53 protein-coding genes and 2 tRNA genes (2 of these 55 only partly in view) are annotated in these 57,671 nt (G+C 51.7%); 26 read left to right on the forward strand and 29 right to left on the reverse strand.

Annotation, left to right across the window (positions count from 1 at the left end; translation table 11 throughout):
- The 6 genes from KCG43_RS05590 to KCG43_RS05615 all read right to left on the reverse strand — a co-directional run.
- On the reverse strand, positions 1–1,251 hold the 5' portion of the coding sequence (locus tag KCG43_RS05590; RefSeq protein ID WP_192014656.1) for a glutamate-5-semialdehyde dehydrogenase. The gene continues 6 nt to the left of window position 1, outside the view; 1,251 of the gene's 1,257 nt are visible here — the first part of the coding sequence; the start codon lies at positions 1,249–1,251; its stop codon lies beyond the left edge, outside the window.
- An 86-nt stretch (positions 1,252–1,337) separates the two neighbouring features.
- On the reverse strand, positions 1,338–2,498 hold the full coding sequence (gene proB, locus KCG43_RS05595; protein ID WP_192014655.1) for a glutamate 5-kinase: 1,161 nt from the start codon (positions 2,496–2,498) through the stop codon (positions 1,338–1,340).
- 118 nt (positions 2,499–2,616) lie between these two features.
- Positions 2,617–3,021 (reverse strand): sigma factor-binding protein Crl, encoded by a 405-nt coding sequence (crl, locus tag KCG43_RS05600; protein ID WP_218383798.1) that lies wholly within the window; start codon positions 3,019–3,021, stop codon positions 2,617–2,619.
- Between the two features lie 137 nt (positions 3,022–3,158).
- Complete coding sequence (frsA, locus tag KCG43_RS05605) at positions 3,159–4,415, reverse strand: esterase FrsA (protein ID WP_192014653.1); 1,257 nt, start codon at positions 4,413–4,415, stop codon at positions 3,159–3,161.
- A 166-nt stretch (positions 4,416–4,581) separates the two neighbouring features.
- On the reverse strand, positions 4,582–5,040 hold the full coding sequence (gpt, locus tag KCG43_RS05610; protein WP_192014652.1) for a xanthine phosphoribosyltransferase: 459 nt from the start codon (positions 5,038–5,040) through the stop codon (positions 4,582–4,584).
- 51 nt (positions 5,041–5,091) lie between these two features.
- Positions 5,092–6,381, reverse strand: a complete 1,290-nt coding sequence (locus KCG43_RS05615; RefSeq protein WP_192014651.1) for an NCS2 family permease — start codon at positions 6,379–6,381, stop codon at positions 5,092–5,094.
- A 1,034-nt stretch (positions 6,382–7,415) separates the two neighbouring features.
- Here KCG43_RS05615 and KCG43_RS05620 point away from each other — a divergent pair.
- Together KCG43_RS05620 and KCG43_RS05625 are read left to right on the forward strand one after the other, a co-directional pair.
- The gene (locus KCG43_RS05620; protein WP_218383799.1) at positions 7,416–9,059 is read left to right on the forward strand and encodes a methyl-accepting chemotaxis protein; all 1,644 of its coding nucleotides are present in this window, start codon (positions 7,416–7,418) and stop codon (positions 9,057–9,059) included.
- 130 nt (positions 9,060–9,189) lie between these two features.
- Positions 9,190–10,650, forward strand: a complete 1,461-nt coding sequence (locus KCG43_RS05625) for an aminoacyl-histidine dipeptidase (protein WP_192014649.1) — start codon at positions 9,190–9,192, stop codon at positions 10,648–10,650.
- Positions 10,651–10,719: 69 nt separating this feature from the next.
- On the opposite strand, the gene dinB is transcribed toward KCG43_RS05625, so the two are convergent.
- The 10 genes from dinB to bolA all read right to left on the reverse strand — a co-directional run bounded on the left by dinB (position 10,720) and on the right by bolA (position 20,230).
- Complete coding sequence (gene dinB, locus KCG43_RS05630) at positions 10,720–11,802, reverse strand: DNA polymerase IV (RefSeq protein ID WP_218383801.1); 1,083 nt, start codon at positions 11,800–11,802, stop codon at positions 10,720–10,722.
- A 144-nt stretch (positions 11,803–11,946) separates the two neighbouring features.
- A complete protein-coding gene (nqrM, locus tag KCG43_RS05635) occupies positions 11,947–12,168 on the reverse strand; it encodes a (Na+)-NQR maturation NqrM (RefSeq protein WP_027253869.1) in 222 nt (73 codons plus the stop codon).
- Positions 12,169–12,182: 14 nt separating this feature from the next.
- Complete coding sequence (locus KCG43_RS05640; RefSeq protein WP_218383895.1) at positions 12,183–13,202, reverse strand: FAD:protein FMN transferase; 1,020 nt, start codon at positions 13,200–13,202, stop codon at positions 12,183–12,185.
- Positions 13,203–13,347: 145 nt separating this feature from the next.
- A complete protein-coding gene (nqrF, locus tag KCG43_RS05645) occupies positions 13,348–14,571 on the reverse strand; it encodes an NADH:ubiquinone reductase (Na(+)-transporting) subunit F (RefSeq protein ID WP_192014647.1) in 1,224 nt (407 codons plus the stop codon).
- A 22-nt stretch (positions 14,572–14,593) separates the two neighbouring features.
- Entirely contained in the window at positions 14,594–15,190 is a 597-nt protein-coding gene (gene nqrE, locus KCG43_RS05650) for an NADH:ubiquinone reductase (Na(+)-transporting) subunit E (RefSeq protein ID WP_192014646.1), read from the reverse strand.
- 7 nt (positions 15,191–15,197) lie between these two features.
- Positions 15,198–15,830 carry an NADH:ubiquinone reductase (Na(+)-transporting) subunit D gene (locus KCG43_RS05655; protein WP_192014645.1) on the reverse strand — a complete coding sequence of 211 codons (633 nt, stop codon included), beginning with the start codon at positions 15,828–15,830 and terminating at the stop codon, positions 15,198–15,200.
- Positions 15,823–16,614: a Na(+)-translocating NADH-quinone reductase subunit C gene (locus KCG43_RS05660; RefSeq protein ID WP_192014644.1), complete on the reverse strand. Its 792-nt coding sequence runs from the start codon at positions 16,612–16,614 to the stop codon at positions 15,823–15,825. The genes KCG43_RS05655 and KCG43_RS05660 overlap by 8 nt, the downstream gene beginning before the upstream one ends.
- Entirely contained in the window at positions 16,604–17,848 is a 1,245-nt protein-coding gene (locus KCG43_RS05665) for an NADH:ubiquinone reductase (Na(+)-transporting) subunit B (protein ID WP_192014643.1), read from the reverse strand. The genes KCG43_RS05660 and KCG43_RS05665 overlap by 11 nt, the downstream gene beginning before the upstream one ends.
- Before the next feature lie 3 nt (positions 17,849–17,851).
- Entirely contained in the window at positions 17,852–19,192 is a 1,341-nt protein-coding gene (locus KCG43_RS05670) for a Na(+)-translocating NADH-quinone reductase subunit A (RefSeq protein WP_218383804.1), read from the reverse strand.
- Between the two features lie 726 nt (positions 19,193–19,918).
- Positions 19,919–20,230 (reverse strand): transcriptional regulator BolA, encoded by a 312-nt coding sequence (gene bolA / locus KCG43_RS05675; RefSeq protein ID WP_161445517.1) that lies wholly within the window; start codon positions 20,228–20,230, stop codon positions 19,919–19,921.
- A 183-nt stretch (positions 20,231–20,413) separates the two neighbouring features.
- Between bolA and KCG43_RS05680 the strand changes: the two genes are divergently transcribed.
- From KCG43_RS05680 to KCG43_RS05720, 9 genes are all read left to right on the forward strand, one after another.
- Positions 20,414–21,556 (forward strand): methyltransferase, encoded by a 1,143-nt coding sequence (locus KCG43_RS05680; protein WP_218383806.1) that lies wholly within the window; start codon positions 20,414–20,416, stop codon positions 21,554–21,556.
- Positions 21,557–21,613: 57 nt separating this feature from the next.
- On the forward strand, positions 21,614–22,183 hold the full coding sequence (locus tag KCG43_RS05685) for a YajG family lipoprotein (RefSeq protein WP_218383808.1): 570 nt from the start codon (positions 21,614–21,616) through the stop codon (positions 22,181–22,183).
- Positions 22,183–22,737 (forward strand): peptidylprolyl isomerase, encoded by a 555-nt coding sequence (locus KCG43_RS05690; RefSeq protein ID WP_192014639.1) that lies wholly within the window; start codon positions 22,183–22,185, stop codon positions 22,735–22,737. The genes KCG43_RS05685 and KCG43_RS05690 overlap by 1 nt, the downstream gene beginning before the upstream one ends.
- A 42-nt stretch (positions 22,738–22,779) precedes the next feature.
- Positions 22,780–23,142, forward strand: coding sequence for a hypothetical protein (locus tag KCG43_RS05695; protein WP_192014638.1), 363 nt, complete (start codon positions 22,780–22,782; stop codon positions 23,140–23,142).
- Between the two features lie 126 nt (positions 23,143–23,268).
- Positions 23,269–24,633 carry an MFS transporter gene (locus tag KCG43_RS05700; protein WP_192014637.1) on the forward strand — a complete coding sequence of 455 codons (1,365 nt, stop codon included), beginning with the start codon at positions 23,269–23,271 and terminating at the stop codon, positions 24,631–24,633.
- 395 nt (positions 24,634–25,028) lie between these two features.
- Complete coding sequence (locus tag KCG43_RS05705; RefSeq protein WP_192014636.1) at positions 25,029–25,817, forward strand: outer membrane protein OmpK; 789 nt, start codon at positions 25,029–25,031, stop codon at positions 25,815–25,817.
- A 307-nt stretch (positions 25,818–26,124) separates the two neighbouring features.
- Positions 26,125–26,937, forward strand: a complete 813-nt coding sequence (locus KCG43_RS05710) for an outer membrane protein OmpK (RefSeq protein WP_218383809.1) — start codon at positions 26,125–26,127, stop codon at positions 26,935–26,937.
- A gap of 105 nt (positions 26,938–27,042) precedes the next feature.
- The gene (panE, locus tag KCG43_RS05715; RefSeq protein WP_218383810.1) at positions 27,043–27,942 is read left to right on the forward strand and encodes a 2-dehydropantoate 2-reductase; all 900 of its coding nucleotides are present in this window, start codon (positions 27,043–27,045) and stop codon (positions 27,940–27,942) included.
- Positions 27,935–28,564 (forward strand): DJ-1 family glyoxalase III, encoded by a 630-nt coding sequence (locus KCG43_RS05720; RefSeq protein ID WP_218383811.1) that lies wholly within the window; start codon positions 27,935–27,937, stop codon positions 28,562–28,564. The genes panE and KCG43_RS05720 overlap by 8 nt, the downstream gene beginning before the upstream one ends.
- Before the next feature lie 193 nt (positions 28,565–28,757).
- On the opposite strand, the gene thiI is transcribed toward KCG43_RS05720, so the two are convergent.
- The 3 genes from thiI to pomA all read right to left on the reverse strand — a co-directional run bounded on the left by thiI (position 28,758) and on the right by pomA (position 32,124).
- Positions 28,758–30,206 (reverse strand): tRNA uracil 4-sulfurtransferase ThiI, encoded by a 1,449-nt coding sequence (gene thiI / locus KCG43_RS05725; protein ID WP_192014632.1) that lies wholly within the window; start codon positions 30,204–30,206, stop codon positions 28,758–28,760.
- A gap of 203 nt (positions 30,207–30,409) precedes the next feature.
- Positions 30,410–31,351, reverse strand: a complete 942-nt coding sequence (locus KCG43_RS05730; protein WP_192014631.1) for a flagellar motor protein MotB — start codon at positions 31,349–31,351, stop codon at positions 30,410–30,412.
- 11 nt (positions 31,352–31,362) lie between these two features.
- Positions 31,363–32,124, reverse strand: coding sequence for a flagellar motor protein PomA (gene pomA, locus KCG43_RS05735; protein WP_192014630.1), 762 nt, complete (start codon positions 32,122–32,124; stop codon positions 31,363–31,365).
- Positions 32,125–32,498: 374 nt separating this feature from the next.
- Here pomA and xseB point away from each other — a divergent pair, with 374 nt between their 5' ends.
- Genes xseB through dxs form a run of 3 tightly spaced genes read left to right on the forward strand, consistent with a single transcriptional unit; the run spans position 32,499 to position 35,519 of the window.
- Positions 32,499–32,741: an exodeoxyribonuclease VII small subunit gene (gene xseB, locus KCG43_RS05740; RefSeq protein WP_192014629.1), complete on the forward strand. Its 243-nt coding sequence runs from the start codon at positions 32,499–32,501 to the stop codon at positions 32,739–32,741.
- Entirely contained in the window at positions 32,734–33,630 is an 897-nt protein-coding gene (gene ispA / locus KCG43_RS05745; protein ID WP_218383812.1) for a (2E,6E)-farnesyl diphosphate synthase, read from the forward strand. The genes xseB and ispA overlap by 8 nt, the downstream gene beginning before the upstream one ends.
- Positions 33,631–33,653: 23 nt before the next feature.
- Positions 33,654–35,519 carry a 1-deoxy-D-xylulose-5-phosphate synthase gene (dxs, locus tag KCG43_RS05750; protein ID WP_218383813.1) on the forward strand — a complete coding sequence of 622 codons (1,866 nt, stop codon included), beginning with the start codon at positions 33,654–33,656 and terminating at the stop codon, positions 35,517–35,519.
- Positions 35,520–35,675: 156 nt separating this feature from the next.
- On the opposite strand, the gene yfbV is transcribed toward dxs, so the two are convergent.
- Positions 35,676–36,125 carry a terminus macrodomain insulation protein YfbV gene (gene yfbV, locus KCG43_RS05755; protein ID WP_192014626.1) on the reverse strand — a complete coding sequence of 150 codons (450 nt, stop codon included), beginning with the start codon at positions 36,123–36,125 and terminating at the stop codon, positions 35,676–35,678.
- Between the two features lie 319 nt (positions 36,126–36,444).
- On the opposite strand from yfbV, the gene KCG43_RS05760 reads away from it, so the two are divergent.
- From KCG43_RS05760 to KCG43_RS05780, 5 genes are all read left to right on the forward strand, one after another.
- A complete protein-coding gene (locus KCG43_RS05760; protein WP_192014625.1) occupies positions 36,445–37,644 on the forward strand; it encodes an acetate kinase in 1,200 nt (399 codons plus the stop codon).
- 120 nt (positions 37,645–37,764) lie between these two features.
- Positions 37,765–39,918, forward strand: a complete 2,154-nt coding sequence (gene pta, locus KCG43_RS05765; protein ID WP_192014624.1) for a phosphate acetyltransferase — start codon at positions 37,765–37,767, stop codon at positions 39,916–39,918.
- A gap of 136 nt (positions 39,919–40,054) precedes the next feature.
- Complete coding sequence (locus KCG43_RS05770; protein ID WP_218383814.1) at positions 40,055–40,816, forward strand: sulfite exporter TauE/SafE family protein; 762 nt, start codon at positions 40,055–40,057, stop codon at positions 40,814–40,816.
- 8 nt (positions 40,817–40,824) lie between these two features.
- Positions 40,825–41,124: a SelT/SelW/SelH family protein gene (locus KCG43_RS05775; RefSeq protein WP_218383815.1), complete on the forward strand. Its 300-nt coding sequence runs from the start codon at positions 40,825–40,827 to the stop codon at positions 41,122–41,124.
- Between the two features lie 119 nt (positions 41,125–41,243).
- Positions 41,244–42,167 carry a TIGR01777 family oxidoreductase gene (locus KCG43_RS05780; RefSeq protein ID WP_218383817.1) on the forward strand — a complete coding sequence of 308 codons (924 nt, stop codon included), beginning with the start codon at positions 41,244–41,246 and terminating at the stop codon, positions 42,165–42,167.
- Positions 42,168–42,182: 15 nt separating this feature from the next.
- On the opposite strand, the gene KCG43_RS05785 is transcribed toward KCG43_RS05780, so the two are convergent.
- On the reverse strand, positions 42,183–44,660 hold the full coding sequence (locus KCG43_RS05785) for an ABC transporter permease (RefSeq protein WP_192014620.1): 2,478 nt from the start codon (positions 44,658–44,660) through the stop codon (positions 42,183–42,185).
- Entirely contained in the window at positions 44,657–45,331 is a 675-nt protein-coding gene (locus tag KCG43_RS05790; protein WP_192014619.1) for an ABC transporter ATP-binding protein, read from the reverse strand. The genes KCG43_RS05785 and KCG43_RS05790 overlap by 4 nt, the downstream gene beginning before the upstream one ends.
- Here KCG43_RS05790 and tesA point away from each other — a divergent pair.
- From tesA to KCG43_RS05805, 3 genes are all read left to right on the forward strand, one after another.
- Positions 45,330–45,929: a multifunctional acyl-CoA thioesterase I/protease I/lysophospholipase L1 gene (gene tesA / locus KCG43_RS05795; protein WP_218383819.1), complete on the forward strand. Its 600-nt coding sequence runs from the start codon at positions 45,330–45,332 to the stop codon at positions 45,927–45,929. The two genes, KCG43_RS05790 and tesA, sit on opposite strands and share 2 nt — an antisense overlap.
- 44 nt (positions 45,930–45,973) lie before the next feature.
- Positions 45,974–46,801 (forward strand): SDR family oxidoreductase, encoded by an 828-nt coding sequence (locus KCG43_RS05800; RefSeq protein WP_218383821.1) that lies wholly within the window; start codon positions 45,974–45,976, stop codon positions 46,799–46,801.
- Positions 46,802–47,205: 404 nt separating this feature from the next.
- A complete protein-coding gene (locus KCG43_RS05805) occupies positions 47,206–48,060 on the forward strand; it encodes a co-chaperone YbbN (RefSeq protein ID WP_192014616.1) in 855 nt (284 codons plus the stop codon).
- 38 nt (positions 48,061–48,098) lie between these two features.
- Here KCG43_RS05805 and cueR read toward each other — a convergent pair whose 3' ends face one another.
- Positions 48,099–48,503, reverse strand: coding sequence for a Cu(I)-responsive transcriptional regulator (gene cueR, locus KCG43_RS05810; RefSeq protein ID WP_237028844.1), 405 nt, complete (start codon positions 48,501–48,503; stop codon positions 48,099–48,101).
- A gap of 175 nt (positions 48,504–48,678) precedes the next feature.
- Between cueR and KCG43_RS05815 the strand changes: the two genes are divergently transcribed.
- Positions 48,679–51,396, forward strand: coding sequence for a copper-translocating P-type ATPase (locus tag KCG43_RS05815; RefSeq protein WP_218383896.1), 2,718 nt, complete (start codon positions 48,679–48,681; stop codon positions 51,394–51,396).
- Positions 51,397–51,431: 35 nt separating this feature from the next.
- Here KCG43_RS05815 and KCG43_RS21385 read toward each other — a convergent pair whose 3' ends face one another.
- Entirely contained in the window at positions 51,432–51,566 is a 135-nt protein-coding gene (locus KCG43_RS21385) for a hypothetical protein (protein ID WP_255557874.1), read from the reverse strand.
- Between KCG43_RS21385 and KCG43_RS05820 the strand changes: the two genes are divergently transcribed.
- The gene (locus KCG43_RS05820; protein WP_218383823.1) at positions 51,565–52,464 is read left to right on the forward strand and encodes a TraB/GumN family protein; all 900 of its coding nucleotides are present in this window, start codon (positions 51,565–51,567) and stop codon (positions 52,462–52,464) included. The genes KCG43_RS21385 and KCG43_RS05820 overlap by 2 nt on opposite strands.
- Before the next feature lie 695 nt (positions 52,465–53,159).
- Here KCG43_RS05820 and KCG43_RS05825 read toward each other — a convergent pair.
- Positions 53,160–53,236, reverse strand: a tRNA-Pro gene (locus KCG43_RS05825).
- A gap of 401 nt (positions 53,237–53,637) precedes the next feature.
- Positions 53,638–53,714: transfer RNA gene (locus KCG43_RS05830), tRNA-Pro, on the reverse strand.
- A gap of 447 nt (positions 53,715–54,161) precedes the next feature.
- Here KCG43_RS05830 and KCG43_RS05835 point away from each other — a divergent pair.
- Both KCG43_RS05835 and smrA read left to right on the forward strand, forming a co-directional pair.
- On the forward strand, positions 54,162–54,302 hold the full coding sequence (locus KCG43_RS05835; RefSeq protein WP_027253831.1) for a DUF3149 domain-containing protein: 141 nt from the start codon (positions 54,162–54,164) through the stop codon (positions 54,300–54,302).
- A gap of 118 nt (positions 54,303–54,420) precedes the next feature.
- Positions 54,421–55,002 carry a DNA endonuclease SmrA gene (smrA, locus tag KCG43_RS05840; RefSeq protein WP_218383831.1) on the forward strand — a complete coding sequence of 194 codons (582 nt, stop codon included), beginning with the start codon at positions 54,421–54,423 and terminating at the stop codon, positions 55,000–55,002.
- Between the two features lie 36 nt (positions 55,003–55,038).
- Here the strand turns inward: smrA and KCG43_RS05845 are convergent, their stop codons facing one another.
- The 3 genes from KCG43_RS05845 to ushA form a co-directional block, all read right to left on the reverse strand.
- Positions 55,039–55,653: a LysE family translocator gene (locus KCG43_RS05845; protein ID WP_192014612.1), complete on the reverse strand. Its 615-nt coding sequence runs from the start codon at positions 55,651–55,653 to the stop codon at positions 55,039–55,041.
- 68 nt (positions 55,654–55,721) lie between these two features.
- A complete protein-coding gene (gene ybaK, locus KCG43_RS05850; protein ID WP_218383833.1) occupies positions 55,722–56,195 on the reverse strand; it encodes a Cys-tRNA(Pro) deacylase in 474 nt (157 codons plus the stop codon).
- A gap of 143 nt (positions 56,196–56,338) precedes the next feature.
- Positions 56,339–57,671: the 3' portion of a bifunctional UDP-sugar hydrolase/5'-nucleotidase UshA gene (gene ushA / locus KCG43_RS05855; protein ID WP_218383835.1), read on the reverse strand. Its footprint extends 335 nt past the window's final position; only the last 1,333 of its 1,668 coding nucleotides appear in the window; the start codon falls outside the window, past its right edge — the gene reads right to left on this strand; its stop codon occupies positions 56,339–56,341.

A 57,671-nucleotide genomic window follows, 5' to 3' on the forward strand; every position in this document is an offset into this window, starting at 1 on the left:
GCGGCACAGATAATCCGCTTGCCCAACCCACTTGTAGCTTGTCAGCTCTTCCAGCCCCATAGGGCCTCGCGCATGCAGTTTCTGGGTAGACACCGCAACCTCTGCGCCCAGTCCGAACTGTGCGCCATCGGTAAACCGGGTTGAAGCGTTGACATACACAGCGGCAGAACCTGCGGCATTGATGAAACGCTCAGCCGACATCAGATCATTGGTCAGAATGGCATCGGAATGGCTGGCATTGTGATCCTGCATATGACGGATAGCCGCTTCCACATCAGGCACCAGTTTCACCCCCAGGGTATAACTCAGCCACTCGGTATCAAAATCTCCCTCTTGTGCCTCGCGCAGCTGAGCGGCCTGACCTTGCAGCATCTCCAACGCCTTACCCTCAGCGACCAACGTCACTTTGTTCTGGTTCATGCGCTCTGCCAGTGCAGGCAGAAAATCGGCTGCCACCGCGTCATGAACCAGCAGTGTATCCAGAGCATTACAGGCGGACGGACGCTGCACTTTGGCGTTTTCCACCACATCCAGCGCGCGCACCAAATCAGCAGACTGATCGACAAAGGCATGGCTGATACCAAAGCCGCCGATAATCACAGGAATCGTGCTTTTTTCTTTACACATTTTGTGCAGGCCGGCACCACCACGGGGAATAATCATATCGACATACTGATCCATGGTCAGCAGCTCAGAGACCAGCTCGCGATCCGGTTTGGCAATATACTGCACCGATGCGCCAGGCAGGCCCGCTTTTTCCATCGCCTGCTGAATAACACTGACCAGCGCCATATTGGAATGGAAGGTTTCCCGTCCCCCGCGCAAAATGCTGGCGTTACCGGTTTTCAGACACAGCGCTGCAATATCAATCGTCACGTTCGGGCGGGCTTCATAAATCACACCCACTACACCTAACGGAACACGGCGGCGACTCAGGCGCATACCATTTTCCAGCACACGAGAATCCAACTCGGCACCAACGGGATCCGGCAAACCAATCACATTGCGCACATCACCGGCGATGGCCGCAAGACGCGATGCATTCAGCATCAGCCGATCCAGCAACGCCTCAGACATGCCGCTTTCGCGCGCCGCAGCCAGATCTTTTTCATTGGCTGCCAGAATTTCTGCCTGACGGGCTTCCAGTTCATCGGCGATAAACGCCAGCGCCTGATTTTTCTGCGCTGTTGCTGTCGTTGCCAGTGTAAAAGCAGCCTGCCTGGCTGCCTGTCCCATTGCTTGCAATTCCACCCTGTTCCCCTTTGTCGGTCTGTCTCTACCAAGTCAATTCAACCCAAGCCATCTGAACAGGCTTGGGGTTGATTATCTGTTTCTGGTTATATCAGTACCAGATCATCCCTGTGTACGGCAACCGGCCCGTATTCATAACCCAGCACCTTGTGGATATCCTGGCTGTGTTTACCGGCAATTTTCGCGATATCCAGGCTTGAATAGCGGCTAATGCCGCGGGCCAGCAAAATGCCATCGGCGCTGTATATGCGGGCCACTTCGCCCCGCTCAAACTCGCCTTTCACCGCAGTAATACCTTTCGCCAGCAAGCTGCTGCCGCGCTGTGTCACGGCCATAGCCGCCCCGGCGTCAACAATAATGTCCCCGGCAGGAGGAGGACCGGCCAGAATCCAGCGCTTACGACTTTCCAGTGGTGATTCCAGCGGCAGGAAATGCGTGCCCAATTGCTCGCCCTTCACTATTCCGGCAATCACTTCCGGTCTGCTGCCCGCAGCAATAATTACTTCAATCCCTGCCCGGCGGGCTACATCAGCCGCCTGCAGTTTGGTCGCCATACCGCCTGTGCCTAATCCGCCGACACTGCCACCGGCCAGCTTACGCAGGGTTTCATCAATGGTATGGACTTCACGTATCAGTTCCGCATCCGGGTTGCTGCGCGGGTCGGCAGTAAACAGCCCTGGCTGATCGGTCAGCAGCAACAGCTTGTCTGCACCGGCCAGAATACCAACCAGCGCAGAGAGGTTGTCGTTATCACCCACTTTAATTTCAGTCGTTGCCACGGCATCATTTTCATTCACGACAGGAATAATCCCGTGCTCCAGCAAGGCCAGCAGCATATCCCGGGCATTGAGGTAACGCTCTCTGTCATTAAGATCAGCACGGGTTAACAGCATCTGACCCACATGCAGGCCATAAATACTGAAGAGCTGTTCCCATTCCTGAATCAAACGGCTCTGGCCCACGGCTGCCAGCAACTGCTTACTGGCCATGGTTTTCGGCAGCTCAGGGTAGCCCAGATGCTCGCGACCTGCGGCAATGGCGCCGGAAGTCACAATAATCACCTGATGCCCCTGCTGTCGCAAATGAGCACATTGACGAACCAGTTCAACCATATGGGCCCGGTCCAGCTTGAGGGTGCCGCCAGTCAGCACACTGGTCCCCAGTTTCACCACTATGGTCTGTATTACAGCTTTCTCTGTATGGTGAGCACTTTGCTCACTGGCGTGTTTTTCGTGATTGTCTGCCATGAAGATTCAAAAAGGATGCGGATGAATGGCATTTGTTTTATCAACCCCGACCGTAAAGCACAAGAAAAATGCGCCGGTAGCGGCGCATTTTCTGTTTTTTCAGGGTTTAATACTAAAATCAGGCCGAAACGGATAAAGTCGGTGCTGACAGATCCGAGGCCGGGCTCAGCGTCAGCGAGTATTCCTGTTCAAGCAAAGTGATAAGCTTCTGATAAAAATCATCCAGAGTCTGCTGAACTGGCTCCAGGTGTTTGGCCGGCACTTTATCTTCCAGCCAGTCGCCATTGATGTCATAACGCCCGAAATAATAGCGATACTGATAGCCGGCCGCTGTTTCAACCATTTCCAGCCACCAGCCCCAGAACTCACGTTCTTCCGGTGCTTTCTTGGCATTAATGCAACTGGCAAGACAATCGAAGAAAAAATGCCCTTCGGATGAGTGCTGCTGGCGAAGATACGGGCCAAGCGCGGTCAGCTTGGTCATCAGGCGGCCATGAGGAGGAAAAATGACTTGTGTTGGCATAGCATGTCCATCCTTAGTCGGAGTTCAAAAAAAGCGCAACTTTCTGAAAATATCCCTTGTTGGAATGACCATTTAACGCACAAGGCCAATGAAATGGCAACATATTATTTACATCCTCGGACCAGACAAAGCGACCTTTACAGTGTGTCCTTCAACCAGTCGACTACCGTGCTCATCGCTCTGTGGTAGCCATCGTGCAAAGGTGCCGCAGGTACAGTCACCGCTTTCCCGCCCCGGCTTGATAAAGCAATCAGCTGGTTATCCGTCTCAGGGCAAACAGGATCATCTTTTAAACTGACGCCCAGCATAGGGATGTCGACTTTACGACGGGCAAGCAACCCCTGCTGCTTGAGCGACCAGGCGCTCATATGCGAAACCAGGCTTGCTTTAGACACCCAGTTTTTCCCCATCCGTGAAGCAAACATGTCCAGATACATTCTGGGCATACTGTTCAGCAACTTAGGCTGGCTCAGTAATCCATGAATAATACCGCCAATACTGATGCTTGTTTTCAGCCGTGTCGGCTCCAGAAACCCCAGCCGGATAGCAGCATTGCCGCCAAAGCGTATCCCCAGCATCGCAACCCTGTTATGGTCAACCCAGGGCACATCACGCACCTGTTGCAGCAATGCCTGATGAAGCCGGCTGGTATCTTCGGTTAATGGCCAGGCCGCACTGTGGCCAACCGATGGCATATCCAGTGTGATCATCGCAAAACCGGCCGGTCCGAAGTAATCCTGATACAAGGGCCACAGCTCAGTCTGCAATGTATCCAGACCACCACTGACAATCACGGTCGGCAACAGCTTGTCGGTACAAGGCAAGTGAATAAAAGCCTGAAATTTTTTGCCCTGGTAAGAGACATCAATGGTTTTCACCTGATGCGGCATCAGTTCGGTGGCATCTTTGTAGGTCAGGGTCGCCTGAAGCTCCGCCTGGGCGGCCAGCTCATCCCCCTTCAGGTGCGGATAGGCCGCAATACCATAATGGGTGCTCGCTTTAAGCAGCAGCTTAGCGGCCTGTTCTTTGTCGCCTTTATCCAGGCTCTCGCGGCTTAAGCGCTGGTATTTACTGCCCAGCTGCGACCATTCATAGACCCAGTTACCAGGCTTGTAGCCGATCACTGTATCCAGCAGCTCATCATTGGTGCGTTGTGCTTCGGCACTGGCAATTTTGGCAAAGACACTTTCCATTTCAATAGGATCAACGCCTTGCCAGATCCATTGCGGACGTCGCAGAACCCGGTACCAGCCACTTTCACTGTCCCCATCAAGCGCGTTATGAACTTCCTGGGATGAAGTATGGGCCAGTTTAACCAGACTCGAGGTTTCTTTGGTCGTTTGACGAGGAGCAAACAATTTTTCAGACAAGTTTACCTTAGAAGGCTCAGACACAATTGACTCCTGCATTTGTCGGTTCAGAACCTGCTACCGCCACCACAGCGATAACATTAAATCTGGCTATATTGTATATGTTTTCTCAGCCATTACCCCAAACGGCAGGCACAAAAAAAGGAGCCTGTTCGCTCCTTTTCGAAAAAATGCCGGGCAGCTGTTTTACTTAGCGCTTGGCAATTGGATCAACATAAGTCACAGCCATATCCCAGGGTTGCTCAATCCAGGTATCCTGAGCAATATCGACAACATAATCATCAACCAGATGTTTACCGGCAGGTTTGGCGCACACGGTAACGAATTTTGCTTTCGGGTACATAGCACGGATCATTTCAGCCGTACCGCCTGTATCCACCAGATCGTCCACCACGATAAAGCCGTCACCATCACCCTCTGCTTTTTTCAGTACTTTCATATCACGCTGATGATCGTGGTCATAGCTTGAAATACAGACTGTATCAACATGACGAATACCCAGTTCACGCGCAAGAATGGCAGCCGGTACCAGACCGCCACGGCTCACAGCGATAATGCCTTTCCACTGCTCAGCCGGCAGCAGCTTCTCAGCCAGCTGGCGTGTGTAACTCTGCATGTTGTCCCAGGTGATGACGAACTTATTACTCATATCCGATGAACCTCTAAATCAGCGAATAAAAACCGCTGGTCGATAAACAAATTATAAAAAGATGATTTTAGCTGCAAACAGCACGGCAATAACCCAGACGCTGATATTCACCTCGCGTCCTTTACCACTAAGCAACTTGATCGCTGCATAGCTGATAAAGCCCAGCGCGATCCCTTCTGCAATGGAATATGTTAACGGCATCAGCAGGCAGACCACAACAACAGGTGCCGCTTCTGTTAAGTCACGCCAGTCAATGCTGTTCAGCCCCGACATCATCAGGATGGCGACGTAAAACAATGCGCCGGCCGTCGCGTAAGCAGGTACCATGCCCGCCAGCGGCGAGAAGAACAGCGCGAGCAGGAACAAGACACCCACAGTCACAGCCGTCAGACCGGTCCGACCGCCTGCCGCAACACCAGCAACACTTTCAACGTAAGACGTCGTGTTGGATGTTCCCAGCAGTGCACCCACGGAGGTTGCGGTACTGTCTGCCAGCAGCGCACGACCCAGGCGCGGCATCCTGCCGTCTTTGTCGACCATGCCAGCTTTGGTGGTTGCCCCCACCAGCGTCCCGGCGGTATCAAACAGATCCACAAACAGGAAAGCAAAGACGATCGACACCAGGCCTACATCCATGGCACCGCTGAAATCCAGCTGCATGAAGGTTGGCGCAAGACTTGGCGGCAAAGAAACAATGCCGTGGTACTGGACGTCACCAAACAAAATCCCCAGTGCCGTAATGATCAGAATGGCAATCAGAACCGCAGCTTTTAAACCGCGATGAACCAGTGCAATGGTCAGAATGAAACCCAGCGCTGCCATGGCTGCCGGGAAACTGGTGAAGTCACCAACCTGAACCAGCGTTGCCGGGTTATCGACGACAATCCCCGCACTTTGCAAGGCAATAAATGCCAGGAACAACCCGATGCCCGCCGTGATGCCCGTCCTCAACGAGAGTGGTATGGCATGAATTAACCACTCGCGGACTTTCAATAGACTGAGCACGATAAAACACAGGCCCGAGAAGAAGACCGCCGCCAGCGCCACCTGCCAGGTATGACCCATTCCCAAAACTACGGAATAAGTGAAGAAAGCATTCAGCCCCATGCCCGGCGCCTGAGCAACCGGATAATTTGCCACTAAGCCCATCATGAAACAGCCGATCATCGCCGCCAGACAGGTTGCAACAAAAACGGCCCCTTTATCCATTCCTGTCGCCGCCAGCATCGACGGGTTCACAAAGATGATATAGGCCATCGTCAGGAAGGTCGTCGCACCAGCCAGCATTTCGGTACGAACATTGGTCCCGTTTTCATTTAACTTAAACAGCTTCTCTAGCATTGCTCTCTGGTCCTTGGAGAAAAGTGTTTGCTACCTCTGAAACGCAAAAAGTATAACAGCAAATAGTAAACGATTGCGTCACAGTAATTTTGGGGGGCGATTATAGGCTTATCAGTAGTAAATTACCAGACGGGTCAGAAATATCAGTCAATGTCAGATATATGGCTGATTTTAATCCAACCCAACACCGAAACCCCATTAAATATAATAAAAATCAACAAGTTAAAATTAACCATTCATGATTAATATTTAAGCGATTAAATTTTTCACAGCAAAAGCAAACGCTTAATCATATATAAAGAGTGAAGTCTTTACTCTGTTAGGCAGGGTGTAATCGAATACATTCCTTTTCACAACATTATCATCAAAAATGCCGGGTGAAAGTAAAATGAGTTAAGCGGAAGATAAAAAAAACGCCACCCTTTCCCGGGTGGCGGCAAAACTAAGTCATCGGGTCTCTGTCGGCAGCAGTCACTGCAGCAGAGCAATTATCTGATTAGTCTTGAAAGTTAGGGGGTGAACATCTGTTCGCAACGCTAAAGTTGCAGGCACATCAGGGGGATGTGTGCCGTGAGCAATTCAATTATCAGTAACCAAAAGATCGCGGGTAGCTAAACGCACCACTGAAAACGCCTTTATTGTTCCAAAATTTTGCTGTGGATTCATATACATTCATGACAACGACTTCCTAATATATTTTTATTGCCTGGAGGCTAATTGAGAGCAACCTGGCCACCAATCTCGGTTCCCTGGAGTTAATGCACTGACCTTTCCCTGTGCTAACTATCGTTTTTCAACTTGGGATAATAATAACCATTTGGTAATTTAATCACAACCTTAACTTTAACTACGTCACACTTTTGTGAATAAACCTCTCAATAACACCCATTATCGGTAATTTATTACACCACGAACTATGTTAATCAGGCCATAAATCCACACAAATGAGACTAAAGTGGCATACCTAATTTCCGAAGAAGCAGACAACATCAGTGAAGGTCATTTGCCTGAGTGCAAGCAAGGAAGAAAGCGCTATGACAAAACTCCTTCACTTACGTTCACTATCTATCAGCAGCCGTCTGTATCTGCTGGGCTTGATCATTACCATTCTGACCCTGCTCCCTCTGATTACCTTTATATCTGGCTATCAGGAAACCCTTCTGGACCAAAAACGAGATAAAACCAGAAACCTGGTCGAGAGTGCCCACAGTTTGCTGGCTTACTACTACCAGCAGGAAACTCAGGGCCAGCTGACACGCATTGAAGCACAACAGCAGGCAAAACTGGCCATCGCCAGCCTTCGCTATGAAAATAATGATTACTTCTGGATTAACGATAACCATCCCAACATGGTGATGCACCCGTTCAAACCCGAACTGGACGGTAAAGATCTCTCCCAGTTCAAAGATCCGCTCGGCAACAAACTGTTTGTCAGCATGGCAGACGTCGTCAGGCAGCAAAGCCAGGGCTTTGTCGATTATCAGTGGGAAAAACCAGGTCACTCTGAGCCTGTTGATAAAATTTCCTATGTAAAAGGATTTGCCCCCTGGGGATGGATTCTGGGATCTGGGATATATGTCGATGATGTCAAAGCGCTGTTTTACACAGAGTTACAACGCCTCGGGCTCATTTTGGCCGCTTCATTGATCCTGATGCTGCTTCTGGCCAAAGTGATAGGCCGCAGCATTACCGCCCCGTGTGAATCCACCTTGCTGGCCATGCAGGATATTTCCCGCGGTGAAGGTGATTTAACCCGGCGCCTGCCGGTTCAGGGTAATGATGAACTGAGCCTCATCGCTACTGCCTACAACCAGTTTGCCGATAAAATCACCGACATGCTGCGTGCTGTCGAACCCGTCAGTGAACATATCAGTTCGGCCGCCAGTCAGCTCAATGCCGTCGCCAACACCACGGCCGAGAGTGCAAGTCAGGCGCATCAGGGGGTGGATTCCGTCGCCTCGGCCATGACAGAGCTGCATTCCAGTAACCAGGAAGTCGCACGCTCGGCAGCAACAGCTGCCGATGCCGCAACAACAGCGCAATCTCACAGTGAACAGGGGCTGAGTGTTGTATCTCGCTCGGGAGAGGAAATGCGTGCCCTGCTCGCCTTGTTGGATGAAACCAATAAAAGTGCGCAAGCATTGGCCGAAGACTCTGAAACCATAGGAGCTGTGCTGGACGTAATCCGCAACATTGCTGAACAGACCAACCTGCTGGCCCTGAATGCCGCCATTGAAGCAGCCCGTGCTGGCGAGCAGGGCCGTGGTTTTGCCGTAGTCGCCGATGAGGTACGTACTCTGGCTACCCGCACTCAGTCCAGTACCAATGAGATAGAAGCCATTATCACCCGGCTGCAGAATCGCTCCAGCAATGTCAGTAACGCCCTGATCCAGACCAGTGAGCAGTCAGCCAGTACGGTAAAACATGCCCAGGATGTCGCCAATGCACTGGAAGCGATCAGTCAGCAAATTCATACAATTCGAGATCTGAATCAACACATTGCCGATGCCAGCCAGCAGCAGTCCGATGCGACAGAAGCCATTAACATCAGCCTGTCGCAACTGAGTGAACACAGTCACAGCCATGTTTCACAGGGTCAGCAGATTGCGGCGGCCAGTGAGCAACTGCTCGCTAGTGGTCGTCACCTTAATGTACAGATCTCTCAATTTAAGATTTAGCGAAAAGCAAAGTGGATTAATAGCAAGCTCCCTGTGGCTGAGGTAAGATATTCATCTGCCTGTCCCGGAAATTCACCCTATGATAGTCCGGGTAAGGCAGCATGAATGACAGTTTATTAGGGAGAGTTCTGTGTCTGAAATCAGCCATCTTTCGCCACAAATCGTGTGGCAATTCTTTGATCAAATTTGCGCTATACCACACCCGTCCAAGCATGAAGAAGCATTGGCTCAACACATCATACGTTTTGCTGAAACCGAAGGCCTGGCCGTACGCCGAGATCCCACTGGCAACGTATTTATTACAAAGCCAGCCACTGCGGGAATGGAAAACCGCAAAGGCGTGGTGCTTCAGGCACACATTGATATGGTTCCGCAAAAGAATGAAGACACAGATCACGACTTTGCTGCTGACCCAATTCAGCCTTATATCGACGGTGAGTGGGTAACCGCCAGAGGAACGACCTTAGGGGCAGATAACGGTATTGGTATGGCAACTTGTCTGGCTGTACTGGCCTCGAAAGATATTGAGCACGGCCCTCTGGAAGTACTGCTAACTATTGATGAAGAAGCCGGTATGACAGGTGCATTTGGTCTGCAGGAAGGCTGGCTGGAAGGCGATATTCTGCTGAATACCGATTCAGAGCAGGAAGGCGAAATCTACATGGGTTGCGCCGGTGGCGTTGATGCCGAGCTATCTCTGGCGATTGAGCGTGAGACGGTTCCGGCAGAGCACACTGCTGTCAAACTGATGATCAAAGGCCTGAAAGGCGGCCACTCTGGCTGTGATATTCACACCGGCCGTGCCAACGCCAATAAGTTGCTGGGACGTTTCCTGTTTGCCCATGCCGCAGAGCTGGGGCTGCGAGTACACAGCCTCAAAGGCGGCACACTGCGCAACGCGATTCCCCGCGAAGCCTTTGCCATCGTTACGCTGCCAGCCAGACAGGCTGATGCGCTGCAGGATCGCTTCGGTCATTTCCAAAACATACTGAATACCGAGCTGGGTAACGTAGAAACCGGTATCAAACTGTCGGTTGAAAACAGCGAATTGCCTGTAGATGTGCTCTGTGCAGACAGCCAGCAACGTCTTCTGGCACTGATCAATGCCTGTCCGAACGGTGTTGTGCGCATGAGCGACGACATTCCCGGTGTCGTTGAAACCTCACTGAACCTGGGCGTGATCACCACAGAGACTGACCGCGTGACCCTGCTGTGTCTGATCCGCTCTCTGATTGACTCTGGCCGTAGCAGTGTTGAACACGCGCTGAGCGCCCTGGCCCAGCTGGCTGGCGCACAGTGTGAGTTCTCCGGCGCCTATCCGGGCTGGAAACCAGACCCGGATTCAGAAGTGATGCATCTGTTCCGCGACACTTACAAAGAGATTTACGGTAATATCCCGGATATCATGGTGATCCATGCTGGCCTGGAATGTGGCTTGTTTAAAGAGCCGTACCCAAACATGGATATGATTTCTTTCGGTCCGACCATTAAATTTCCGCATTCCCCCGACGAAAAGGTGAACATTAAAACCGTTGGCCTGTTCTGGGAGCAAATGGTCGCCATCCTGAAACAGATCCCGGTGAAAGCCTGATAAATGCAGCGGGGAGCGTATCCGCTCCCCTTTGTCTGTTCCGGAAAACCTGAGTTTCCTGAAACACACCTACCAGTCAAACGACAATTGCTGCGCTTTGACGCCCGATTCCAGCCCGACGCTGATACCAACTAAGCGAATTTCCCGCCCTTTTTGTCTGGTCAGGGCTTCGGTCAGTAAAGCGGCGAACTGCTGCTTCTGCAATATCGGTTGACTATGCTCGACCGTGGTTTGCTGGAAATCGGCGAATTTCACTTTGACTCCCTGACGGGCAATACGCAGATCCGGACGCACTTTTCTGAGCCGTGCTTCCAATTCAGGATACAGTTTCTCAACGACTTGCCAGCATTGAGCATAATCAACAATATTGCGGGAAAAGGTTCTCTCGACACCCACAGATTTTCGCTCACGCGAGACCACAACGTCACGCTCATCAATGCCGTGTGCACGCGCCCACAGTGATTGGCCAAACTTGCCAAACTGCTTTAACAACTCCCGCCTGTCATAAGCTTGTACATCCTTGCCGAGATACAGGCCGATATCGTGCAGTTTTTGGATGGTGACTTTGCCAACTCCCGGTATTTTCTCCAATGGCAACTCGGCCACAAAATCAGACACGCCGGCTGGCGTCACCACATACTGACCATCCGGTTTATTCATATCGGAGGCTATTTTGGCAATGAATTTTACCGGTGCCACCCCTGCGGAAGCTGTGAGATGCAACTCTTCACGGATAGCCTGACGGATGTCCTGAGCAATTAAAGTCGCTGAACCTCGGTGCAGGTGGCTGTCTGTGACATCCAGATAGGCTTCATCGAGAGAAAGGGGTTCGATCAGCGAGGTATAGCGCCGGAAAATCGCCCTGATTTGATGCGAGACCTCTTTATAAACGGCCATCCTGCCGGGCACCAGTACCAGGTCCGGACAGAGCTGCATCGCCTGAGCTGTCGGCATAGCAGAAAGCACGCCGAATTGCCGGGCCAGATAATTACAGGTACTGAGCACTCCCCGCTGTTCAGATCGCCCACCGATAGCAATAGGGACATGTTGCAGTTCAGGGTTATCGCGCATCTCAACCGCCGCAAAAAAGCAGTCCATATCAACATGGATAATTTTCCGTTGATGGCTGTTGGTCACGTTTTTATCTGACATAACATCGGCTTTCAACATGTGACTGGATAATAGATAGCTGTATTTATACACAGTATTATATGTGCTCACCTTGCAGATAGCGAGCAACAAAAAGCCCGCGGTTTTAACCACGGGCTTTTTACTCAGCGAGAACGCCAGTCATAATCAGATGATCTGATTTTTCTTCCATTCTTCCTGCTTGGCGGCGCGAGCTTCACGTTTCAAACGCTTATCACAGGGCTCAGGACAGTCACATTCTTTTTCAATGCCAACCGCGCCAAGGCCGCCGCAGCTACCAGCTACCGTTTTACGCTGGAAAATATAGCCGACAGCCATAGCGACTATGACCAACAGAAAAACACCAAAGGTTGTTACATATACCAACATACTATGCTCTCAACTTATTTCTTCTGCATGTAAGTCGTAAAGGCATCAGAGGCATATTCCTTAAAGCCTTCTTCCGTACTTACAATTAACAGAACTGGCAATTTTTCTTGGTTTGCCAGTGCAATTGCTTTCTCTTCTCCCATTACAGAAAATGCCGTTGCCAGAGCATCTGCTGTCATGCTTTTCGGATGCATCACAGTCACTGACACCACATGGTTGGTAATCGGCTTACCTGTTTTAGGATTTATCAGATGTGAATAGCGTACACCATTTTCTTCAAAATAGTTACGATAATCACCCGAAGTGGCCACCGCCATTTCCCCCGGCTCAACCACTTCCTGTATCGAACGGCTGCCATCTTCTGTTGGCTTTTCAATGGCTATCCGCCATGGCACACCTTCCAGATTCTTGCCTTTAAGGCGAATTTCACCACCGATTTCAACCAGATAGTCATTTACACCCAAAGAAGCAATATAGTCAGCCACAACATCGACGCCATAACCCTTCGCAATGGATGACAGATCAACATACAGTCCGGGCAAATCTTTTACCAAAGCGTTACCTTCGACTTTCAGATGCTCTATGCCGATTTCCTGACGGCGAGCACTCAGCTCTTCATCCGTCGGTACCACATCCGGACGGGCTTCCGGTCCGAAACTCCATAAGTTAACCAGGGGGCCAACCGTCACATCCAGCGCTCCATCCGTCAATTTTGCCAAGCGAATCGCTTCCCGGACAACTGTCGCCGTGTCAGCCGACACAACAAAAGGTTCACGGCTTTGATGCTGATTAAATTGGCTGAGCTCGGAGTCCTCACGATAGGTCGACATCTGATCGTTAACCAATTCAAGGCGGCGATCAATTTCTTTCTGAAGTGCCACTTCGCTCGGTAAGCCTTCCTGCTCAATCAACTTGATCGAATAATAGGTCCCCATTGTTGAGCCGGTCAGGTGAATTAACTGACGTTGCTCGCTACAGCCACTGACAACCAGTGCCATCACCAGCAGCACAGCTGCCCGGGTGAATAGTTTCATCATGCAGGGATCTCCCAAATACAGACAATGTCACTCAGTTACCGCTCACACGGCATTGATACGCGCTAAAGAATTTATGCAGGGCTTGACGAAAAATGGCTGATCCCAAGGGATCAGCCATTTTAAAGGAAGACCTCAGGCAGGATTAGCCACCAAAGTCATCCAGCAGGATGTTTTCGTCTTCAACACCCAAGTCTTTCAGCATACTGATAACAGCAGCGTTCATCATCGGTGGACCACACATATAGTATTCGCAGTCTTCCGGTGCATCATGATCTTTCAGGTAGTTTTCATAAAGCACATTATGGATGAAGCCGGTGTAACCGTCCCAGTTGTCCTCTGGCAGAGGATCAGACAGGGCGCAGTACCACTTAAAGTTATCGTTTTCGTTCTGCAGCATATCGAAATCTTCCACATAGAACATTTCACGCTTAGAACGAGCACCATACCAGAAAGTCATCTTACGCTTAGACTGCAAACGTTTCAGCTGGTCAAAGATGTGTGAACGCATAGGTGCCATACCTGCACCACCGCCGATAAACACCATCTCAGCATCAGTATCTTTCGCGAAGAATTCACCAAACGGACCAGAGATCGTTACCTTATCACCTTCTTTCAGTGACCAGATATACGAAGACATGATACCTGGTGGCACGTCCGGGTTACGAGGTGGCGGCGTAGCGATACGCACGTTCAGCATAATAATGCCTTCCTCTTCCGGATAGTTCGCCATCGAGTAAGCACGAATTGTTTCTTCGTTAACCTTTGATTCGTATCGGAACAGGTTGAACTTGTCCCAGTCTTCACGGAATTTCTCAGGTACGTCGTAATCAGCATACTTAACATGGTGTGGTGGCGCTTCAATCTGAATATAACCACCAGCACGGAATGGTACTGACTCACCGTCTGGAATGCCCAGCTTCAGCTCTTTGATGAAGGTCGCTTTATTATCATTAGAGATAACAGAGCAATCCCACTTTTTAACACCAAAGATTTCTTCCGGCAGTTCGATGTCCATGTCGGCTTTCACGTTAACCTGGCAAGACAGACGCTCACCTTCACGTGCTTCACCTTTAGTGATGTGATCCAGTTCCGTTGGCAGAATATCGCCGCCACCAGATTTGATTTTCACGCGGCACTGACCGCATGAACCACCACCACCACAAGCAGAAGAGACAAAGATGCCGCTGCCTGCCAGTGCGCCCAAAAGTTTACCACCCGCAGGGGTCGTGATTGCTTTTTCCGGGTCGTTATTGATTGAGATAGTAATGTCACCAGATGGTACCAGCTTGGATTTAGCGAACAGAATCACTAATACCAGAGCCAGGATAATCAAGGTGAACATAACTACGCCAAGAATAATATCCATGAATTATTCCTTATTATCCTGATTACAGCTGTACACCGGAGAAGGACATGAAGCCCAACGCCATGAGACCTACAGAGATGAAAGTGATACCCAGGCCACGCAGACCGGCAGGTACGTCAGAATACTTCATCTTCTCGCGAATACCCGCCAGGGCAACGATAGCCAGCATCCAGCCCACACCAGAGCCAAAGCCGTATACCACAGACTCCGCGAAGTTGTAGTCACGCTGTACCATGAAAGATACGCCACCGAAGATTGCACAGTTAACGGTGATCAGCGGCAGGAAAATACCCAGCGCGTTGTACAGCGGCGGGAAGAAACGGTCCAGAATCATTTCCAGAATCTGTACCAGTGCCGCGATAACACCGATAAAAGTGATAAAGTTCAGGAACGTCAGGTCAACGCCCTCAACAATGGCGCCGTCTTTCAGCAACAGGTTATAAACCAGATTGTTCATCGGCACTGCAATTGTCAGTACCACTGTTACTGCAATACCCAGACCAAAAGAGGTTTTGACTTTCTTCGATACCGCCAGGAATGTACACATCCCCAAGAAGAAAGACAGTGCCATGTTCTCGATGAAAATCGAGCGAACCAGCAAGCTAATATAATGTTCCATGTTTCCCTTACTCCTTCGCTTCTACTTGATCCGGACGTAAAGTACGGATTGTCCAGATCATAAAGCCAATCAGGAAGAAGGCAGACGGTGCCAATAGCATGATACCGTTTGGCTGATACCAGCCACCTTCAGAAATCAGCGGCAGTACCTGAACACCGAAGATGCTACCTGAGCCTAGTAGCTCACGGAAGAAGCCCACTGTCAGCAGTACGAAGCCATACCCCAGACCGTTACCAATACCATCCAACAGAGATGGCAATGGGGCCGATTTCATTGCATAGGCTTCTGCACGTCCCATAACGATACAGTTGGTGATGATCAGACCAACGAATACAGACAGCTGCTTAGAGATGTCGTAAACGAATGCTTTCAGCACCTGGTCAACCACGATTACCAACGAGGCAATAATCGCCATCTGAGCGATAATACGTACGCTGTTAGGGATTTGGTTACGCACCAGAGACACAAAGAAGTTGGAAAATGCAGTAACGAAGGTCACAGCCAGCGCCATTACGAACGCAGTTTCCAGTTTAGTGGTTACAGCCAGCGCTGAGCACACACCCAGTACCTGTAAGGCGATCGGGTTATTGCTAACGATCGGCCCCAACAGGACTTTTTTCATTTCTTTAGTATCAGCCATTGTTCAGGCCTCCATTGCGCACTTTAGCCAGGAACGGACCGAAGCCGTTGTCACCTAACCAGAACTGGAAGGTGTTCTGAACGCCATTACTCGTCAGCGTTGCACCAGACAGGCCGTCGATACCATGAATATCACCTTCCGGCGCGCCGCCTTTCACAACGCGGATGGCAGGTTCGAAGTTATCATCAAGCAGCTTCTTGCCTTCCCACTGTGCACGCCATTTCGGGTTAACGACTTCACCACCCAGACCAGCGGTTTCACCCTGTTCATAGTAAGCGATGCCAGACACGGTGTTGCCGTCGGTTTCAACTGCAACAAATGCGTACATCATGGACCAAAGTCCTTTACCATTAACTGGCAGAATCAGCTTCTGAACCTGACCGTTTTCATCTTTTACCAGATACACTTTGGCAACGTTCGCACGACGAATCAGTTTCGCCGGATCAGCAGCCGGATCCAGTTTCACAGAAAGAGCCGGCGTTTTTGATGCGTCACGCTGGTCATACTCTGCTGGTGATTCACCTTCGACAGACTCGACGAAGTTACCGGATTTCAGTTCAACCAGTTTTGGTTCAATGAACTTGTTATACGTGTCTGGAACATTCACACCCTCTTGCAGCAGGCCAGCTACAGACAGGATATTGCGCTGAACATCCAGCTTAGCATTCGCTTGCTGCATCGGGCGCAGCATGACTGCTGCTGTTGATACCACGATAGAGCACACCAGGCTCAGGACAACAACAACAATCAGCGTTTTCTTAAAGCTATCATTCTTATTTGACATGACGAGCCAGTCTCCGTTTGATGTTGCCTTGAATTACTGCATGGTCAAACAGCGGTGCAAACAGGTTTGCGAACAGAATCGCCAGCATCATGCCTTCCGGGAACGCAGGGTTAACCACACGTACCATCACAGCCATCACGCCAATCAGTGCACCGTACCACCACTTACCTTTATTGGTAAAAGCAGCAGAAACCGGATCGGTTGCCATGAACATCATACCGAAGGCAAAGCCACCCAGTACCAGATGCCAGTGCCAAGGCATAGCGAACATTGCGTTGGTATCGGAACCAATGATGTTAAACAGTGTTGCGGCAGCAACCATACCTATCATGGTACCGGCAATAATGCGCCAGGACGCAATGCCCAGATACACAATGAAAGCACCGCCGATCAGAATGAACAGAGTCGACACTTCACCGATTGAACCAGGAATGCGTCCAATGAAAGCATCCATCCAGCTCACAGCTTCACCTGTGATAGTGTTAACCACTGCTGTCTGGCCACCGGTTGCCCACTGGCTCAATGCCGTTGCACCAGAGAAACCATCAGCGGCAGTCCACACCAGATCGCCTGAGATCTGCGCCGGGTAAGCGAAGAACAGGAAGGCACGACCGGCAAGAGCCGGGTTCAGGAAGTTACGACCTGTACCGCCAAAGATCTCTTTCGCCACGACCACACCAAAGGTAATACCCAGTGCAGCCTGCCACAGAGGCAGTGTTGGCGGAACGATCAGCGCAAACAGAATCGAAGTCACGAAGAAACCTTCGTTCACTTCGTGCTTACGCACCATACAGAACAGTACTTCCCAGAAGCCACCAACGATAAATACCGTGGCATAGATAGGCAGGAAGTATGTCGCACCCAGCAGCATTTTACTGCCCCAGCCGGCGTCAGCACCTAAGGTGCCGCCCAGAGACTCGGTCAGCCAGTAATGCCAGTCACCACTGATAATGGCAGCCAGCTGATCACCTGCATACAGGTGGTTCAGGGCAAACACTGCCTGATGACCTACGTTGTACATACCCCAGAACATGGCAGGGAATACGGCCAACCAGACCATGATCATGATACGTTTCAGGTCGATACTGTCACGCACGTGAGAACCGGTACGGGTTACAATACCTGGGGTGTAAAGCACGGTGGCGACTGCTTCATACAGTGCAAACCATTTCTCATGCTTACCACCTGGCTCAAAGTGGTGTTCGATCTGCTCGAGGTAATTCTTGAGGCTCATGAATTATCCTTCCTTCTCAATCTTGTCCAGGCATGCACGCAGCATTGGACCGTACTCATACTTACCTGGGCACACGAAGGTACACAGTGCCAGATCTTCTTCATCCAGCTCCAACGCACCCAACTGCTGGGCACTGTCAGTATCGCCGGCGCACAGATCACGCAATAGCAGTGTAGGCTCGATGTCCAGCGGCATGACACGCTCATAGTTACCGATTGGCACCATGGAACGCTCACTACCATTGGTAGTGGTTGTCATGTTGTACAGCTGGCCTGGGAAAAATTGGCTAAAGAAAGCACGTGTTACAGAGAATTTGTTCTTACCAGGAACGATCCAGCCCATGAACTCTTTCTCACGACCTTCACGCAGCGCAGAAATCTGCAGGTGGTAACGGCCGAGATAAGCATGAGGGCCAGTCGCCGGGATGCCATTCAGGACAGAACCTGACAGCACACGCAGTTCACCGGTTAACAGCTCAGATTCAGTCAGCTGCTCGACAGACGCACCGATAACAGTACGAACCAGACGAGGGTTGTTAACGGCAGGACCTGCCAGAGAAACAACACGCTGAGTGTACAGCTCACCAGTCAGGAATAACTGACCGAAAGCAATCACATCCTGATAGTTCAGGTGCCATGCAACATTATGAGCGTCAGCACCGAACAAAGTATGGATGTGCGTACCTACCAGACCGGCAGGGTGCGGTCCGTTAAATACGTGCTCTTCAACATTGGCTTCGCTGCTGCGCGGCAGGCTTGCACCTGACTTACACACATACACCTTGCCACCGGTCAGACGAGACAGAAGCGACAGACCAGCAACAAAGGCTTCGCCTTGTTCGTTGATAATCACTTCTGGGTTGGCTGCCAATGGGTTGGAATCCATCGCATTGACAAAAATCGCCTGTGTTTCAGAATCGATCGCTGGGACCTTGCTGAATGGACGGGTACGTAACGCTGTCCACATACCAGACTCAACCAGCTGCTCTACAATCACAGAGCGATCCAGTTGAGCCAACCCAGCTTTGTCATAGCGGTTAAAGGTGATTTGATCATCGCCTTCAACATCAATGACAACAGACTGAAGCACACGCTTAGCTCCACGGTTGACTTCCACAACCTTGCCACTGGCTGGAGCAGTAAATTTAACGCCTGGGTTCTTCTTATCTTCGAAGAGCACCTGACCTTTTTTTACTGCATCCCCTACGCGGACATGCATGGTTGGACGCATACCCACGTATTCTTCGCCAAGCAAGGCGACTCGAGAGATGGACTTACCATCATTTATCGCCTGGGTAGGAGTCCCTGCAATTGGGATATCCAGCCCCTTCTTTATTGTAATCATACGCACTTGCACTACATTAACGGGAAAAAGAACTTGTTATTGCGCAACTTAGACACGACTTTCCTTGGTCCGAGGCCGGTTTTCCAGCAACCAGCGCCGCAACATCCTATTAACTCTTCCATCACACATTAAGATGACGAGTTTTTTCGAGGGCCGGATTTTAGCATTAATCAACAGGTTTTTACTATGGCAAACCTCGCTAATCGAACTGAAATTCAGCGATAGCTGATGTGCTAATAATCACGAGAACAGATAAATTTGACCCAACGCACACTTGCGCTGAATCTTCTGCTTGTCGCCTCGAAAATTGTATTTTTCTGCTATTTACAAATTGGTATCATAACGTCAACACCAAAGGACAGTCGGTAAAACTAACGCATTCGATGGTCATAAAACAGTAAAATTCGACGCAAAACCGCATCGAATTTGCAACATATGTTTTCATCCGGCAGCTAAGGCATCACCGAACATTTCACCACATTCGGGACTCATTATAGTCGCCTGAAATGAGAAAAGGCTTGCTAACTAAGCAGCCCTGCGCCACAAGACCAGCAGCGGGACAATCACAGGACACTCTGTGACTTAACGGTGCGTATACTACGCCATGACTCAATTATTGATGACTATCAACTTCAAACTTCGGACTGTAAAAAACCGCAACAAGATGCGGTTTTTGATCAACGAGCGATTCACCACTGTTCAATCACTTGATGTAGTCATCATATCTTAACCAAACTTACTACCACCCAAACAAGCGGGAGAAGCCGGTGCAGACTGCTGCGCCTGCCATTCATCCGGTGTGTAAGTGTGAATCGCCAGCGCATGAATGTGATTGGCCAGCTCATCTGCCAGTACTGTATTAATTGCTCTATGGCGACCAATCAGACGCTGACCTTCAAATTCATTACTGACCACTATCACTTTAAAATGACTTTCTGCGCCTTCTGGCACATTATGCATATAGCTTTCATTGTGCACTTCCAGATGGGTCGGTGACAATGCGGCTTGCAGTTTCTGTTCAATGCGTTCCTGGATCATATGGCCTCCTGACGCTGGCATGCTAGGTGTCTGTGCAAGAGTAGCGAATGAAAATTCGGCGATATCCTGAAAATCGCTGTGTTATGCTCACCATAACAACACACTTCTCACTGTTAGTCTTTGCAGCTACGTCAGCATCTGCGAAAATATTCAACCCGACAACATACCCTAAAGATAGCCTGAATGAAACCTGAGCTCACCCTGCACGGCCAGACCCTGCAACTGAACCGATACCCGATTCGTCAAAATGAAACTTTGCAAGCCTGGGATGCGGCGGATGAATACCTGATCAACCAGGTTGAAGACATGAAGCAGAAGCAGGCGCTCACTCTGGATGCTGAGCGCCCCGTTTTGATCATGAATGACAGCTTTGGTGCCTTAGCATGCTGGTTCGCCCGTCAGGGACAGACGGTATCTGTTGGTGACTCATACATTGCAAGAACGGCCAGCCAGCACAATCTGGCCGCAAACACGCTGCCGGACGTCAAATTCGCTGACTGCCTGGCTCCTGTGCCACCCCAGACCCAGCTGGTACTGCTGAAGCTGCCCAAAAATAACCGGCTGCTCATCTGGCAGCTTACCCAGCTTTGTGCCGCTTTACCTGAAGACTGTGTGGTGATTGCTGCCGCTAAAGCCAGGGACATACATTCCTCCACACTCAAACTGTTCGAGAAACATCTGGGCCCGACCAGTACATCACTGGCAATGAAAAAAGCACGACTGATTTTCTGTCAGCCGGATAAAAATCTGGCGACATCGCTGCCGGAAACCCAGCGCTGGGAGGTACCTGAGTACAAACTCACCTTAACCAACCATGCCAATGTGTTTTCCGGTGAAAGTCTCGACATCGGGGCCAGATTATTGCTGGAGCATATCCCTCAGGATCAGGCACTGAAGCACATTATCGACTTAGGGTGCGGAAACGGGGTCATTGGCTTGCAGGCAGCCAGACTCAATCCACAAGCAACAGTGACTTGTGTCGATGAAAGTTACATGGCCGTGGCGTCTTGCCGGGAAAATGCTGACCTGAATCTGACTAACCCGGCTCAACTCGAGGCTAAAGTAGATAACTGCCTGGAAAGTATGGCAAATAGCAACGCAGACCTGGTGTTATGCAACCCACCTTTCCACCAGCAAAATACCATTACCGATCATATTGCCTGGCAAATGTTCTGTGATGCAAAGCAAAGCCTAAGGCAACATGGACGTTTGATTGTGATCGGTAATCGTCATCTTGGCTATGATGGAAAGCTTAAGCGCCTGTTTGCTAAAGTACATAAAATTGCTCAGAACCATAAATTTGTGGTTTATCAAGCTGAAAAATAAGCCCATAATTTTGCTCATTGCGGCTGACGACAGCCAGTTTAATAAGGAACAAACCGGATGAAACCCTTCATTTTCGCCGTATCACTGCTGGCGCTGACTGCCTGTACGGCACCGACTGACTCCCAGCTTTCTATCCAACCCTCCCCTTCTCTGGCCAAACAATCAGACCTGGAGGGGCAAAGCCTGACCCTTGAAAGCCGCGACCTGCGCACCGCCCAGTTCGTTGCAGTGGTAGATAACGGCAATCAAAACGTTCACCCCTTGCACGCGAAAGAAAACCTGCGCCTGACATTACAAGACGCACTTTCTCGTCAGTTGACCTCTCAGGGTCTTCAAGTTGGTCACGAAAGCCAGAACACAATGCGACTGGATATTCTTGAAGCCATAGTCAATGTCAAACAGAGCGCCTTCAGCCATACCCTGAACAGCAAGTTGCAGCTGCAGCTGGTTCTGACAACCCCCAACGGAAAATTCATTAAACGTTATGCGGGTAAATCATCCCGGGAAGGCGCGATGACAGCGTCAACAGAGTCAATGGAAGTGGCGATGACGGGTCTGATGGATGCCGTACTTCGTGACATCCAGTCTGATACTGAACTGAACAGCTACATGGAGGAAAACCTGTAATGCGACATTTTATCACTGCCACCCTGCTGGCACTCTCGTTTTCAGCCTCTGCCGCCACTCAGGTTGCCATCGAAACCAGTCTGGGCGAATTTGTGGTTGAGCTGAATGAAGAGCAAGCGCCAGTCACCACCAAAAACTTCCTGCGCTATGTCGAAGACGGCAGCTATGTGGGCACCATTTTCCACCGGGTTATTCCGGGATTCATGGCGCAAGGCGGTGGATTTGATGCCGATTTACAGCAGCGCCCGAGTTACGAGCCTATCAAGAATGAATCAGATAACGGCCTGAGCAACCAAAGAGCCACCCTAGCAATGGCGCGGACACAAGTGGCCGATTCAGCCACTCGTCAGTTCTACATCAATTACCAGAACAATACCTTTCTTGACGGCCGCTCGGGCAAGCCGGGTTATGCGGTGTTCGGAAAAGTTGTGAAAGGGTTCTCAGTTATTGAAAAAATGGCCGCGATTCCTACAACAACAGTCCGCTCAATAGGTATGAAAGATGTGCCTCAGCAGCCTATAGTTATTAAAGCTATTAACCTAATCAACAAGTAGATTGACGCCCCTGGCCGTTAATCTTCGGCCAGGGTGGTGCCTATGCTCAAACTTGTTTCCTCAATGCCGGATGTGCCGACAGAGCAAATTGCCAGTCACATTACTGATTACGCACCCGCTCTGGCTGTTTCTATGCTGGGCACCATTAATGGTGATACCAGCTACGACTCCTTAAAAAAAACCTGCACAGAGCATCTGCATGACTGGTGGCTGCTGTCGATCCCCAGCGGTACGCCTGACAATACCTACGAGTCCGTGTACTGGTATCTGCTGCATCTGATGGAGTCGCTGGAAGAACACCAGTTGCTGGGCAACTGCTTTATCCAGTTTCGTGTCACTGCCGGCGCTAAATTCCTGCTGGGTATCGGTGAAGCACCCGACAAAATGCAGGGCATTCGCCCCTAAAGCAGTACTTTGCCCCCAAACTCACCACACTTTGACTTTCCGATGGTTTTTCTCACCCGCGCTTGCTGTTACCTTATAGCGCTAAATCTGGAACCAGATAGTAATCAGTAGCAGAGGCCACTCCACATGGAGCATACCGTCGACGATCGCCCGAACACCGGGTGGCGCGTATATCTCGAAAAAAAAGTTCTCATCATGCTGGCACTCGGATTTTCGTCCGGTCTGCCCATTTTGCTGGTTTTTGGTACCCTGTCATTCTGGCTGCGTGAAGCAGAAGTCAGCCGTACTGACATTGGCTATTTCAGCTGGGTCGCGCTCGCATACGGCTTTAAATGGATATGGTCACCACTGATTGACCGCTTCCCCGTACCTGTACTGTCCAGCTTATTGGGTCGTCGCCGTGGCTGGATGGTGTTCTCGCAACTGCTGATCATCGCCTCACTGTGCGGTATGGCGCTAAGTAATCCGCAGATTGATTTATACCAGTTAGCGGTATTTGCTGTGATAGTGGCGTTTTCTTCCGCGTCGCAGGACATAGTGATTGATGCTTACCGGATAGAACTGGCAACGGAACGCTTGCAGGCCGCGCTGGCTGCCGCTTATATGACAGGCTACCGACTGGCCATGATCATGGCTGGCGCTGGCGCACTGGCTTTTGCCGCTTTATTCGGTTCAGACACCGGCTATGACCCTATCGGCTGGAAAACTGCCTATTTCATCATGGCCGGCTTTATGGCCGTCGGCCTGATCACCGCGCTTTGCATTCATGAACCAGCACGTAACGGCAAAGAAATGGATGCGCTGGAAGCGGAGATCCGCCAAAGACTGGCAGCCGGGAACATGCCGCACTGGCTGGCCCGTATGTGTGCCTGGTTTTATACCTCTGCGATCATGCCTTTTATCGATTTCTTCTCGCGCTATGGGAGAGCCGGCCTGCTGCTGCTGGCGCTGATCGGCTGTTACCGTATCTCAGATGTCGTCATGGGCGTGATGGCCAATGCTTTCTATGTTGATATGGGGTTCAGCAAAACCGAAGTAGCTTCTGTCTCGAAAATATACGGCGTAATCATGACACTGGCTGGTGCGGGCCTGGGCGGTATATTAATTTACCGCTATAACACGCTGCGGATTCTGGCTCTGGGCGCTGTGCTGGCCGCATTCACTAACCTGCTGTTTATGGCCTTTACCTATATCGGCAACAGCCTGCCTATGCTGACTTTGGTGATCTCGATTGATAACCTGAGTGCGGGCATTGCCACCGCTGCCTTTATTGCCTTTATGTCCGGCCTGACCAACGTGGCGTTCTCTGCTACCCAATATGCCCTTTTCAGCTCCATCATGTTGCTGTTCCCGAAATTTCTTGCCGGTTTTTCAGGCCTGTTTGTTGATCACTGGGGCTATAACATGTTCTTTCTGAGTACCGCATTGATCGGCTTACCTGTACTGATCCTCATCAAAGCGGTGGCGAAATACGCCCCTCATCAGAACTAAATAACCTTGTCCGGGAACTTTATCTGGCCTGAGCGTTCCAACATGTCAGGCCAGATAGCTTGCCCCTCTCCCCTCTGTTTCTATATCTGTTGATAATTTTGACTCTCAAGTTGACTTTATTTGATCTCAGTTAACTTTCCCGCATACCAGACATGGGCAATAACTGACCTATTACTCATTTAGATCAGAAAAATTACATCCAATAGCGAACAAAAAGAGATCAAAATCACTTTTGATTTTTTTTGCAATCCATTACACAAGATCAAACTCACAATCAAAAAACAACTGGTCTTTTGTTACATTCACATTAGTGACATCAAACAATACACTTCCCGCCATTGATACGGACTAGTCAAAAAAGTCCGGTGTTTTAATTCAATTAGCGAGAGTTGACGATGCGTAAATCCCTTGTTGCACTGAGTGTACTGGCAGCTTCCCTGTCTGCTGCTACAAATGCTGCTGATTACACCGACGGTAATATCCACAAGAACGACTACAAATGGTCTCAGTTCAACCTGATGTACGCATTTGACGAGCTGCCAGGCGAATCCAGCCACGACTATCTGGAAATGGAATTCGGCGGCCGTTCCGGTATCTTCGATCTGTACGGTTATGTCGACATCTTCAACCTGACCAGCGATCCAGACAGCGATAAAGCTGGTAGACCAAAAATGTTCATGAAGTTTGCGCCACGTGTTTCTCTGGATGCTCTGACCCAGACCGACCTGTCTTTTGGTCCAGTTCAAGAACTTTATGTAGCAACTTTGTTCAACTGGGATGGCAGCGCTGACGGCGTAAACAACTCTTTCGTTGGTCTTGGCTCAGATGTGAACGTACCTTGGCTGGGCAAAATCGGCCTGAACCTGTACGGCCTATATGACATGAACCAAAAAGACTGGAACGGTTACCAGATTTCGACCAACTGGTTCAAACCTTTCTATACCCTGGACAACGGCAGCTTCGTGTCTTACCAGGGCTACATTGATTACCAGTTTGAGATGAAAGAAGAGTACTCTTCTGCCAGCAACGGCGGCGTCATGTTCAACGGTATCTACTGGCACTCTGAGCGCTATGCGGTGGGTTACGGCCTGAAAGCCTACAAAGACGTGTACGGTATTAAAGACTCTGATTCCCTCAAATCGACCGGTATCAGCCACTATGTCAGCGTGACTTACAAGTTCTGAGGCTTGCCCTGAGCAACACTCTGAATCCTGCAAAGGCGCCTTCCCGGCGCCTTTGTTTTCGTTCTAACTCCTGAGACGATTTTATTCTCCTGCCAAACCCTCTCATCTGACTGATTTTCTGACTGATTTCTAAAGTTACGATCTGTATCACTCTCCAGAGCACAGATTATTTTCTTACTTCTAAGGCATCCCATCCGCAATCCACTAATCTTTTAAGTTAGACACTGTCTTTCTGTTAAGAAACAAGCCTCTTGGCAGAAGTGTTACTAAGCAATGGCAACGATAAACGATAAGTGAGAACGCCAACATGAAACAGACTCGTTTAGCTTTGGCTCTTGGAGCAGCACTGGTATGTCCCGGAACCGCTTTTGCCGCTGACTACACTGACGGCGATATCCATAAAAATGACTATAAATGGTTTCAGTTCAATCTGATGTACGCACTGGAAGAGTATCCCCGTGCGCCCAGCGATCCATCCGGTCATGACTATCTGGAAATGGAATTTGGTGGTCGGTCGGGTATTTTTGACCTTTACGGCTATGTGGATTTCTTCGATCTGACAGAAAGCGATGCCAGTGACAAGAAAGACAGACCCAAAATGTTCATGAAGTTTGCACCACGGGTTTCGCTCGATGCATTAACCAAAACCGATCTCTCATTCGGCCCGGTGCAGGAACTCTATTTTGCCACCCTGTTCAACTGGGGAGGCGGTGCGCATGACGTCAATAATTCCTTCTGGGGGATTGGCTCCGATATCATGGTGCCCTGGTTTGGTAAAGTGGGCCTGAATCTGTATGGCTTGTATGATGTCAACGCGAAAGACTGGAACGGCTACCAGATATCCACCAACTGGTTTAAACCCTTCTATACCTTTGATAATGGCTCATTCATTTCCTATCAGGGCTATATTGATTACCAGTTCGGGGCAGATGATGAGTTTAACGGCAATTCCCAGGCCACACATGGCGGGAACTGGTTCAACGGGCTTTACTGGCACTCCGATCGCTTTTCCGTCGGATACGGCCTGAAACTCTTCTATGATGTTTACCTGATTGAAGATTCAGATAGCTTTGAGTCAACCGGCCCATCCCATTATTTCTCTGTCACCTATAAATTCTGAATAACATCCGGTCCGGGTACTCAGGTATCCGGACTTTTGCTTTACCCCTTGATTTCACAGCCGCTACAATAGGCTTCAGTGATCCCTTTCCCAAAAGGCAATACCGTGAACATTACCTTAGTCGGCGCTGGCGCCATAGGCAGCCTCTGGGCAGGAGCTCTGGCCAGACAAGGCCACACCGTACACCTTTGGCGCCGCCAGACTGACAGTACCTATACGTTGAACTGGCAAGGTATTGATACGACGAATCTGGACACTTTCACCTTTTGCTGCAATCAGCCCGACCAGCTCAGCCGCAGCGATATCGTTCTGATCACAGTAAAAGCCTTTCAGGTCTCCGAGGCAATAAAGAGCATCGCCCCCTGGCTGGACGCCTCAACGCCTGTGATTGTGATGCACAACGGCATGGGTACCGAAAACGAGGTGCTGCAACTGCTGCCAGATAACCCGGTACTGTATGCAACCACCTCTCAGGCGGCGTTACGTGTCGACAGCCACAGCGTACGCCATACAGGATCTGGCCCGACCTGGCTGGGCGCTGTAAATGCAGCCGGCAATCAGTGGCAGGCACTGGCTGGGATGCTGGACACGGCTCTGGCTCCCTGCCAGTGGCATGATGATATTCACTATCCGCAATGGCAGAAACTGGCGATCAATTGCGCCATCAATCCGCTGACGGCCATCCACCAATGCCGCAATGGCGATCTGGCTGCGCCGGATTTTAGTGCCGAACTGATGGCTGTCTGCCGCGAAGTTGCGGCTGTCATGACAGCCGTCGGCTACACCACCAGCGCAGACGCTCTCTGGCAACGTACCCTGACAGTGATCAAAGCCACGGCGGCCAACTACTCATCCATGCAGCAGGATGTTGCCAACCGGCGGCCGACAGAAATCGACGCCATTACCGGCTTTCTGATTGAGCAGGCACACCACTTTCAGCTTGCCACCCCGGCGAACGTCGCCTTGTGGCAACAGATAAAACATTTGGAGCAAAACTATGGCTAATCCACAACAATCCTCAGTCCGGCCCCCCAAAGTGGCGGTCTGTATTGCCCCCGGCAGTGAGGAAATGGAAGTCATCAACACGGTTGATATTCTGATCAGGGCCGGCATGCAAGTCACCATTGCCAGCGTGGCTGAGGATGGGGCACTGGCGATGAAAGGCTCGCGGGGCATTACACTGACAGCGGACTGCCCGCTGGTTGAGATTGCGGATGAACCGTTCGACTGCGTGGTACTGCCCGGCGGGCTGCCTGGCGCAGAATATCTCAGAGACAGCACACTGACGGTTGAATTCATTAAACAGCATAAATACGACGGTAAGCTTGTGGCGGCGATCTGTGCCGCACCTGCTGTGGTGCTGGAACATCACCAGCTGTATCCGGACGCGCTGATGACGGCTCACCCGGCCTTTGTTGATCGTATTCCTGAGCACCGTCGCCGTGAAGGTCGTCGCGTGATGTTTGATGTGAACAATAATCTGCTGACCAGCCAGGCACCGGGCACTTCGCAAGAGTTTGCACTGGAAATTATCACCCTGCTGCTGGGGAAAGCAACAACCGCCAAAGTGGCAGAACCTATGGTGATGTGGCCAAGTATGAGTTATGACGTGCTTGGGAAAAGCTGATATTCCCTCCCCTTCGTAATTCGTAAGAGGAGGGAATATTCGTGGTTTCAGTCATCGCTGTACGATCCCTCCCCCTTTTCAAGGGGGAGGTTAAGAGGGGGTTAAAAGGCACAAATGCAAAGTCTAGATCGCCTCACGAACCCCACCCTAGCCCTCCCCTTACCAAGGGGAGGGAACGAAAAGCAATGGAAGATTACGGGCGATAAACCTTCACATTATCGAAACCATTTTCTTTCAAGTACAGAGCCTGTAAGCGGCTCATCACACCGCGAGCGCAATACAGCAGGTAGGTTTTATCCTGAGGTAAATCGCCAAACTGGGTCGCCAGTTTGTAAAACGGCAAATGCTTGATTTCAACCCCTTCGATATGCAGCGGGCTTTCATCTTCTTCATCCGGGCTGCGGATATCCAGCACTGTGCTGTTGCCGTCAATCTGATCCACCAACTCAATCTCAGGCGCCTGCTCCTGACTTTCTTTTTCGATGTCGCGGATATCAAGGATACGGGCTTCACTCACCACACGATCCAGCACCGCAAAATCAAACTTGGCTTCTTCGGTTTCCAGTTTCTCTTTCACCGCCTTCACGGTCGGGCTTTTCGAAATCACACCACAAAATTCAGGCATGGTCTTGGCAAAGTCTTCCGTACCAATATCACGGGCAATATTGATAATATCTTCTTTGTCCCAGTTGATCAGCGGACGAAGGATCAGCGAATCTGTCACGTTGTCGATATGACGCAGATTGGTCAGCGTCTGGCTTGAAACCTGACCCAGTGCTTCGCCGGTCACCAGTGCCTGAATACCAAAACGTTCAGCAACCTGGCCTGCCGCGCGCATGAACATACGCTTGAGCACCACGCCCATCTGGCCGTCATCAACATTTTCCAGGATTTCTGCCACAACAGGTTCAAAATCAATGGCAATGAACTTCACTTTGGCCGAAGAGCCGAATTTCTTCCACAGATAGTGAGCAACCTGCTTCACACCAATTTCGTGTGCCGGACCGCCAAGATTGAAGAAACAGTAATGCACTTTACTGCCGCGCTTGATGTGCAGATAGCTGGACACACCGGAATCGAAACCACCTGAGATCAGGCTCAATACATCTTCCTGAGTACCCAGCGGGAAGCCACCCAGCCCTTTATGGCGGGCAAGCACCTGGTTGAGTTTCTCGCCGTCCACTTCAATATTGACCGTCACCTGCGGATTTTTCAGTTGCACTTTCGCACTTTCAAAGGCCTGATTCAGACCACCGCCGACGTAACGTTCCAGCTCAATGGAGGTGAAATCGTGTTTACCAACCCGCTTGGCGCGCACACAAAAGGTTTTGCCGTCAAGCTCGTTGCCGACATGGGCCAGAGTCTGCTCGAAGATATCGTGCATATCGGTAAAACCGGTTTGTTTGACTTCCAGCACATGGTGAATCCCAGGCGTCTGGGTCAGTACGGTCAGAACCTGATCACGGAGGCTGTCGTCCTTCACTGTGACATCAATGTAGCTGCGTCGGTTGTACACAGCCACTTGATCAGACAGGCGCTGAAGGATAATGCGGATATTGCACTCCAGGATTTTGGTAAAGCGCTTCCGCACTGATTCACTCTTTACAAAAATCTCTGGATGGGGCTTTACAATAAATTTCATAACATGCTTCGCTTCACAGGGCCTAACTAAAGGCGCGGATTATACAGCAAGCAAGCGGTCGCTGAAATACAAAGGATTATCAGAAAAACGGCGATTGCAGAGATTCACAGACACGCGGTCCATCATGGCTCTTGCCCTCGCCGCCTGATGCGTGTTCGCCCTGTCAGGCGAACGCGCATCATGTCCTTATTCAGATTGTAGGCTTAATTTGACGGGACGGCAGATTCCCCTGCCGGGTCGCTGGTCAGTTCATTGGTAAAATGCGGTTTACCCTGCATGATGGCAATTTCTACCCGGCGGTTACGTTTACGTCCATCCAGGGTGTCATTGCTGTCCAGCGGCGAGGTATCTGCCAGTCCCAGCACACGCATCCGGTTATGATCAAAGCCTTGCACTTTTTCCATTTCCTGAGCAACGGACACAGCTCGCTGTGCCGACAAGTCCCAGTTGGAGCGATACAACTCTGAATCCAGACGTTGATTATCAGTATGACCAGAAACGGTAATCACGCCAGGCACGTCTTTGACCAGATCAGCCACCTGGCGCACCAGCGGACGAAATTTGGGTTGCAGAAAAGCCGACCCTTCCGGAAATGCCCCTTTTTCACGAATACGGATCACCACCTGCTGACCCAGGTTTTCAACCTCAATCAGATTTTCCTGTATTTCTCGCTCAAGGGCCGTTTGCAAGACATCAGCCAGTTGCTGCTGAGCTTGGGTCATTTCCGACTGAGTATTCTGGTTCATCTGGGTGGCGGTATGCTCGGAGCGCCCACCAGTCAGCTTACCGGCTTCGCGTTTCGTACCGCCGGCCTTATCCGATTCACCTTCATGAAAGTCCAGCGTCCGCTGCGTCATGTCAATGGTTTGCTGCATGATGACTTCAATCGGGGTGGGCTCAGGCCGCCCCGGACGAAATTCCTGTGCAATAACACTGGTGCCTTTTGGAATGTCTTTCACCTCCACCATGTTCTGCACACCAAAGGCAAATTTCAGAGAACCTGCAATTTGCTTGAACTTCAGGACGTCCAGCTCAGAAAATGACAACAGCAGCACGAAGAAACACATCAGCAGGGTCGCCAGATCGGCGAACGTTGCCATCCAGGCCGGTGTCCCTTTCTTACAATTGCATTCGGTCTCATCCATCACCAGCCTCCTTATTCATCAACGTCAGTACGGCGTTGTTTTTCATGGAGGTAATTTTTCAGAAAACCGTCAATCACACGCGGATTCTGACCATCCTGTATGGCCAGTACCCCATCAAGAATCAGGCGGCGGTTAAGGCGCTCTTCGTTTTTACGTAATGACAGTTTATCAGCAATAGGGATAGCGACCATGTTGGCCAGGATCGAACCGTATAAGGTGGTTAACAGCGCCACGGCCATGGCCGGGCCGATAGATTTCGGATCGTCCATGTTGGTCAGCATGGCGACCAGTCCCACCAGGGTACCTATCATCCCCATCGCAGGTGAAACTTCACCTAATGAGCTGAAAATACCGACACCCCGTTCATGACGCTCGTTGGTCAGCCCGATGTCTTTTTGCAATGTCGAACGCACTACGTCGGCGTCGTGACCGTCGACAAGTAAATCAATCCCTTTACGCAGGAAGCTGTTATTGACTTCCATTTCTTCCAGCGCCAGAAAGCCGCCTTTACGTGCCGCATCCGCCATTTCAACAATCTTGGCGATCAAATCTTCCGGGTCGTCTGTTTTAAACATGAAGGCTTTGGCCGCAATTTTGGCGGCGCCAAAAAACTGCGACAGGCTGTACTTCATTAATACAACAAATAATGTCCCGCCCAATACAATCAAAATAGAGGGCACATTAAAAAATATATCAAGGCTGCCACCCAGCAGCATCGCCATAATGACAAAAGCAAAGGCACCAACTAAGCCTATGAGGGTTGCCAAATCCACGGATCACTCCTCTGTAATTTTTTCTTATCAACCCAAGTAACATCAAGGATGTCCGGGTTACTCTGGCCAGCTCAAACTGGCGCTATTCTAACTTACTCACCCTGTATCGGCACCTTTGGATTTTGGTTTAGCACTGATTAACCCTTGGTTTTGTGCTCTGCTGGGAAAAACCGAACTTCCGCCTGTCATCTGTGATTGCATTCCTCTTGCAATGGGCGATAGAAAGCAGCACAGGGTATAAAAACCATAAAAATAACACTGTAATGCGCACACTTCCCTGTGCCATAATTTGACCCGGCATAGCCTGTGCGCTATTTTCCCCTCATTTTCGGGCGCACCTCCAAACGCGCTCACAACCCATCAATGGACCGGATATGGCGACTAAAAAACCAGAAAAGATGGCCTTCGAAGAGGCCATGAATGAACTCGATGTGATAGTCAACGAGCTGGAATCCGGTGATATCCCTTTAGAAGACGCGCTGAAAAAATTTGAGCGTGGCATTTCCCTGGCCCGCAACAGCCAGCAAAAACTGACCCAGGCAGAGCAACGGGTTGAGATTTTGCTGCAAGCTGACGACAATGCGCCACTAACGGACTTTGAACCGAGCGATGACTAACAGCCTTTCTCAACAACTGGCCGAGTACGCGGCCCGTAATAATGATCAGCTGGAACACTGGCTGAATCAGTTGCCCTTTACCGATCAGCCTCTGGTTCAGGCGATGAGGCACGGCACCTTGCTGGGCGGAAAGCGTGCCCGGCCTTTCCTGACTTATGTCACAGGCAGCATGCTGGGAGCGGATATCAATGATCTGGATACCCCGGCGGCGGCAGTAGAGTGTATTCATGCCTATTCGCTGATCCATGACGATCTTCCTGCTATGGATGACGACGAACTGCGTCGGGGCAAACCGACCTGTCACATTGCCTTTGATGAAGCCTCTGCCATTCTGGCCGGTGATGCCTTGCAGACACTCGCTTTTGAAATACTGGCTTCTGGCCGGCTGAGTGCTGAGGGCAACAGCCAGCGCATCGCCATGGTTCGCGAATTGGCTCAGGCTGCCGGCGCATCCGGTATGTGTGCCGGACAGATGCTGGATTTAGCTGCAGAGCACAAGCGTGTCGGTCTGGCGCAGCTGGAAACGATACACAGACACAAAACCGGGGTACTGATCCGTTGTGCGGTGCGCCTTGGCGCTCTGGCGGCCGGTGAAAAAGGGGTCGCCATCCTGCCACAGCTGGACAGGTACGCAGAGGCGATTGGCTTGGCCTTTCAGGTTCAGGACGACATTCTGGATGTGATCAGCGATACTCAGACACTGGGGAAACCCCAGGGATCAGATGCCGCTCTGGAAAAAAGCACCTACCCTGCCCTGCTAGGATTAGCAGGCGCACAGGATAAAGCTCGCCAGCTATACCAGGAAGCCCTACACGCCCTGGAAGCTATACCCTACAATACAGATTCATTAGAAGTTTTCGCCCGATACGTTATCGAGCGCAACAACTAAAACAGTATAAGCGCCGACTTGTTATGACATTGGATATTTCTAAATACCCACATCTGGCCTTAGCCAATACACCGGACGAACTCCGTTTACTGCCGGTGGACAGTTTACCTGCGCTCTGCGATGAGCTGCGGACGTATCTGCTCAACTCTGTGAGTCAGTCCAGCGGGCATTTTGCTTCGGGTCTGGGCGCCGTAGAACTGACGGTTGCCCTGCATTATGTGTACAACACACCTTTCGATCATTTGATTTGGGATGTCGGTCATCAGGCCTACCCGCATAAAATCCTGACCGGGCGTCGCGATCGTTTAAATACCATTCGCCAGAAAAACGGTTTGCACCCCTTCCCCTGGCGGGAAGAAAGTGAATATGACGTGCTATCTGTCGGCCACTCCTCTACCTCAATCAGTGCCGGCCTGGGCATGGCGATTGCCGCCGAGCGTGAAGGCGCGGGCCGCAAAGTTGTCAGCGTGATCGGTGACGGGGCCATTACCGCGGGCATGGCTTTCGAAGCCATGAACCATGCCGGTGATGTACACAGCGACATGCTGGTGATCCTCAACGACAATGAAATGTCGATCTCCGAGAACGTAGGTGCGCTCAATAATCATCTGGCACGTCTGCTGTCCGGTAATTTCTATGCCAGCATTCGCGAAGGCGGCAAGAAGGTTCTCTCAGGCGCACCACCGATTAAAGAACTGGTCCGCCGGGCCGAGGAGCACCTCAAAGGCATGGTCGTGCCAGGCACTATGTTTGAAGAACTGGGCTTTAATTACATCGGCCCTATCGACGGCCATGATGTGCAGGAGCTGGTGCGTACGATTAAAAATATGCGCAACCTCAAAGGCCCGCAATTTCTTCATATCATGACGAAAAAAGGCAAAGGCTATGCGCCGGCGGAAGCCGATCCGATCAATTATCACGCCGTACCAAAGTTTGATCTGAGCCAGAACCCGCTGCCGAAAGCCAAAGACAGCAAACCGACTTTCTCGAAAATCTTCGGCGACTGGCTATGTGATATGGCAGAGAAAGACAGCAAGCTGATGGCCATCACACCGGCAATGCGTGAAGGTTCCGGCCTGGTCCGGTTCTCCAAAGAATACCCGGATCAGTATTTTGATGTCGCCATCGCTGAGCAGCATGCGGTAACACTGGCGACCGGTATGGCTATTGGCGGTTATCACCCGGTTGTCGCTATCTACTCGACTTTCCTGCAGCGCGGTTATGATCAGCTGATCCACGATGTCGCCATTATGGATTTACCTGTGATGTTCGCGATAGATCGTGGCGGACTGGTCGGGGCTGACGGCCAGACCCACCAGGGCGCCTTTGATCTGAGCTTCCTGCGCTGCATTCCTAACATGGTGATCATGACACCGAGTGACGAAAACGAGTGCCGCCAGATGCTCTATACCGGTCATCAGCATCAGGGGCCCAGCGCAGTGCGCTACCCGCGAGGCAGCGGAACCGGTGTAACACCAGATGCCACCATGACGGCGCTGGAACTGGGCAAAGGGATACTCCGCCGCCAGGGTGAAAAAGTGGCGATCCTGAACTTCGGCACCACACTGAGCTATGCGCTGGAAGCGGCAGAAGCCCTGGATGCCACTGTTGCTGACATGCGCTTTGTCAAACCACTGGATGAAGCCTTGATTCGCGAGCTGGCCGACAGCCATGATCTGCTGGTCACGGTGGAAGAAAATGCCATCGCCGGCGGCGCCGGTTCCGGTGTGATCGAGTTTTTGATGAAAGACAAACGCATTAAGCCTGTGCTGCAAATCGGCCTGCCGGACAAATTTGTCCATCAGGGCACTCAAGCTGAACTGCATGCTGAACTGGAAATCGATGGTCCGGGCATAGAGGCCCAAATCCGCCGCTATCTGGCCAGCTGAATCGCCGGTGATAGCAAACAAAAAACGGACAGGAATATCCCTGTCCGTTTTTTTTGTTTGCCACATGTTCACTTTAACCGTTTTTCGCCTTTCCTAATCGCCTTTGCAGACTGAACACAGGGAAAATCCGCAGCACATCACCCCGCAAAACGGCAATCAGAACCAGCGTTCGAGAGAGGCCTTATCCAACTGCTTAAAGGCTCTGTCCAGCACCTGTGCCAGCTCCAGATAGCGAGGCCGCTCTTTCAGCGGCTGCATGGAATAGCCTTCACTTAAAATTTTGCCGTGTATTTCACGGCACCAGCTCGCCAGTGAGGGCGGCAAGGCTGTCCGGCTGCGTTTCCCCAGCCACAACAGGCCCTGCAACGGCATACTGAGCGCAAACAAGGCCACTGCCATCGCCAGTGGCAAACCAGAGGAATTATGAAAAGCCATCTGGCTCAGAACGCTCATCACGGCCACAGCGGGCATCACACGCACCGCAAATCGGGTGGCCCTGATATAGCGTTGTTCAGGAAACAATACAGCCAGCTCTTTGCGCATTGGCCATACCGACATGTAATGCTGGCCGTGTTGGACCTGTTTCCAGATTTTTGTCTGATTCATATCGCACCAGCCTCAACAAATACTGTAAATTTTCAAAACAAACAACAATCAATCTACCATGAATTAATTTTTAAAAATTTTTTTGTTATATCGACCAACAAGGGCTATCCTATGCACGCCTTAGGTAATTGTTGGCCGATAACCCTGTTATCGCAATAAATTAAGGATAAGTTAACTCCTCAGGTTTGCATTTCACTTCTACGGACAGAAGCAAAAATACCTGGTTTAGTCTCGCCATACACTGGGTCGACTATTCTATGGTTAACGCTTATTCAATTGAATATCAACTTTCAGACAGATTATATAGGTAGTCACTCACATGTCTAAGCTGGTTTTAGTTCTTAACTGCGGTAGTTCTTCTCTGAAGTTTGCTGTCGTCGACGCAGTATCAGGTGATGAGCACCTGACAGGTCTTGCAGAATGTCTGCACCTACCAGAAGCCCGTATCAAGTGGAAACTTGATGGTGCCAAACACGAAGCTCAACTGGGTAATGGTGCAGCACACGAAGAAGCACTGGCTTTCATGGTAGAAACTATTCTGGCTTCCAAGCCTGAGCTGGCTGAAAACCTGAAAGCGATTGGTCACCGTGTGGTTCACGGTGGCGAGAAGTTCACACAATCAGCTCTGATTGATGAAGCCGTGCTGAAAGGCATTGAAGAGTGCGCTACGTTGGCACCGCTGCATAATCCAGCACATATCATTGGTATCAAAGCCGCTCAGAAAGCCTTCCCGGCTCTGCAGAACGTTGCAGTATTCGATACCGCATTCCACCAGACTATGCCAGAAGAAGCGTACCTGTACGCGCTGCCATATAAGCTGTACAAAGACCACAGCATTCGTCGTTATGGTATGCACGGCACTTCGCACCTGTTCATCACCCGTGAAACGGCTAACCGCATGGGTAAAGCAGAAAGCGAACTGAACATCATTAACTGCCATCTGGGTAACGGCGCGTCTGTTTGCGCAATCAAGAATGGTAAGTCTGTTGATACCTCTATGGGTCTGACTCCGCTGGAAGGCCTGGTGATGGGCACGCGTTGTGGCGACATCGACCCGGCTATCATCTTCCACCTGCACGACTCTCTGGGCTACTCTGTTGACGAAATCAACACCATGCTGACCAAAGAATCCGGTCTGGCTGGCCTGACAGAAGTCACTTCTGACTGCCGTTTCGTTGAAGACAACTACGGTCAGAAAGAAGAAGCGACCCGTGCGATGGACGTATTCTGCCACCGCCTGGCGAAATACGTGGCCAGCTACACAGCGACGCTGGACGGTCAGCTGGATGCGATCACTTTCACCGGCGGCATTGGCGAGAACTCTGCCCCAATCCGTGAAATGGTGCTGAACCGCCTGAAGTTCTTCGGTATCGAAGTCGACAGTGAAAAGAACCTGAAAGCCCGTTTCGGTGGCGAAGGTGTGATCACGACAGACAACAGCCGCGTACCGGCCATGGTTATCTCGACCAATGAAGAGCTGGTGATTGCTGAAGATACAGCACGCCTGACCAACATCTAAGCAACACCAATTGGCCGACTTAGTCGGCCTTTTTCTATCAAGAATGATAATAATCGGGAGTTGCTGTCCGACAGCCTGACCTCCCTTTCTACCGTTTGCTAACAGTTTGAGGAATTGACTGTGTCACGTACCATAATGCTCATTCCGGTCGGTGCCGGAGTCGGCCTGACCAGCGTCAGCCTGGGTGTGCTTCGCGCTATGGAGCGCAAAGGCGTCCGTGTTTCCTTTTTCAAACCTATCGCCCAGCCTCGTCACGGCGGCGATCAGCCGGATCTGACAACGTCGATTATCCGTGCCAACAGCGACATGCAAATTGCTCAGCCGGTGTCCATGGCTGAAGCCGATGAGCTGATCCGCAGCGACCAGAGCGACGTGCTGCTGGAAGATATCGTTGCACGATTTAAAGAAGCCACTGAAGGCGCTGAAGTGGCCCTGATTGAAGGTCTGGTACCCACCCGCAAGCACCCGTTTGCGAACCAGATCAACTACGAAATTGCCAAGACACTGGATGCGGAAATCGTGTTCGTGGTCTCGCCGGGTACAGATAACCCAGCCCAGCTGAAAGAGCGCATTGAAATTGCCTGCTCTAACTTTGGCGGTATTAAGAACAAACACATCTCAGGTGTGATTGTGAACAAACTCAATGCCCCTGTGGATGCTGAAGGCCGCACCCGTCCGGATCTGTCTGAGATTTTCGACGGTTCTGACTCTGTGATGCCCACTCACGTTGAAGTGATGCAAGTGTTCAACTCCAGCCCGATTCGCGTGCTGGGCTGTGCACCCTTCAATGCCGAGCTGATCGCTACCCGTGCAACCGATATTGCGAAGCACCTCAATGCTGACATTATCAACCCGGGTGAAATCGACAGCCGTCGCATTAAGAGCATCACTTTCTGTGCCCGCTCTATCCCTAACATGGTTGAGCACTTCCGTCCGGGTTCACTGCTGGTAACCTCAGCAGACCGTCCTGATGTGGTTGTGGCTGCCTGTCTGGCGGCGATGAACGGTGTGGAAATCGGCGCGTTGCTGCTGACCGGTGGCTATGAACTGCCTGCTACCGTTGAAAAACTGTGCAAGCGTGCTTTCGAAACCGGCCTGCCTGTGATGATTGCCAAAGGGAACACCTGGCAGACCTCTCTGAACCTGCAGAGCTTCAGCCTGGAAGTACCGGCTGACGATAAAGAGCGGGTCGAGATGGTCAACGAGTACATGGCCAGCCACATTGATGGCCAGTGGATCGAATCCCTGAGCGAAGGTTCTGCCCGTGAACGCCGCCTGAGCCCGCCGGCTTTCCGTTACCAACTGACAGAATATGCCCGCCGCGCGGCAAAACGCATCGTGCTGCCTGAAGGTGATGAGCCACGTACAGTAAAAGCGGCTGCTATCTGTGCAGAACGCGGTATTGCTGAATGTGTGCTGCTGGGTAACCCGGCGGAAATCAAACGCGTTGCCGAACAGCAAGGTGTGGTACTGGGTGCCGGTGTTGACATTATCGATCCGGCCTCTGTGCGCGAGCAGTATGTGGCTCGTCTGGTTGAGCTGCGTAAGAACAAAGGCATGACCGAAGTGGTTGCCCGTGAACAGCTGGAAGATACAGTTGTACTGGGTACCATGATGCTGGAACAAAACGAAGTGGACGGTCTGGTCTCGGGTGCGGTACATACCACAGCCAACACCATTCGCCCGCCGCTGCAGCTGATCAAAACCGCGCCAAGTGCGTCACTGGTGTCTTCTGTCTTCTTCATGCTGCTGCCTGATCAGGTTCTGGTATATGGTGACTGTGCCATCAACCCGGATCCGAACGCTGAGCAACTGGCTGAAATCGCCATTCAGTCGGCGGACTCTGCCAAAGCCTTCGGTATTGAACCGCGCGTAGCAATGATCTCTTACTCTACCGGTAACTCGGGCCAGGGTGCAGACGTTGATAAAGTCCGTGAAGCAACACGTATTGCGCAGGAAAAACGTCCTGATCTGATCATCGACGGTCCGCTGCAGTACGACGCAGCCATCATGGAAAACGTGGCAAAATCTAAAGCGCCGGACTCACCGGTTGCCGGTAAAGCAACTGTCTTCGTGTTCCCGGATCTGAACACAGGTAACACCACCTACAAAGCGGTACAGCGTTCTGCCGAGCTGGTGTCTATCGGTCCAATGCTTCAGGGCATGCGCAAGCCGGTGAACGACCTGTCTCGTGGCGCGCTGGTAGACGACATCGTCTATACCATCGCTCTGACCGCGATTCAGGCCAAGCAGGCTGAAGAGCAAAACGCTTAAGTCTCCACTTAATCGAACGAAGAAAATACCCTGGCATCGCCGGGGTATTTTTTTTGCAGCACCCTATTCTCATTGCCAGACTATTCATAATCCGTATGCTGTGAAGTCTGAATAATTAAGGATTGCAGCAAGATACATGGATTGGTTGAATTCTCTCGGACTTTTCATTGGCTCCCTGTTTGCCAACACTTTGGCCTCTTTGTCCGGCGGCGGTGCCGGGTTGATCCAGTTTCCCCTGCTGATTTTTCTGGGCCTGCCCTTTTCCGTGGCGCTGGCTACCCATAAAATTGCCAGCGTCGCGCTGGGGCTGGGTGCAGCCGTCAAACATATCCGATCCGGTAAGCTGAACTGGTCAATGACAGGCTATGTCATTGCATCCGGTACCTTAGGCGTCATCCTGGGCGCCAATGCCATTCTCTTTGTACCGGGCCGAATAGCCGAGTCCGCCCTTGGCATCCTCATCATCGGCCTTGGCGTATACTCCCTGTATCAACCCAGCCTGGGCCAGAGCGAAAATGCACGCCGACGGGATACCAAAGGGCTGATCGCCGGCAGCTTGGGTCTGGCTGGGATTGGAGTGATCAATGGCTCGCTGACCGCAGGCAGCGGTCTGTTTGTGACCTTATTTCTGATACGCTGGTTTGGGTATGACTATAAACAGGCCGTCGCGTTAACCATGATCAGTGTCGGTTTATTCTGGAACGGCACAGGCGCGGTCGCCATGTACGCGGCAGGCGCGGAAATATTCTGGCCCTGGCTGCCGATTCTGATTGCCGGTTCATTGCTGGGAGGCTACCTCGGGGCGCATCTGGCTATCAGGCAGAGCAATAAGCTGATCAAGCGCTGTTTCGAAACCCTGACGTTTCTGATCGGGGCCAAACTGTTATTCGGAATGTGAGAATTCTTATGTCTGACAATACACCGCAAACGGCCAGCAAAGCCGTGATTGATATTTACTACTGCCGCCAGTGCAACTGGATGCTTCGGGCCAACTGGATGTGTCAGGAGCTGTTGCATACGTTCAGCGAAGATCTGGACGCCGTCAGCCTGCACCCGGACACAGGTGGCCGGTTTGAAGTCTTCTGCAATAACGTTCGCATCTGGGAACGCAAAACCGATGGCGGTTTTCCTGATGCCAAACAGCTCAAACAAAGGGTCAGGGATATTCTGGATCCCGCTCGCGATCTGGGTCATGTTGATCGCTGATCCTCGTTTTTTGACTGACGTCAAAACCGAAAGCGCTGGAAAAACAGAGAACAGCTCGCCGATTGATTATAATTTAGACAAAACAAGGATAAATTATCAGTCAGACAGGCGGACGAGACATGCATATTCTGATCACCGGCGGAACCGGGTTTATTGGCAAAGCGCTACTTCCTCATCTGAATCATGATCAGGTAACTGTTCTCAGCCGTAACCCCAACCGCGCTTATCAACGTCTGGGCCATCATATTAAAGTCATCACCAGCCTGGATTCACTGGTTAATCTGGATGAATTTGATGTGGTGATCAATCTGGCCGGTGAACCGATTGCTGATAAGCGCTGGACAGAGAAACAGAAAGAAGAGATTTGCCGCAGCCGCTGGCAGCTCACCCGAGATCTGGTGGTCAGATTGCAGGCCGGTGAGAGCCCGCCGCATACCTTCATCAGCGGCTCTGCTGTAGGCTACTACGGCGATCAACAGCACAACGGCTTTGACGAGTCACTCGATGTTAAGCGCGACGATTTTGCCCATACGGTTTGCCGTACCTGGGAGGAGCGGGCACTGGCGGCGCAGTCAGACAAAACCCGCGTGTGTGTGCTTCGCACCGGCATTGTACTGGGCAAAGGCGGCGGGGCGCTGGCAAAACTGGTCCCGCTGTACAAAATGGGCCTGGGTGGCCCGATTGGCAATGGACAGCAGTATTTCCCGTGGATTCATCTGCAGGACATGGTGAAAGGCATACTGTTTCTGATCAAGCAAACTAATGCTCAGGGCCCCTATAACCTCACGGCCCCCAAACCTGTGACCAATAAAGAGTTCAGCCAGACACTGGCCAGAGTGCTGCATCGTCCGCATGTGATGAGCACACCGGAATGGTTGTTGCGCCTCGGTATGGGAGAATCGGCCCAGATGCTGCTCGACAGCCAGCGTGCTCTGCCGGCTAAGCTGGAAGCCCATGGTTTCCATTTCTGCTACCCGGAGCTGGAAGGTGCGCTGAAAAGTGCCCTGAGCGATCAGGAAAGCCGGGTTACCCGTGTAGAGTAACCCGGCACAACCGCGCTATCGGCCCAAAGGACGCAGCAGTTGCTTCATCATGGTACTGATGATCAGCAGGATCAGCACGATTGAGAGTAGCGGTAATACCAGCCACAACCCCGGATGCCAGCTGACAGGCAGCTCAAATCCCCATTTGATCAAAGAAGCCACCAGTGCTTCAGCCCCGAGTACGGCGATCACCCCCGCCAGTACCGCCATCAGGCCATATTCGCTCCAGATGGTGGCACGGATCCGGCTTCGGCTGGCGCCTAAGGTGCGGTAGAGCTTAATTTCCTGCTGCCGCTGTGACAGGCTCAGGCGTAACAAAGTCAGCACCAGTAACAAGCCGCTGCACACCCCCAGAAAAGCCAGCACAGATAATGACAAGGACACTTGCTGTAGTATGGCCTGAATACGGGTTGCCATGGTTCTCAAGTCCAGCAAGGTGACTGTCGGATAGTCTCGGCCGAGCTTGTTCACCAGCTCACTCTGCTCTGCCGCCACTCTGAAACTGACCAGCCAGGTGGCAGGCAAATCAGCCATGACATCCGGTGTGAAGATGAAGTAGAAATTAGGCCGCATGTTGCGCCATTCCACCTCCCGCAGACTGGTAACTGTTGCACTGAACACCTGACTGTTCACGTTAAAGCCCAGGGTATCACCCAGTTTTATCCCCAGCCGTTCTGCCACACCGGTTTCTACCGACACACCGCCGGGGGCATTGCTCCATTCGCCAGCCACTAAGGTGTTGTGTACTGGCATGGAATCTCGCCAGGTAAAATTCAGTTCGCGGCGCAAGGATTCATCCCCTTCCTGACGCTCATCACTCTCACTGCCGTTTTCAGCGCCTTCAGCCCTTGGATTCTGGCCGTTTATGGTTACCAGCCGGCCGCGCACTATAGGATAACTGTCGGAACGCATTAAGCCGCTCTCATCCAGCACATTGAGATAGGCCGGATGCTGAACCGGGCTGATATTAAGCGCAAACACATTGGGGGCATCCGGCGGCAATGTCTGCTGCCAGTCCGCCAACAAATCGGTACGCAGCAGCCAGATAACCGCCAGCAGCATCAGCGAGCTGGTCAGGGCGGCCAACTGGGCACCGCTTGCCAGCGGACTGCGACCGATACGACTCAGAGCCAGTGTCATCGCCGGTCCCCACTGACGACGACGCAACCCGGCCACCAGCAATAATCCCATGCCCGCCAGCAGCACCAGCAACACAAACAAACCTGCCAGGGTCAGCCACATCATAGGGTTATTACCGACCCAGAGTAATAGTGCAACAACAGGCAGCAAAATCAGCAGGTAACGTTTCTTAGAACTGGTGTCCGCCGTCTGGCGCTGCATCACAGCCAGAGCCGGTGCATCCAGCAAGCGCCACAGTGCGATCCCGATGCCCGGTACCGATACCAGGATCGCCACCAGCAGGCTGACCAGCCAGGGCATGGCTCCCATCTCGGGCAGCGGCTGCGGTAACACATCAGTAAGCGGCAGACGTAACAGCCACTCCAGAAAAAGCCCCAGCGCCAGGCCCGCCGAGGCGGCAATGGCAAACAACAGCCCCAGCTGCCTCGCCAGCCACCGCCACAAGAAGGCTTTACCGGCACCGAGGCTTTTCATCATGGCCACGGTTTCCGTCCGGCTGGAGGTGTAGTGCATACAGGTCAGCACCAGAGTGGCCGTGGCCATCATGATCACCAGTATCAGGGTCAGCGAAAGGTACTGCTGCACCCGCTCGATCATCTCGCCGGTCCGGCCTTGGGTGGTTTCACTGATCCAGCGCTGATCCGGTGTCAGCTGTGATTGCTCCCTGAGTTGCTTTAACTGGGTCTCAGTACCATTAAAATAAGCCCGGTAACGTACCCGGCTGCCGGGCTGGATAGCCTCAGTGGCGGCCAGATCGGCTTCATGCATCAACACGGCCGGCATCTGACTGAAAGGGTTAAACGACAGTTCCGGTTCCTGCACTATGGTGCCGGCTACTGTCAGCTCAGCGTTGCCAATAGCCACCTGATCACCATTGCTGACATTAAGCAGAGAGAATAACCGCTCAGACAGCCATAACTCACCCGGGTTGACCTGTTGCTGGGTCCGGCGGGTGCCCTGCAGCACCAGCTCTCCCCGCAATGGAAAATCACTGGAGACAGATTTCACGCTAACCAGCTGCATGGCATTATCGCTGAACGCCATGGTGCCAAACCGCGTTTGCTCTGTGACCGTCAGCCCCAGACGCTCCGCTTCCCTGACAAGGTTATCAGGCACAGGATTGGCCGATCTTAATACCAGATCAGCGGCTATCATGCTGCGCCCCTGGTTAATCATGATCTTCTCAACCCGCACCACCAGCGAGGCCAGTGCAAATACACAGGCAATGATCAAAGTCAGTGCCACCGCAACGGGCCACAACTGCCCTTGCCACAGTTCACGCCAGCTCCATTTCAGCAACAGGGAATGGCCCTTTGGCCTGACAGGACTCTGGCTTTCACTCATCTCTGTCATGCCGCCTCCACCCGTCCGCCATGAATACGCACTACCCGATCACAACGTTCTGCCAGTTGCGGGTCGTGCGTTACCAACACCAGGGTAGTGCCGTGATCCCGGTTGAGCGCAAACAGTAAATCTATGATGGTCGCAGCGGTTTGCTGATCCAGATTGCCCGTCGGTTCATCGGCAAACAGCACCTGTGGGGCGGTCATGAATGCTCTGGCAAGTGCCACACGCTGCTGCTCACCGCCCGATAACTGGGAAGGAAGATGCTCTTCGCGCCCCTGCAGTCCGACCTGGCGCAACAACTCTGCTGCCCGCTCGCTATCACCGGTTTCCCCTTTGATAATGGCCGGTAATGTCACATTCTCCAGCGCCGTCAGCGACGGAATCAGCAAAAAACTCTGGAACACAAACCCAACGGCCTGGCTGCGCAACGCGGCACGGGACTCATCGTCCATGTGGGACAAAACTTGCCCCAGCAACTCAATTTCGCCGCTGCTGGGTACGTCCAGTCCGGCCAGCAAGGTCATCAGTGTCGATTTACCCGCCCCGGAAACCCCAACCAAAGCAATGCTTTCACCCTGCTCGACCTCAAGCGAAACATCCTGCAGAATGGTGAGAGTCGTGGTGGCCGTTGTCACCTGTTTAGTTACTGATTGCGCTTTTATCACGGATGTAGACATGATGCGGATCCTTGCACTGTTATTACTTGTTATGACCCCACTCAGCAGTGTTGCCGCCACCTTAATGGTGCTTGGCGACAGCCTGAGTGCAGGATATCAGATGCGTGCCGAACAAAGCTGGCCCCGCCTGATGGAACCCATGCTTAACGGCAACGGGCTGAAAATTGACGTCATTAATGCCAGTATATCGGGCGACACCACAGGAAATGGTCTTGCCCGTCTGCCTAAGCTATTGAAACAGCATGCTCCAGATTACGTCATAATTGAACTGGGTGCGAATGATGGTCTGCGCGGATTTCCACCGGCGACCATAGAGAATAACCTCAAAGCCATTATTGACCTTATTAAGGATAGCGGCGGTGAGCCGATGTTGATGCAAATCCGCATCCCGCCCAACTACGGCAAGCGCTATACCAGCCAGTTTGAAGCTATCTATCCCAGACTCAGCACAGACTACGCTTTGCCTCTGCTTCCCTTCTTTTTGGAGCAAGTCATTCTGCGTGACGGCTGGATGATGGATGATGGCCTGCACCCCAAAGCCGATGCTCAGCCCTGGATCGCTGAATTCATGACAAACACTATCACACCTTTTTTGTAACAAGATTTTACGGGCGCGATGATGCCCGGATTTAAGGACTATCAATGAGCACTGCCATTCTTATTACCGGCTGCAGCAGCGGTATCGGTTACCACTGTGCCAGATCGCTTCATCAGGCTGGCTATCTGGTGGTGGCCAGCTGCCGGCACGATGACGATGTCGCACGCCTGCGTGACGAAGGCCTTCACTGCGTGAGGCTCGATCTCGCCGACAACCAGTCTATTGAACAAGGACTGTCAGAAGCACTGAGTATCACTGAAGGTAAACTCGATGTACTGTTTAACAACGGCGCCTACGGCCAGCCAGGCGCCCTTGAAGATCTCCCCACCGATGCCCTTCGCGAGCAGTTCGAAACCAACCTGTTTGGCTGGCACTCGCTCACTAAAGCTGTGATTCCTGTCATGCTGGCTCAGGGAGGCGGTAAAATCGTGCAAAACAGCTCTGTACTCGGTCTTGTTGCCATGAAGTACCGCGGCGCCTATAACGCCAGTAAATTTGCGCTGGAAGGATACACAGATACACTGCGGCTGGAGCTGGCTAACACCCCGATTAAAGTCAGCCTGATAGAGCCAGGGCCAATTGAAAGTCAGTTCCGGGCCAATGCCAAGCGTCAGTTTGAATCCCATATTGATATGACGGCATCACGGCACAAAGAGAGTTATCAGAACACACTGAACAGACTGGGCAAGCCCTCCCCGTCCAATAAGTTCACACTGACCCCGGAGGCCGTACTCAAACCGCTGATGCACATTATCAACAGTGATCGGCCATCAGCCCGGTACTATGTCACCCAGCCGACCTATATCTTTGGCTTTCTGCGCAGAGTGTTGCCCGTTCGCTGGCTCGATCATCTGCTGGGAAAAAGCGATTAACTGGCACTCATAATGGGCAAACTTTGATCTTGATCCGAGAGTCAAAACCTCAGCGGAAAAATGCGCTTTTTTTAGCCAGCTGTCATGATTGTGTCATCTGAGCACTCTAGGCTTCAGGGTAAGTTGGTCCTTACCTGCTGAAGGGGTAAACCAGCGATCCCCCTAAATAAACGTGCTACATTTTTCGGAGAGATCGGCATGACATTACGCCAGATAAATGCGCTCTGTCTTTGTGTCGCTATTGCTCTGCTTCTGACCTTCCATCTGTAACGGAGAGCCCTGCTCTCCGTTTTTTTCTCTTAGACCCGTTACCAGCCGCGTTTTTCTGTCTTTTCTCTTGATTTTCCAGCCAATCAGCCCAACATCTTGAACATCACTCTTAAACGATCACGGAAACGCCCGGTATGAATGACAAATTAGCAATTGAACTGAATGAAACCAATCTGCATCAGGTGATAGAGCAGTCAATGCAACAGCTGGTCGTGATCAGCTTCTGGGCTCCATCCATGCCAGAAACAGCAGAAGTCAACACCCTGCTTGAGCGTCTGGCGGCCCAGTATGCTGGCCAGTTTGTGGTGGCAACGCTCAATTGTGAAGAACAGCAGATGGTGGCAGCCCAGTTTGGTGTGCGCAGTCTTCCGACCGTCGCCATTTTCAGCAATGGTCAGCCGGTTGACGGCGCGGCAGGTCCGCAAACCGAAGACAGCCTGCGTCAGATGCTGAGTAAGCATTTACCCAGCCAGGAAGAAATGCAGCTGGAACAGGCCATTCAATTAGTCAGCCAGCAAGCCTTCAACGAAGCACTGCCCATTCTGCGCGAACTGGCAGGCAGCCTGCCGGGTAACAGCCAGGTGTTGCTTGCCACCGCCGAATGCCTGCTGGAAACGGCACAGTTTGACGAAGCGGAAACCCTGCTTGGGCAGATTCCGATGCAGGATCAGGACGGTTATTACAAAGGGCTGGTTGCAAAGCTGGAGCTCCACCGCCAAGCCAGCGATTCTCCGGAGATCCGCCAGTTAGAAGAGAAACTGGCCACCGATCCGGGCAACGGACAGCTCGCTTATGAGCTTGCGGTGCAGTACAGCCAGGTCAATCGTCATCAGGAATCTCTGGATATCCTGCTGAATCTGCTGCGTAAAGATCTGAACTTCGCCGACGGTAATGCCAAGAAAACCATGATGGATATCCTGGCCTCACTCGGTCAGGGCAATGCCCTTGCCAGTCAGTATCGTCGCCAGCTTTATTCTCTGCTGTACTGATCTCATCCACGCCGCAGGCAATCCCACTTTGCCTGCGGTTATCTTGCCGCAGCCTCCCCTATGGTCAGGGCATCTATGATCGGACAACCCGGCTGGTTGTTACCCGGACACTGACTGATCAGGCTCTGAAGGCTTTGTTTCATTGCCAGTAATTCCTGGATCTGATGATCAATCTCAGCCAGTTTGTGCTCAGCTTTTTCTTTTACGTCAGCACTTTTTCTGTCCGGATCCCGCGACAAGGCCAGCAGCTCACGACTTTCATCCAGACTGAATCCGACCAGCCGCGATCGTTTTATCATCAACAGTTCGTTCACCTGCTTTTGGCTGTAACGGCGATAGCCATTCTCACCCCGCTGCGGCTCACTAATCATGCCCTTGCTTTCATAAAATCGTATGGTTTTGTTAGTCAGGCCCGTCTGTTTTGCCACTTCGCTGATATTCATCATTACCTCGTTAAAATACCGCTTGACCTTCCATTAACTGGAAGCTTTAGGGTTAGCATATCTCATAACTGTGGTGTAGAGGAAGCCCATGGATAATTCAAATCACGCCGCCACCCCAGCCAGCCATTCCGCTGCCAACATGGATATCAGGCTGCCACTTGGCAAGGTTCGCTGTATGAACTGCGTCGGAAAAATTAAACAGGCACTGAGCAAGCTTGATGGTATCGAATCTCTGGACATTAATACCCAGCAAGCCCATATCACAGGGCAGGTCGATCTGAATGAAGTGATTGCCACTATCGAAAGCCTTGGCTACCAAGGGGGTTACCACCATGACTTGCCGCTGTCGGGTCTGTCGTGTGGCAAGTGTGTCAGCAAGCTGGAGGCCATATTCACAAACGAGCCGGAAATCACGCAGTTTGAAGTCAGCAAAACCCGGGCAAAGGTGCAGGGCTCACTGACCGAATCCGCGCTGATAGCCCTGATTGAATCTGCAGGCTATCAGGTACCGGCTGAAGCTGGTGCGGTTGAAAAGAATGCGGCAGAAGCTGTCTTGCACGACGCAACTGCACCTGAACAAGCGAAAACGGAGCAACCCGAGCCGTCACCATCAGCCGATGCTGAAACCGCGCCATCATCCGATAACAGCCACTACTTTTTACTTTCAGGCATGACCTGCGCCAGTTGTGTGTCCTCAGTTGAAAAAGCCATTCAGGGCGTGGCAGCGGTTACGGCTGTCAGTGTCAACCTGGCCGAACGGACAGCGCTGGTTCAAGGGGATATCAGTCCTGAATCTGTGATCCAAGCTGTGTCTGATGCCGGGTATGGTGCAGAGCTCAGTGAAGATGAAGCGACAAGACGTGAGCGCCAGCAAGCCCAGAATACAGCAACTTACAAACAGCATCTGCTCAATGCCGGGCTGGCATTAGTGCTGGGTGTGCCCCTCATGGCCTGGGGCGTATTCGGTGGCAGTATGATGATAGAGTCGGCCACCAGCCAGTGGGCTTGGGGCATCATAGGTGTGCTGACGCTGGCGTTGCTCATTTACTGTGGCGGCCACTTTTTCCGCGATGCCTGGAAAGCTTTTTTACATCACAGAGCCAGTATGGATACCCTGGTCGCTCTGGGGACAGGTGCTGCCTGGTTTTATTCCATGTTTGTGGTGCTCAAGCCAGACTGGTTCCCGGCACAAGCCAGGCATGTCTATTTTGAAGCGTCAGCCATGATTCTGGGGCTGATCACACTGGGCCATGCACTTGAAGCCAAAGCGCGCGGTCGCACTTCACGGGCACTGGAAAAACTGATCGATCTGCAGCCGCAGACCGCCATTCTGGTGGATCAGCAAGGCGAGCGTGAAGTCCCTCTGGCTGAAGTTCAGTCGGGTATGGTGCTGCGTTTACGTCCGGGTGCCAAAGTGCCTGTCGATGGCGTGATTGAGCAAGGTGAGAGCTATCTTGACGAATCCATGCTGACCGGTGAACCCGTCCCGGCCCACAAGAAGCCGGGAGACAAACTCCATGCCGGTACCATTAACCAAAGCGGCAGCCTGCTGTTTAAAGCGGTGCAGGTCGGTAATCAAACCCTGCTGGCCCGGATCATAGGTCTGGTTCGTCAGGCGCAGAGCAGCAAGCCTGAGCTGGCGAAAATGGCGGATACCATTTCTGCCATTTTTGTTCCGGCCGTGATGATCATTGCCATTGTTACCGCCACTCTCTGGTATTACTTTGGCCCGGATCCCGTCTCGATTTACATGCTGATCACCGCAACAACGGTACTCATCATTGCCTGCCCCTGTGCACTTGGACTGGCGACCCCCATGTCGGTGACAGTCGGTCTTGGCCGCGCTGCAGAATACGGCATCCTTATCCGTCATGCCGATGCGATGCAACTGGCCGCCAACATAGATACAGTGGTGCTGGACAAAACCGGTACGCTGACCGAAGGCAAGCCTGTGCTCACACACAGCCATTATTATGGTGATCACACTGAACACGCTGTGCTGACTCTGGCGGCCAGCCTCGAACGGGGTGCAGAGCACCCGCTGGCAAAAGCTATCGTCTCGGCGGCACAGGAAAAAGGACTGTCTTTGCAATCAGCCCGAGATTTTAACGCTCAGGCTGGCTATGGCGTCAGCGGCGAGGTTAACGGACAGCGTGTTCTGCTGGGCAACCGTGCGCTGATGGAAAAAGAAAATATCGACATTTCTGCCCATCAAAACGATGCCCACTCGCTGGCCGATGCAGGTGCAACGGCTATTTTCATTGCCGTAGACGGAGCACTGGCCGCACTGTTAGGCATCAGTGATCCGCTGCGATCAGACTCTAAAGCCGCGGTAGAGAGACTTCAGGCGAAAGGGATCGAGGTGATCATGCTGACCGGTGACACCGAACGAACAGCCAAAGCGATCGCCCGCCAGGCGGGAATTGACCGCGTCATTGCCGGGGTCCTGCCCGACGGAAAATCCGAGCAGGTGGCGCAATTACAGCAGTCAGGGAAACACGTGGCCATGGTCGGCGACGGTATTAATGACGCCCCTGCACTGGCTAAGGCAGAAATTGGTATTGCCATGGGGAGCGGCAGCGATGTCGCCATTGAAAGCGCGCAATTAACCCTGGTGCGCCATTCTCTGCACGGTGTCGCCGATGCACTGGAGCTCTCATCAGCGACGTTACGTAACATGAAGCAAAACCTGTTCGGCGCCTTTGTGTATAACACATTGGGGATTCCGCTGGCCGCCGGTATCCTGTTCCCTTTCACCGGCAGTCTGCTCAGCCCTGTGATTGCCGGAGCGGCGATGGCTCTGTCGTCCATCACTGTGGTCAGCAATGCCAACAGACTGAGACTTTTCCGCCCTGGTAGTCAGGACAACGCTCAATTGAAGAAGGAGGCCTGAGATGATGGCTTTACTTGCTGCACTGACCATTGGCTTTATTGTCTGGTGGTTCTGGCTGCATCCAAAAAAATAATGACTTTTGAGCGGCTGCTTTCTACAGCCGCTTTTTCTTGCCAGCCCACACCAGATTCCATAGGCTGTATGCATCCTACCGCCAATGGAAACAGCATGTTCAAATCCTTGCTCACCAAAGCCGGTATCCTGCTGACAATCTTCAGTTCAGGTGCCTCTGCAGAACCTCAGGTCTGGCTGGCCAAAGACAACCAGCGACAGTTTGTGCTGATGGGATCTATCCATGTCGGCAGCGATGCACTCTACCCGCTGCCTGATGCCTTTAACCGTTACTGGCCTCAAGCGGATGGTCTGATTTTAGAAGCCAATATCCAAAAACAATTCAGTATGCCAGCCATCGACGAGGCTCACTTTACCCGTAAACTGCTGCCGCCATCTGATATCCGGACACTCAGAGAGCTTGCCGCTCAGCTCAAACTGTCTCCTTTCAGCCTGCTTGAAAGCCCTCCCTGGCTCACCGCCATGCATCTGCAAATGGCCCAGTCACTAGCGCTTGGCCTCACTCCGGACAAAGGGATTGATCAGGTGGTGTTTAACCGGGCACTAAAAGAGAATCTGCCCATTTTCGAGCTGGAAGGGATAGAAGCGCAGTTCCGCCTGCTGTCTTCACTGCCTGATCACGGATTAAACCTGCTGCAAACGACGCTCAACGAATGGCCTCTGCTGGAAGAAGAAATGACCTGCCTGCTCACCGCCTGGCAGCAGGGCAATAATGCCGTACTGACAGAGCTCAGCCAGCAAGTTGCCCTGTCTGAAGAGACCGAACAGCACTTGCTGATACAGCGTAATTACAACTGGGCTAAACAGCTCACCATCTCCCCTCAGTACCAAAAAGGGACTTTCCTGGTGGTAGTCGGCGCTTACCACATGATGGGCGAGGAGGGGCTACCGGCATTGCTGCAAAAGCAGGGATTCACAGTGCAGCAAATTAACAGCGCACAGCCTGCCTCCTGCCAATCCGGTATCGCAAAAAAAACCTCTGGCCATCGGCCATGAGTCGCCGAGTCTAATTCTTTCCTCGCCAAGGGGAGGGATTATCCGTGGTTTCAGCAAGCTCTGTACGATCCCTCCCCCTTTTCAAGGGGGAGGCTAGGTGGGGTTACTGGGCACAAAAGCCAAATCATGCACATATAAAAAAGCCCGCTCACTGAGCGGGCTTCCGTAATGTGGTCGGTGAAGAGGGATTCAACGCGGCGGGCTTCCGTGCCCGACCCGACAGGACTAAAACTGTCGCTCTCTTGACAATTAAAAGTCAATAGACACAAAAAAGCCCGCTCATCGAGCGGGCTTCCGTAATGTGGTCGGTGAAGAGGGATTCAACGCGGCGGGCTTCCGTGCCCGACCCGACGGGACTAAAACTGCCGCTCTCTTGACAATTAAAAGTCAATAGACACAAAAAAGCCCGCTCATTGAGCGGACTTCCGTAATGTGGTCGGTGAAGAGGGATTGAACGCGGCGGGCTTCCGTGCCCGACCCGACAGGACTAAAACTGCCGCTCTCTTGACAATTAAAAGTCAATAGACACAAAAAAGCCCGCTCATCGAGCGGGCTTCCGTAATGTGGTCGATGAAGAGGGATTCAACGCGGCGGGCTTCCGCACCCGACCCGACGGGACTAAAACTGCCGCTCTCTTGACAATTAAAAGTCAATAGACACAAAAAAGCCCGCTCATTGAGCGGACTTCCGTAATGTGGTCGGTGAAGAGGGATTCGAACCCCCGACCCTCTGGTCCCAAACCAGATGCGCTACCAAACTGCGCTATTCACCGATAATTCTGTTTCGCTTTGAGACTTGCTCCAAAGGGTCCCTCTGGTCCGCTATTCTCAAAAGCCGGAGATGCGCTACCAAACTGCGCTATTCACCGATAATTCTGTTTTCGCTTTGAGACTTGCTCCAAAGGGTCCCTCTGGTCTGCTATTCTCAAAAGCCGGAGATACGCTACCAAACTGCGCTATTCACCGAAATTTGTTCAGACTGACTACAGTCTTAAAAACGAGATTTGCTTCTTTTGAAAGTATAACTCTTGTTATCTGAGTTACTCAAACCGCGTCTTAAAATAGTGGTCGGTGAAGAGGGATTCATCGCGACGGGCTTCCGTGCGGCGGGCTTCCGCACCCGACCCGCCGTCTTACCAACCAATAAGCCTGACGAATCAGACTTTGGAAATAGTGGTCGGTGAAGAGGGATTCGAACCCCCGACCCTCTGGTCCCAAACCAGATGCGCTACCAAACTGCGCTATTCACCGATAATTCTGTTTCGCTTTGAGACTTGATCCAGAGGGTCTCTCTGCTCCGCTATTCTCAAAAGCCGGAGATGCGCTACCAAACTGCGCTATTCACCGATAATTCTGTTTTCGCTTTGAGACTTGCTCCAGAGGGTCCCTCTGGTCCGCTATTCTCAAAAGCCGGAGATGCGCTACCAAACTGCGCTATTCACCGACAAAAACGAAACGCTGATGCGATTCGAGGTGGCCTATAATACTGGCTAATTTACTGAACGCAAGAGGATGGACAGAAAATTTCCTTTCCTTGCTGCTACTTGCTTAGGAATGCACCAGTTAACACAGAATTTTGCTGAGATCCGCAAAAAACACACCAATAGTGATGATTCGAGTATGAATTGATCCAGATCATCAGCTCGTTCGCCAAGGTCCATTAAGCTTGAATTCAGTTTCCCAGGCAGAGGACATCACATGGATTTTTGGCTAGATTTACTCTTTGGTAATCCGGTTGGCCTATCATCAATGATAGTGATTTTCGGTGCATTGGGGCTAATGCTCTTCTATGGTGGTTATTTTGTCTATAAAGCTATGAATGCAAAGCCACAAGATTAGCCGTTCCGTTATCTCCAATCTTCTTTGAATCCTGAGAACTCTGACAGGCTCGGGATTCTTTTTTTTCTTGCCTAGCCACGTATAATCTTCCCTACCGTCCGCAGTAGAAAAACACACCATGTCCGATCAAGATGAACTGGACCTGTTCCGAGAAATGATGGCCGATGTGGCCCCGCTGGAGCAGGATAAAGTGCCCCCGGAAAAGAAGCATCAGATTACTGACGCCCAGCTCGCCCGACAAGCCGCAGCGCAGAGCCTGACTGACAGTGACCCGGAATATTTATCGCTAGATTATGTCACTATGGTCAAGCCGGATGACATGCTGGATTACAAACGTGACGGGGTTCAGGATGGCGTCATCCGCAAGTTAAGACTGGGCAAGTACGATATTCAGGCCAGGCTTGATCTGCACCGCAAAACGCTCAGGGAAGCCAGAGATGACGTGTTGCACTTTCTCAAGCAATGTCAGCGAATGGATATTCGTACCGTGCTGATCGTTCACGGTAAAGGTGAACGTTCAACGCCTCCGGCTTTAATGAAGAGCTATGCCGCGACCTGGCTGACTCAAATCAGCGATGTGATGGGCTATCATTCAGCGTTACGGCAACATGGCGGAAACGGAGCCTTGTATGTCATGCTAAAGAAAAGCCCTGAACGTAAACTGGAAAACCGGGAGCGGCATCAGAAGCGTCAAAGCTGACATTAATATTAACATTAGCAACGGGTGGCAGTGTGCCTATCCCTGCCACACCACTCTGAGTGCCAGCATAATCAGCACCACGCCGGACAAACGATCGATCAGCTGGGCGCGTGTTTTCAGCGTTTCCAGCACCGCTGGTCGGGACAGAACCAGGGCAATCAGTGTGTACCAGAGGCCATCCACCAATAATGGTGTAGCGACAATAATCACTTTATCGCTCATAGCACTCCCAACGGCCACAAACTGGCTGAACAAGGCGAGAAAAAACAGCGCGAGTTTGGGATTCAGCACAGAGATCATCAGTCCGTCCCGGGCTGCACTAGCCATGCTTGCAGATTCGCCTGCTGCCAGTTTTGCCGCCACTCCCCCTTTCGAACGCAGGGCATTGATCCCCAAATACGCCAGGTAAGCCGCTCCTGAATAGGTCATGACCTGAAAGAGTGCTGGCGACTGTTTGAGGACAACAGCCAGCCCGAGCAGCGTCAGTAACGCATACACGCCAACGCCAAATGCATGGGCCCAGGAGGTGACAATACCATGTAAGCGCCCGCCCGCCAGACTGTGTTTAGCCACAACCGCTAAACTGGGTCCGGGCGACATTGCCCCCAACATACAAATCATCAGTAATGAAAGCCAGATACTGAACGTCATCCTTGTCTCCTGCGGCCAATACTCAGCCTGTCGTAAATTAAATAAGTGGTTATAAGTGGCTGGAATAATTAGCGGGCTAACGCCGCCAGTTGACCATTGGTCAGTTGCAACAGATCCTTGGGCGCCAGTTCTATTTCCAATCCTCGCCGACCCGCACTGACACAGATAGTGTCATAGTCCTTGGCCGAGTCATCAAGAAAAGTGGGCAAGCGTTTTTTCTGGCCTAAGGGACTGATCCCGCCAACAATATATCCCGTTGTTTTTTCGGCTATGGTCGGATCGGCCATTTCGGCTTTTTTGGCCCCTGCGGCTTTTGCCGCCGATTTCAGATCCAGCATGCCAGCTACCGGCACAATAGCCACCGCCAGTTGCCTGGGATCGCCATTGCAGGAAAACAGCAGGGTTTTGAACACCCGGGCCGGATCCTGCCCCAGCACCTCTGCCGCTTCCAGACCGAAATTGGTATTGTTCGGATCATGCATATACTGATGGACTTTATGAGCAATTTTGTGCTTCTTTGCGAGATTTATAGCGGGTGTCATCCTGTCCTCCGGCATAATTATCGTTACCCACTATAGCTAACAGGTATCTTCACGCCAAGCCAGTACCGGCACAGACAGCAATAAAAAAGCTCACCTGCCAGAACAAGTGAGCTTTAGTCTTCAGCGCAGAGTTTCAGTACCGATTAACGGTACACAATCTCACCGTTAGGATCGAACGCATGAACATTAATCGGGCTGCTGGCTTCTAGGTAGTCTTTCAGCACTTCTGCATCAACAAATCCGGTATTCACGTAACCGGAATGATCAACCAGTTTAGGGTATCCATCGCCACCGGCGGCATTAAAACTGGGCACAGTAAACCGGTAGGTGTTGCCTGGTACCAAAGCTTTGCCACCAATCTTAACATTGCTGACTTTACCGTCCCGGATATCCATAGTGACACCATAGAACTGCGCATATGCCCCCGAGTCGACGGGCTTAGTCGCAACAGAACCCAGGTAGTCCAGCACTTCGGCCCCTGTCATATCGGTATAGGTCACCATATTGCCAAATGGCTGTACTTTCAGCACATCTTTATAAGTAATATCACCGGCAGGAATAGAGTCACGGACGCCGCCTGAGTTCATGACCGCAAAATCAGCTTTGGCACGCTGCATGTGAGAGGCGGCAATTAAACGTCCCAGATTTGTCTGCTGAAAACGCACTACACTCCGGTCGCCTTCCAGTTTGCCGTTTGACTGGGCAATCTTGATATTGAGTTTTGCTTGTCCGCGCTCCTGGTATGGCGTTAAGAAAGCTTTCACCGTGGCATCTTGAGGGATCTCCTGCTCAATAAAGACTTTTTCCGACTGGCCGTCAGCCAGCTTGATTTTCTTCTTCAGGTTAACCGGGATCAGATCGTAGCTGACCATATTCAGCTCACCGTTTCTGAACTCAAAATCCGCCCGGCCCACATACTTGCCCCACTCGTGCGCCTGCACAATCCAGGTGCCATTCTGCTGATCCGGTTTGCAATCGTCACTCGGTTTGAAAGATGGGTTCGCCACATTCGGCCCTTCCATACAGACAGGCTCCTGAGAGTGACCACCGACGATCAAGTCCAGATCGCCCGGTTCAAGATAACGCGCCAGGGCAACATCACCCGGCGCATTGACACCATGCTTACCATTGGCATAGTGGCCCATGTGGGTAGCCGCAATAATGAGATCCGGCTTTTCCGTTGCTTTCAGCTCGGCGATGACAGCTTTAGCTTCGGCTTTTGGATCGCGAAATTCAATGCCGCCAATGTATTCCGGGTTACCGATTTTCGCGGTATCTTCTGTCGTCAGACCGATAACGGCAATTTTGATCCCCTGCTGCTCGAAAATCTGGTACGGCTGGAACAAACGCTTGCCTGTCGCCTTGTCATAAATGTTGGCTGACAGCATAGGGAAGTTTGCCCATCCTTCCTGTTTGCGCAGCACATCGAGCGGGTTATCGAATTCATGGTTACCCACAGCCATCGCATCATAGCCA

Source organism: Photobacterium sp. WH24 (genome assembly GCF_019204055.1).
GTDB classification, from domain to species: domain Bacteria; phylum Pseudomonadota; class Gammaproteobacteria; order Enterobacterales; family Vibrionaceae; genus Photobacterium; species Photobacterium arenosum.

Coding starts and splice junctions, on each gene's coding strand:
- proB (WP_192014655.1), bottom strand. CDS start 2,498: ATGGCAGACAATCACGAAAAACACGCCAGTGAGCAAAGTGCTCACCAT.
- crl (WP_218383798.1), bottom strand. CDS start 3,021: ATGCCAACACAAGTCATTTTTCCTCCTCATGGCCGCCTGATGACCAAG.
- gpt (WP_192014652.1), bottom strand. CDS start 5,040: ATGAGTAATAAGTTCGTCATCACCTGGGACAACATGCAGAGTTACACA.
- KCG43_RS05615 (WP_192014651.1), bottom strand. CDS start 6,381: ATGCTAGAGAAGCTGTTTAAGTTAAATGAAAACGGGACCAATGTTCGT.
- KCG43_RS05620 (WP_218383799.1), top strand. CDS start 7,416: ATGACAAAACTCCTTCACTTACGTTCACTATCTATCAGCAGCCGTCTG.
- dinB (WP_218383801.1), bottom strand. CDS start 11,802: ATGTCAGATAAAAACGTGACCAACAGCCATCAACGGAAAATTATCCAT.
- nqrM (WP_027253869.1), bottom strand. CDS start 12,168: ATGTTGGTATATGTAACAACCTTTGGTGTTTTTCTGTTGGTCATAGTC.
- KCG43_RS05640 (WP_218383895.1), bottom strand. CDS start 13,202: ATGAAACTATTCACCCGGGCAGCTGTGCTGCTGGTGATGGCACTGGTT.
- nqrF (WP_192014647.1), bottom strand. CDS start 14,571: ATGGATATTATTCTTGGCGTAGTTATGTTCACCTTGATTATCCTGGCT.
- nqrE (WP_192014646.1), bottom strand. CDS start 15,190: ATGGAACATTATATTAGCTTGCTGGTTCGCTCGATTTTCATCGAGAAC.
- KCG43_RS05655 (WP_192014645.1), bottom strand. CDS start 15,830: ATGGCTGATACTAAAGAAATGAAAAAAGTCCTGTTGGGGCCGATCGTT.
- KCG43_RS05660 (WP_192014644.1), bottom strand. CDS start 16,614: ATGTCAAATAAGAATGATAGCTTTAAGAAAACGCTGATTGTTGTTGTT.
- KCG43_RS05665 (WP_192014643.1), bottom strand. CDS start 17,848: ATGAGCCTCAAGAATTACCTCGAGCAGATCGAACACCACTTTGAGCCA.
- KCG43_RS05670 (WP_218383804.1), bottom strand. CDS start 19,192: ATGATTACAATAAAGAAGGGGCTGGATATCCCAATTGCAGGGACTCCT.
- bolA (WP_161445517.1), bottom strand. CDS start 20,230: ATGATCCAGGAACGCATTGAACAGAAACTGCAAGCCGCATTGTCACCG.
- KCG43_RS05680 (WP_218383806.1), top strand. CDS start 20,414: ATGAAACCTGAGCTCACCCTGCACGGCCAGACCCTGCAACTGAACCGA.
- KCG43_RS05685 (WP_218383808.1), top strand. CDS start 21,614: ATGAAACCCTTCATTTTCGCCGTATCACTGCTGGCGCTGACTGCCTGT.
- KCG43_RS05690 (WP_192014639.1), top strand. CDS start 22,183: ATGCGACATTTTATCACTGCCACCCTGCTGGCACTCTCGTTTTCAGCC.
- KCG43_RS05695 (WP_192014638.1), top strand. CDS start 22,780: ATGCTCAAACTTGTTTCCTCAATGCCGGATGTGCCGACAGAGCAAATT.
- KCG43_RS05700 (WP_192014637.1), top strand. CDS start 23,269: ATGGAGCATACCGTCGACGATCGCCCGAACACCGGGTGGCGCGTATAT.
- KCG43_RS05705 (WP_192014636.1), top strand. CDS start 25,029: ATGCGTAAATCCCTTGTTGCACTGAGTGTACTGGCAGCTTCCCTGTCT.
- KCG43_RS05710 (WP_218383809.1), top strand. CDS start 26,125: ATGAAACAGACTCGTTTAGCTTTGGCTCTTGGAGCAGCACTGGTATGT.
- KCG43_RS05720 (WP_218383811.1), top strand. CDS start 27,935: ATGGCTAATCCACAACAATCCTCAGTCCGGCCCCCCAAAGTGGCGGTC.
- thiI (WP_192014632.1), bottom strand. CDS start 30,206: ATGAAATTTATTGTAAAGCCCCATCCAGAGATTTTTGTAAAGAGTGAA.
- KCG43_RS05730 (WP_192014631.1), bottom strand. CDS start 31,351: ATGGATGAGACCGAATGCAATTGTAAGAAAGGGACACCGGCCTGGATG.
- xseB (WP_192014629.1), top strand. CDS start 32,499: ATGGCGACTAAAAAACCAGAAAAGATGGCCTTCGAAGAGGCCATGAAT.
- ispA (WP_218383812.1), top strand. CDS start 32,734: ATGACTAACAGCCTTTCTCAACAACTGGCCGAGTACGCGGCCCGTAAT.
- dxs (WP_218383813.1), top strand. CDS start 33,654: ATGACATTGGATATTTCTAAATACCCACATCTGGCCTTAGCCAATACA.
- yfbV (WP_192014626.1), bottom strand. CDS start 36,125: ATGAATCAGACAAAAATCTGGAAACAGGTCCAACACGGCCAGCATTAC.
- KCG43_RS05760 (WP_192014625.1), top strand. CDS start 36,445: ATGTCTAAGCTGGTTTTAGTTCTTAACTGCGGTAGTTCTTCTCTGAAG.
- KCG43_RS05770 (WP_218383814.1), top strand. CDS start 40,055: ATGGATTGGTTGAATTCTCTCGGACTTTTCATTGGCTCCCTGTTTGCC.
- KCG43_RS05775 (WP_218383815.1), top strand. CDS start 40,825: ATGTCTGACAATACACCGCAAACGGCCAGCAAAGCCGTGATTGATATT.
- KCG43_RS05780 (WP_218383817.1), top strand. CDS start 41,244: ATGCATATTCTGATCACCGGCGGAACCGGGTTTATTGGCAAAGCGCTA.
- KCG43_RS05785 (WP_192014620.1), bottom strand. CDS start 44,660: ATGACAGAGATGAGTGAAAGCCAGAGTCCTGTCAGGCCAAAGGGCCAT.
- tesA (WP_218383819.1), top strand. CDS start 45,330: ATGATGCGGATCCTTGCACTGTTATTACTTGTTATGACCCCACTCAGC.
- KCG43_RS05790 (WP_192014619.1), bottom strand. CDS start 45,331: ATGTCTACATCCGTGATAAAAGCGCAATCAGTAACTAAACAGGTGACA.
- KCG43_RS05800 (WP_218383821.1), top strand. CDS start 45,974: ATGAGCACTGCCATTCTTATTACCGGCTGCAGCAGCGGTATCGGTTAC.
- KCG43_RS05805 (WP_192014616.1), top strand. CDS start 47,206: ATGAATGACAAATTAGCAATTGAACTGAATGAAACCAATCTGCATCAG.
- cueR (WP_237028844.1), bottom strand. CDS start 48,503: ATGAATATCAGCGAAGTGGCAAAACAGACGGGCCTGACTAACAAAACC.
- KCG43_RS05815 (WP_218383896.1), top strand. CDS start 48,679: ATGAACTGCGTCGGAAAAATTAAACAGGCACTGAGCAAGCTTGATGGT.
- KCG43_RS05820 (WP_218383823.1), top strand. CDS start 51,565: ATGTTCAAATCCTTGCTCACCAAAGCCGGTATCCTGCTGACAATCTTC.
- KCG43_RS21385 (WP_255557874.1), bottom strand. CDS start 51,566: ATGCTGTTTCCATTGGCGGTAGGATGCATACAGCCTATGGAATCTGGT.
- KCG43_RS05835 (WP_027253831.1), top strand. CDS start 54,162: ATGGATTTTTGGCTAGATTTACTCTTTGGTAATCCGGTTGGCCTATCA.
- smrA (WP_218383831.1), top strand. CDS start 54,421: ATGTCCGATCAAGATGAACTGGACCTGTTCCGAGAAATGATGGCCGAT.
- KCG43_RS05845 (WP_192014612.1), bottom strand. CDS start 55,653: ATGACGTTCAGTATCTGGCTTTCATTACTGATGATTTGTATGTTGGGG.
- ybaK (WP_218383833.1), bottom strand. CDS start 56,195: ATGACACCCGCTATAAATCTCGCAAAGAAGCACAAAATTGCTCATAAA.